At 62.0% G+C, this 57,671-nt stretch carries 51 protein-coding genes and 1 tRNA gene (1 of these 52 only partly in view); 36 read left to right on the top strand and 16 right to left on the bottom strand.

What is annotated here, in order from left to right:
- Both FHX14_RS06515 and FHX14_RS06510 read right to left on the bottom strand, forming a co-directional pair.
- Positions 1-786 carry the 5' portion of a BMP family ABC transporter substrate-binding protein gene (locus FHX14_RS06515; protein ID WP_003589245.1) on the bottom strand. Its footprint begins 207 nt before the window's first position, so the window shows 786 of its 993 coding nt (coding positions 1-786); its start codon is at positions 784-786; its stop codon lies off the left edge, out of view.
- A 316-nt stretch (positions 787-1,102) separates the two neighbouring features.
- Entirely contained in the window at positions 1,103-1,420 is a 318-nt protein-coding gene (locus FHX14_RS06510; RefSeq protein WP_054182156.1) for a hypothetical protein, read from the bottom strand.
- 227 nt (positions 1,421-1,647) lie between these two features.
- Here FHX14_RS06510 and FHX14_RS06505 point away from each other — a divergent pair.
- A tRNA-Ser gene (locus FHX14_RS06505) sits at positions 1,648-1,737 on the top strand.
- Positions 1,738-1,988: 251 nt separating this feature from the next.
- Here FHX14_RS06505 and FHX14_RS06500 read toward each other — a convergent pair.
- Entirely contained in the window at positions 1,989-2,750 is a 762-nt protein-coding gene (locus FHX14_RS06500) for a hypothetical protein (protein WP_184376613.1), read from the bottom strand.
- Between the two features lie 265 nt (positions 2,751-3,015).
- Here FHX14_RS06500 and FHX14_RS06495 point away from each other — a divergent pair, with 265 nt between their 5' ends.
- Together FHX14_RS06495 and FHX14_RS06490 are read left to right on the top strand one after the other, a co-directional pair.
- Positions 3,016-3,225 (top strand): KTSC domain-containing protein, encoded by a 210-nt coding sequence (locus FHX14_RS06495; RefSeq protein ID WP_184376612.1) that lies wholly within the window; start codon positions 3,016-3,018, stop codon positions 3,223-3,225.
- Positions 3,226-3,584: 359 nt separating this feature from the next.
- Complete coding sequence (locus tag FHX14_RS06490; protein WP_184376805.1) at positions 3,585-3,824, top strand: CrpP-related protein; 240 nt, start codon at positions 3,585-3,587, stop codon at positions 3,822-3,824.
- Here the strand turns inward: FHX14_RS06490 and pncB are convergent.
- From pncB to FHX14_RS06455, 7 genes are all read right to left on the bottom strand, one after another.
- On the bottom strand, positions 3,806-5,110 hold the full coding sequence (gene pncB / locus FHX14_RS06485) for a nicotinate phosphoribosyltransferase (RefSeq protein ID WP_184376611.1): 1,305 nt from the start codon (positions 5,108-5,110) through the stop codon (positions 3,806-3,808). The two genes, FHX14_RS06490 and pncB, sit on opposite strands and share 19 nt — an antisense overlap.
- Before the next feature lie 186 nt (positions 5,111-5,296).
- Positions 5,297-5,662 carry a hypothetical protein gene (locus tag FHX14_RS06480; protein ID WP_184376610.1) on the bottom strand — a complete coding sequence of 122 codons (366 nt, stop codon included), beginning with the start codon at positions 5,660-5,662 and terminating at the stop codon, positions 5,297-5,299.
- A 300-nt stretch (positions 5,663-5,962) separates the two neighbouring features.
- Positions 5,963-6,922 (bottom strand): glyoxylate/hydroxypyruvate reductase A, encoded by a 960-nt coding sequence (locus tag FHX14_RS06475; RefSeq protein WP_184376609.1) that lies wholly within the window; start codon positions 6,920-6,922, stop codon positions 5,963-5,965.
- 8 nt (positions 6,923-6,930) lie between these two features.
- Entirely contained in the window at positions 6,931-8,568 is a 1,638-nt protein-coding gene (locus FHX14_RS06470) for an ABC transporter ATP-binding protein (protein WP_184376608.1), read from the bottom strand.
- Entirely contained in the window at positions 8,565-9,713 is a 1,149-nt protein-coding gene (locus tag FHX14_RS06465) for an ABC transporter permease (protein WP_184376607.1), read from the bottom strand. Before FHX14_RS06465 ends, FHX14_RS06470 begins: the two co-directional genes overlap by 4 nt.
- The gene (locus FHX14_RS06460; RefSeq protein ID WP_003589260.1) at positions 9,713-10,801 is read right to left on the bottom strand and encodes a microcin C ABC transporter permease YejB; all 1,089 of its coding nucleotides are present in this window, start codon (positions 10,799-10,801) and stop codon (positions 9,713-9,715) included. Before FHX14_RS06460 ends, FHX14_RS06465 begins: the two co-directional genes overlap by 1 nt.
- Positions 10,802-10,951: 150 nt before the next feature.
- Positions 10,952-12,784: an extracellular solute-binding protein gene (locus FHX14_RS06455; RefSeq protein WP_184376606.1), complete on the bottom strand. Its 1,833-nt coding sequence runs from the start codon at positions 12,782-12,784 to the stop codon at positions 10,952-10,954.
- Between the two features lie 247 nt (positions 12,785-13,031).
- Between FHX14_RS06455 and mepA the strand changes: the two genes are divergently transcribed.
- The 6 genes from mepA (at position 13,032) to FHX14_RS06425 (ending at position 19,043) form a co-directional block, all read left to right on the top strand.
- Positions 13,032-14,108, top strand: a complete 1,077-nt coding sequence (gene mepA / locus FHX14_RS06450; protein WP_184376605.1) for a penicillin-insensitive murein endopeptidase — start codon at positions 13,032-13,034, stop codon at positions 14,106-14,108.
- Positions 14,109-14,209: 101 nt separating this feature from the next.
- Positions 14,210-14,590, top strand: coding sequence for a methylglyoxal synthase (locus FHX14_RS06445; RefSeq protein WP_003589264.1), 381 nt, complete (start codon positions 14,210-14,212; stop codon positions 14,588-14,590).
- Positions 14,591-14,607: 17 nt separating this feature from the next.
- Entirely contained in the window at positions 14,608-15,633 is a 1,026-nt protein-coding gene (locus tag FHX14_RS06440) for a glucokinase (protein WP_183694498.1), read from the top strand.
- 125 nt (positions 15,634-15,758) lie between these two features.
- Complete coding sequence (locus tag FHX14_RS06435; protein ID WP_012559530.1) at positions 15,759-17,546, top strand: ABC transporter ATP-binding protein; 1,788 nt, start codon at positions 15,759-15,761, stop codon at positions 17,544-17,546.
- Positions 17,547-17,561: 15 nt separating this feature from the next.
- Complete coding sequence (gene dapB / locus FHX14_RS06430) at positions 17,562-18,386, top strand: 4-hydroxy-tetrahydrodipicolinate reductase (protein WP_184376604.1); 825 nt, start codon at positions 17,562-17,564, stop codon at positions 18,384-18,386.
- A 21-nt stretch (positions 18,387-18,407) separates the two neighbouring features.
- Entirely contained in the window at positions 18,408-19,043 is a 636-nt protein-coding gene (locus tag FHX14_RS06425; RefSeq protein WP_003589269.1) for a 2,3-bisphosphoglycerate-dependent phosphoglycerate mutase, read from the top strand.
- Between the two features lie 167 nt (positions 19,044-19,210).
- Here FHX14_RS06425 and phnF read toward each other — a convergent pair whose 3' ends face one another.
- On the bottom strand, positions 19,211-19,948 hold the full coding sequence (gene phnF, locus FHX14_RS06420; protein ID WP_012559527.1) for a phosphonate metabolism transcriptional regulator PhnF: 738 nt from the start codon (positions 19,946-19,948) through the stop codon (positions 19,211-19,213).
- 113 nt (positions 19,949-20,061) lie between these two features.
- On the opposite strand from phnF, the gene phnG reads away from it, so the two are divergent.
- The 15 genes from phnG to FHX14_RS06345 all read left to right on the top strand — a co-directional run bounded on the left by phnG (position 20,062) and on the right by FHX14_RS06345 (position 32,778).
- Complete coding sequence (phnG, locus tag FHX14_RS06415) at positions 20,062-20,538, top strand: phosphonate C-P lyase system protein PhnG (RefSeq protein ID WP_184376603.1); 477 nt, start codon at positions 20,062-20,064, stop codon at positions 20,536-20,538.
- Positions 20,538-21,146 carry a phosphonate C-P lyase system protein PhnH gene (gene phnH / locus FHX14_RS06410; protein WP_184376602.1) on the top strand — a complete coding sequence of 203 codons (609 nt, stop codon included), beginning with the start codon at positions 20,538-20,540 and terminating at the stop codon, positions 21,144-21,146. The genes phnG and phnH overlap by 1 nt, the downstream gene beginning before the upstream one ends.
- A 4-nt stretch (positions 21,147-21,150) precedes the next feature.
- Positions 21,151-22,257 carry a carbon-phosphorus lyase complex subunit PhnI gene (locus FHX14_RS06405; protein WP_184376601.1) on the top strand — a complete coding sequence of 369 codons (1,107 nt, stop codon included), beginning with the start codon at positions 21,151-21,153 and terminating at the stop codon, positions 22,255-22,257.
- Positions 22,254-23,129 carry an alpha-D-ribose 1-methylphosphonate 5-phosphate C-P-lyase PhnJ gene (locus FHX14_RS06400; protein WP_179613340.1) on the top strand — a complete coding sequence of 292 codons (876 nt, stop codon included), beginning with the start codon at positions 22,254-22,256 and terminating at the stop codon, positions 23,127-23,129. Before FHX14_RS06405 ends, FHX14_RS06400 begins: the two co-directional genes overlap by 4 nt.
- Positions 23,126-23,902 (top strand): phosphonate C-P lyase system protein PhnK, encoded by a 777-nt coding sequence (gene phnK, locus FHX14_RS06395; RefSeq protein ID WP_003589280.1) that lies wholly within the window; start codon positions 23,126-23,128, stop codon positions 23,900-23,902. Before FHX14_RS06400 ends, phnK begins: the two co-directional genes overlap by 4 nt.
- Before the next feature lie 81 nt (positions 23,903-23,983).
- On the top strand, positions 23,984-24,691 hold the full coding sequence (gene phnL / locus FHX14_RS06390; protein WP_012559522.1) for a phosphonate C-P lyase system protein PhnL: 708 nt from the start codon (positions 23,984-23,986) through the stop codon (positions 24,689-24,691).
- Entirely contained in the window at positions 24,688-25,305 is a 618-nt protein-coding gene (locus FHX14_RS06385) for a DapH/DapD/GlmU-related protein (RefSeq protein WP_184376600.1), read from the top strand. The genes phnL and FHX14_RS06385 overlap by 4 nt, the downstream gene beginning before the upstream one ends.
- A 117-nt stretch (positions 25,306-25,422) precedes the next feature.
- Positions 25,423-26,268, top strand: a complete 846-nt coding sequence (gene phnC, locus FHX14_RS06380; RefSeq protein ID WP_184376599.1) for a phosphonate ABC transporter ATP-binding protein — start codon at positions 25,423-25,425, stop codon at positions 26,266-26,268.
- An 87-nt stretch (positions 26,269-26,355) separates the two neighbouring features.
- Entirely contained in the window at positions 26,356-27,261 is a 906-nt protein-coding gene (gene phnD, locus FHX14_RS06375; protein ID WP_003589286.1) for a phosphonate ABC transporter substrate-binding protein, read from the top strand.
- Positions 27,262-27,325: 64 nt separating this feature from the next.
- Entirely contained in the window at positions 27,326-28,285 is a 960-nt protein-coding gene (gene phnE, locus FHX14_RS06370; RefSeq protein ID WP_184376598.1) for a phosphonate ABC transporter, permease protein PhnE, read from the top strand.
- Between the two features lie 7 nt (positions 28,286-28,292).
- Positions 28,293-29,636, top strand: a complete 1,344-nt coding sequence (gene phnE / locus FHX14_RS06365; protein ID WP_184376597.1) for a phosphonate ABC transporter, permease protein PhnE — start codon at positions 28,293-28,295, stop codon at positions 29,634-29,636.
- A gap of 142 nt (positions 29,637-29,778) precedes the next feature.
- Complete coding sequence (locus FHX14_RS06360; protein ID WP_054182176.1) at positions 29,779-30,474, top strand: DUF1045 domain-containing protein; 696 nt, start codon at positions 29,779-29,781, stop codon at positions 30,472-30,474.
- Between the two features lie 13 nt (positions 30,475-30,487).
- A complete protein-coding gene (locus FHX14_RS06355) occupies positions 30,488-31,627 on the top strand; it encodes an alpha-D-ribose 1-methylphosphonate 5-triphosphate diphosphatase (RefSeq protein WP_184376596.1) in 1,140 nt (379 codons plus the stop codon).
- Positions 31,624-32,220: a phosphonate metabolism protein/1,5-bisphosphokinase (PRPP-forming) PhnN gene (phnN, locus tag FHX14_RS06350; protein ID WP_012559515.1), complete on the top strand. Its 597-nt coding sequence runs from the start codon at positions 31,624-31,626 to the stop codon at positions 32,218-32,220. The genes FHX14_RS06355 and phnN overlap by 4 nt, the downstream gene beginning before the upstream one ends.
- Positions 32,221-32,238: 18 nt before the next feature.
- Positions 32,239-32,778, top strand: coding sequence for a GrpB family protein (locus FHX14_RS06345; RefSeq protein WP_003589292.1), 540 nt, complete (start codon positions 32,239-32,241; stop codon positions 32,776-32,778).
- Here the strand turns inward: FHX14_RS06345 and FHX14_RS06340 are convergent.
- Positions 32,751-33,722 carry a LysR substrate-binding domain-containing protein gene (locus FHX14_RS06340; protein ID WP_245279772.1) on the bottom strand — a complete coding sequence of 324 codons (972 nt, stop codon included), beginning with the start codon at positions 33,720-33,722 and terminating at the stop codon, positions 32,751-32,753. The two genes, FHX14_RS06345 and FHX14_RS06340, sit on opposite strands and share 28 nt — an antisense overlap.
- Before the next feature lie 465 nt (positions 33,723-34,187).
- Between FHX14_RS06340 and FHX14_RS06335 the strand changes: the two genes are divergently transcribed.
- The 4 genes from FHX14_RS06335 (at position 34,188) to FHX14_RS06320 (ending at position 38,379) form a co-directional block, all read left to right on the top strand.
- A complete protein-coding gene (locus FHX14_RS06335) occupies positions 34,188-35,237 on the top strand; it encodes an ABC transporter substrate-binding protein (protein WP_184376595.1) in 1,050 nt (349 codons plus the stop codon).
- Positions 35,238-35,349: 112 nt separating this feature from the next.
- The gene (locus tag FHX14_RS06330) at positions 35,350-36,423 is read left to right on the top strand and encodes an ABC transporter ATP-binding protein (RefSeq protein ID WP_184376594.1); all 1,074 of its coding nucleotides are present in this window, start codon (positions 35,350-35,352) and stop codon (positions 36,421-36,423) included.
- On the top strand, positions 36,420-37,589 hold the full coding sequence (locus FHX14_RS06325; RefSeq protein ID WP_184376593.1) for an ABC transporter permease: 1,170 nt from the start codon (positions 36,420-36,422) through the stop codon (positions 37,587-37,589). The genes FHX14_RS06330 and FHX14_RS06325 overlap by 4 nt, the downstream gene beginning before the upstream one ends.
- Position 37,590: 1 nt before the next feature.
- Positions 37,591-38,379 carry an ABC transporter permease gene (locus tag FHX14_RS06320; RefSeq protein ID WP_184376592.1) on the top strand — a complete coding sequence of 263 codons (789 nt, stop codon included), beginning with the start codon at positions 37,591-37,593 and terminating at the stop codon, positions 38,377-38,379.
- A 40-nt stretch (positions 38,380-38,419) separates the two neighbouring features.
- On the opposite strand, the gene FHX14_RS06315 is transcribed toward FHX14_RS06320, so the two are convergent.
- Both FHX14_RS06315 and polA read right to left on the bottom strand, forming a co-directional pair.
- Entirely contained in the window at positions 38,420-40,801 is a 2,382-nt protein-coding gene (locus FHX14_RS06315; RefSeq protein ID WP_184376591.1) for a DNA translocase FtsK, read from the bottom strand.
- Positions 40,802-40,972: 171 nt separating this feature from the next.
- The gene (polA, locus tag FHX14_RS06310) at positions 40,973-43,972 is read right to left on the bottom strand and encodes a DNA polymerase I (RefSeq protein ID WP_184376590.1); all 3,000 of its coding nucleotides are present in this window, start codon (positions 43,970-43,972) and stop codon (positions 40,973-40,975) included.
- A gap of 406 nt (positions 43,973-44,378) precedes the next feature.
- Here polA and FHX14_RS06305 point away from each other — a divergent pair, with 406 nt between their 5' ends.
- Positions 44,379-44,795 (top strand): MarR family transcriptional regulator, encoded by a 417-nt coding sequence (locus FHX14_RS06305; RefSeq protein WP_003583451.1) that lies wholly within the window; start codon positions 44,379-44,381, stop codon positions 44,793-44,795.
- 19 nt (positions 44,796-44,814) lie between these two features.
- On the opposite strand, the gene FHX14_RS06300 is transcribed toward FHX14_RS06305, so the two are convergent.
- A complete protein-coding gene (locus tag FHX14_RS06300; protein ID WP_184376589.1) occupies positions 44,815-47,199 on the bottom strand; it encodes an EAL domain-containing protein in 2,385 nt (794 codons plus the stop codon).
- A 227-nt stretch (positions 47,200-47,426) separates the two neighbouring features.
- Between FHX14_RS06300 and FHX14_RS06295 the strand changes: the two genes are divergently transcribed.
- From FHX14_RS06295 to FHX14_RS06265, 7 genes are all read left to right on the top strand, one after another.
- Entirely contained in the window at positions 47,427-48,815 is a 1,389-nt protein-coding gene (locus FHX14_RS06295; protein ID WP_184376588.1) for a dipeptidase, read from the top strand.
- Positions 48,816-49,202: 387 nt separating this feature from the next.
- Positions 49,203-49,907 carry an SH3 domain-containing protein gene (locus FHX14_RS06290; protein ID WP_003589304.1) on the top strand — a complete coding sequence of 235 codons (705 nt, stop codon included), beginning with the start codon at positions 49,203-49,205 and terminating at the stop codon, positions 49,905-49,907.
- Between the two features lie 504 nt (positions 49,908-50,411).
- A complete protein-coding gene (locus FHX14_RS06285; protein ID WP_003589305.1) occupies positions 50,412-50,633 on the top strand; it encodes a hypothetical protein in 222 nt (73 codons plus the stop codon).
- A gap of 196 nt (positions 50,634-50,829) precedes the next feature.
- A complete protein-coding gene (locus FHX14_RS06280) occupies positions 50,830-53,160 on the top strand; it encodes a transglycosylase domain-containing protein (RefSeq protein ID WP_184376587.1) in 2,331 nt (776 codons plus the stop codon).
- A 282-nt stretch (positions 53,161-53,442) separates the two neighbouring features.
- Complete coding sequence (gene dnaK / locus FHX14_RS06275; RefSeq protein ID WP_003589308.1) at positions 53,443-55,362, top strand: molecular chaperone DnaK; 1,920 nt, start codon at positions 53,443-53,445, stop codon at positions 55,360-55,362.
- 85 nt (positions 55,363-55,447) lie between these two features.
- Positions 55,448-56,578, top strand: a complete 1,131-nt coding sequence (gene dnaJ, locus FHX14_RS06270; protein ID WP_012559503.1) for a molecular chaperone DnaJ — start codon at positions 55,448-55,450, stop codon at positions 56,576-56,578.
- 315 nt (positions 56,579-56,893) lie between these two features.
- Positions 56,894-57,094 carry a hypothetical protein gene (locus FHX14_RS06265; protein ID WP_184376586.1) on the top strand — a complete coding sequence of 67 codons (201 nt, stop codon included), beginning with the start codon at positions 56,894-56,896 and terminating at the stop codon, positions 57,092-57,094.
- A 47-nt stretch (positions 57,095-57,141) separates the two neighbouring features.
- Here the strand turns inward: FHX14_RS06265 and FHX14_RS06260 are convergent, their stop codons facing one another.
- Positions 57,142-57,507 carry a helix-turn-helix transcriptional regulator gene (locus FHX14_RS06260; RefSeq protein WP_003589313.1) on the bottom strand — a complete coding sequence of 122 codons (366 nt, stop codon included), beginning with the start codon at positions 57,505-57,507 and terminating at the stop codon, positions 57,142-57,144.
- Between the last annotated feature and the right edge of the window lie 164 nt (positions 57,508-57,671).

The following is a 57,671-nucleotide window of genomic DNA, read 5'->3' as shown; positions in this document are numbered from 1 at the left end:
GGCGTTATAGACGGCGAGGTCGACGCGCTTGACCATCGAGGTCAGGACGGAGCCCGGATGCAGATGGTTCTGGTTGGAATCGACGCCGATCGACAGCTTCTTGTTGTCGGCAGCGGTCTGCAGGACGCCGAGACCGGTGGCACCGGCTGCCGCGTAAATAACGTCGGCGCCCTGATCGATCTGGTTCTTGGTGAGTTCGCCGCCGCGAACCGGGTCATTCCAGGCTGCACCGGTGGTACCGGTCATGTTCTGGAAAACTTCGACATTGGCCTTGGCTGCGCGTGCGCCCTGCTCGTAGCCGCATTCGAACTTGCGGATCAGCGGAATGTCCATGCCGCCGACGAAGCCGACCTTGCCGGTCTTCGACGCCATGCCGGCGAGAACGCCGACGAGGTAGGAACCCTCTTCTTCCTTGTAGACCACCGAGCGGACGTTCGGCTTGTCGACGACAGCGTCAACGATGATGAACTTGGTATCGGGGAATTCGGCTGCGACCTTCTCGATGGCCGAGGTCCAGGCGAAGGAAACGGCAACCACCGGGTTGAAACCGCGGCTTGCAAAGTTGCGGATGGCCTGTTCACCCTGGGTGTCGCCGGTCGGCTCGAAGTCGCGATAGGCAATGCCGGTCTCGGCCTTGAACTTCTCGGCACCGTTGTAGGCCGCCTCATTGAAGGACTTATCGAACTTCCCGCCGGTGCCGTAAACCAGCGCCGGCTTGACATCGGCGGCCAGCGCCGTCGTCGACATGGCAGCCACGGCAAGGAGAGTGAGAAGGGATTTTTTCATTGTGCAGCCCTGTTGTTGCTATTCGTTAGGGGTCCTCCCGCAAGTCCTTTCCGGACATGTCTGCGGAACCACCGACCTCCCCCCGGAGGCCTGGCTGCGCGCATCCTTGCATGGCTCACAGAAAAATTCACCAGAAATTTTTCAGGCGGTAAAGATTTGCAGGGATTGCCGAAAATCCGTTCCTGAGGGCTGATTTTTAGACATCTCTGCCGCCTGGATGCCAAATTTCCAGCCAATCCACCGGCCATTCCGGGACGACGGAAACATTGGCGCCCGACCGGGGTCGCGGCCGATCCGTGGGGGAAAAACGGCTTGCCTATGCGGTGAAGCGACCGGCCACCGGCGGCTTCTTATAGCCGATCATCCAGAGAAGCAGCGCAATCACCAGGAAAACGGCAAAGGCAGGCTGCAGCATCAGCCACTGGAAGATGAAGGCATAGAAACGCGGGTGGATATAATAGGAAAGCAAAGATTGCAGCGATGTGAGGGTTGCCGGGCTGACATCCTGCCAGGCATCGGAGATCGGCGTCACCACCACCGAGGACGCCGCAACCGACTGGATCGAATCGATGGTCCCGGCAATAACGGCCGCCGCAAGCGCGACAAGGCTGGCCAGACGCAACAGGAAACGCATCAATTCCTCCGACGCTCGTTATGCCGGACAATCCCGGCCGGCCGCGCCATTCTCCACCTTGAGAATTACATAGTCGTCGATGGGGTGAAGCACAATGGACGGGCGGAGGCGAGTTTTATCTGAAGAAGTCAAAAAACTGTTAGATTTCGGTTGATCGACAAAAATTCATCGGTATATATCGCGCCGTTCCGACGATTTGCTCCTATCCAGGCGCGAACGCCCAAGAAGGACAGGTGGCCGAGTGGTTTAAGGCGCACGCCTGGAACGCGTGTGTACGTGAAAGCGTACCGTGGGTTCGAATCCCACCCTGTCCGCCATATCTCGCTAAAGCCGCGGATTCCTTCCTTCGCAGGGCCATGCCAGCCTTCGTGACGATCCATTGTGTATGGTAGCAGCCTCAACGCCTCTGCCGAGATTTCCCGGACTTGCAGATATTGGAATGCCCAGCGGCGGCTCAGCATGATCACGAAGCAACGCGTCGGCCCGAAGATGGGAATCTATTTTCGGGCCGACGCGTAGATTCAGAGTGTCACAGCGTCCTCTGAAAAGACATGCGGCGCTGTAGGCCCTATTCGAAAATTTCCGAGACGCTCGTCGCTGCGACCGCATTCATTTGACGTCCTCCGATAGGAGGCCGCGGAGCCTCGGAACTCAGCAGTTTGCGAGCCAGGACGATCGAAACGTAGCACAGGCCGAATATCGACGCCCATTGGCAAATCACCAGTACTGCCAAAGCGATGAGGTTCAGTTTTCCGTCCGAGAAGATGCTATCGGCTTCGTATGACATCGATGTTGCTGCCGTCATCAATATCAAAGCGCAGATGAAGGGCAGAAAAAGTCCGGCAAACAGCCGTAAAAAGGTGGGAACCAAACCGCGTTTCCCCCGGCTGAAGGCAGCTGAAAGCCCGCTTTTGGAGCCCGCAATTCCGGCAATGGGCCAGGTTCCGACAAGAGCAAGGAGCAGCGGAAGGATGATTGCGATCACAGCAAGACATAAGAGTAGAAATACGTTCTTTGATAGAGAAGCGGCGCCGAATGCGACAGGGCCACCAATCCCGATTCCCATCCCGACGAGCATGATAAGCAAATTCTTCCAAATGTAGCCACCAAACCCACGCATGCCGCTGGTCAGGTTTGAAACTTTCCCGTCTCCATTTAATATTGCATTCTGAATGAAGAATGCAAAAGACAAAGAAACGAAAAATTGCGCTGAATTACTTTTGTTTCCACCGCTGTAGTCATCAAAAGCGACCAGCGCGCAATTAGCTGCAACAACAATACACACAAAAGACAGATTACGCCTTACAAAGGAAATCGCTTCACCTAACATTGCACCTCTGCCATCCCTCGCCTCTGGATGGAAGATATCGTCATCAAAACATGGTGCTGTCAAACGTCGATCTTTCTTTTCAGCAAGTTCCAGTACCGAAACCCTGCAGAAGCCATCAATCGGCCGTATCGAGGTGTGGCGACGGTATCCGATTGACGCCCCGACAACCTGGGCAAGATTCCTGATTTTTTACCATGCCGCTTCACCGCGTCTTTGCACGTTTGGGTTCATCTTTCTGCCAAACTAAAAAACGGAGATTAAACAGGTGGAAGAACTTTCGGTAAAGTCGAAGATCATCAAATCGGTCTATTTCAGCCAGGACGACGGGCGGCTGAGGATTTGTTTCAAGAATGGCGAGGAGCGTCTGTTCGATGGCGTTCCCTCCTCGGAAGCTCATGCGATGGCGGTCGCGCCATCTCCCGGCCATTATTACCTGGACCGGATCAGAACCCGGTTTCGGAGATTGGCTGCCTGAACGCCTGAGAGAGCAACCGGGTCGCCTCGAACTGAGACGACATCGGTGGATAGTAACCGTTGGTTAACTCTGGCAATCATCATGATTGGATCGGGGCAAGTGGAAAGCGGCATCTGTCGATGCTGCCGGTTTTCGAGATTCGGTCAGCCGGGAGGCTCGGTGGCGGACCCCAGCCAGGAAGCCGGGCCTCCCCGTCATGCTAGCCGCGATCGGATGATCCTGACGGGAATCCGCCGGGGATCGTGGAAAACTAGCAAATTGGAGCTAATCCTGTGAAAAACTCGAATTATCGCATCCGGACTCGACAATGCTTTATTAGGATGATTGCATAAAGCCTTCGAAGGAGACCGGGGGTGATGATGTTCGAGACTCTGCTTGAGATGCAGGAGCGTGGCGTACGGGACCGTGCACGTGGCCGCAGCCTGGCCGACAATCCGATGTCGAAGCCGGATATTCTGCCGATCACCGATTTCCAGGAATGGTATTCGATGTTCGACGCCTGGCGCTTCGGCTGGTCGATCGAGGATGCGATGGCCGGGCAAAACAATGCGCCACGGGATGGCGGCGCATTGTCGCTCGCCTACACCAGAACGGTCTGATCGATCCTGTCCTCAGCGCCGAAGAATTTCAGGTAGCGCTCGACCTCTGACGGGTCACCCGTCGCCTTCTGCGGATTGTCGGAGAGTTTTACCGCCGGACGGCCGTTGGCGTCGCTGACCTTGCAGACGACCGAGATCGGGTTGAGGCCGGATATTTCGATCGGCGCACAGCCGGAAAAATCGTTGGTCAGGTTCGTGCCCCAGCCGAAGCTCATGCGCACGCGGCCTTCGAAATGCCGGTAGGTATCGATGATGGCGTCGACATCGAGACCGTCGGAGAAGATCAAGAGTTTCTGGCGCGGGTCGCGGCCCATCTTCTTCCACCAGTCGATGATCTTTTCGCCACCTTCGATCGGCGGCGCGCTGTCCGGGCGGAAGCCTGTCCAGTCGGCCACCCATTCCGGCGCGTCGCGCAGGAAGGCCGCGGTGCCGAAGGCATCCGGCAGGACGATCAGAAGATTGCCGCCATAAAGCTTGTTCCAGTCGCGCAGGATCTTGTAGGGCGCATTGCGCAGCTGCTCGTCGGTTTGCGCCAGGGCGGCAGCCACCATCGGCAATTCGTGGGCATTGGTGCCGACCGCTTCGAGATCGGAATCCATCGCCAGCAAGACGTTGCTGGTGCCGGTAAAGGCCGGGCCGATGCCTTCCTTCAGCGCTTCGACGCACCAACGCTGCCAGAGGAAACTGTGACGGCGGCGGGTGCCGAAATCGGAGATACGCAAGCCCGGCAGTTCCTTCAGCCGTTCGACCTTCGACCACATCTTCGCCTTGGCGCGGGCATAGAGCACATCGAGGGTGAAGGGACCAAGCGCCCTCATCGCCGAGCGCGAACGCAGCTCGTTGACGATGGCGAGCGCCGGGATCTCCCACATGGTGGTTTCCTTCCAGGCCCCGTGGAAATCCAGCACATATTGCCCGTCTTTCTTCGACAGCTCGTATTCGGGGAGCTGAAAATTGGAAAGCCAGGCGAGGAATTCCGGCTCGAAGATCTGGGCGCGGCCATAGAAACTGTTACCCGCCAGCCAGATCATCTCTTTCTTGGCGAGTTTCAGCGTGCGGGCATGATCGAGCTGTTCGCGCAATTCGCCTTCGTCGATCTCGTCGGCAAGGCGCACGCGCTTGGTGCGATTGATGAGAGTGAAGGACGCGTTCACGTCGGGATAAAGCTTCCAGATCATCTGCAACATCAGAAGCTTATAGAAGTCGGTATCGATCAGGCTGCGAACGATCGGATCGAGTTTCCAGGCGTGATTGTAGACGCGTCTTGCAATATCGGTCCTGGCCATAAAATTCCTGCCCCTGTCCACTCCGGTCAGGTGCTGCCAAATTCCCGGCTATTGCCAAGTCCGGGCCGGCGCACGAACCGGCTCGTGCGCCTTCTTATCGAAAAATCGACAGACAAAGTCCAGATAAAACAACAGCACCCCGCGGCGCAAATGGCGGCGGGATGCGAGAGATCATTTACCAAATGCTTATTGGGCCGGCGCTGCGGGTTGGGCCGGTGCTGCAGGCGTGACACCAGGGGCGGCCGGCGTCGTGTTTTGGGTCTCGGTCGGAACTGCCGTGCCTTTTTGCAGCGTCGGCGCAGATGTCGTATCAGGCTGCTGCGACTGCAGCTGCTGGCCGGGCTGCCGTGGCGCCAACTCGTTTGCTTCGCGCTTGCCCCAGATCTCGACCGGGATCCAGACCACGAAAGCCAGCACCAGCGCGGCGAGCAGCACCAGCAGGATGCGATAACCCGTACGCCCCTGCCTCGCCTTCACCGGCGGGATCTGCTCTTCCCTGTGAAGCTTGCCGTCAGACTTTTCCCAGCGTGTTTCCGTCTGATGCGCCATCATCGTCTCCTTCCGCTGTCTTGACGAACCGATCCGGCCCGAGAATTCCACAGGGAAACGGGTGGCTGTCTGGAAGGTTCCGGGGGCCCAAAGCGCGTCGCACTTAACTTGATTCATGCGACGCGCTTTAGCTCTTTGTTTTTGTGCATGTCGTTATCCGGGAACCGCTGCACACTTCCCGGCGACATGCATTAGAACAGGTGATTTTAGGCCCGGTTGGCCTAAAATCTGAATCCTGTTCTACATTAAAGAGTTAGAGCATGATGTCGCCCGAAAACCGCGCACACTTTTCGGCATCATGCTCTAGTAGCCGACGGCGCGGTCGACCACGAATTGCAGCGGTTCGCCGCGCTCGAAACGGGCGATCTGCGTCTCGACATGGCGGAACAGCGCGTTTTCTTCGGAGACCGCCGCGTCGTGCGGCGTGATGAAGACGTTCTCCAGTTCCCACAACGGGTTGTCGAGCCCAAGCGGCTCCACCTCGAACACGTCGAGGGAAGCGCCGCCGAGGGTGCCGTCGCGGATTGAAGAAACAATATCGGCTTCGACCTGGCTCCTGCCGCGGCCGGCATTGATGAAGACCGGACGCCCGAGCGCGCCGTTGCGACGCAGTTTTTTGAATAGCCCGCTATGATAAAACCCTGTCGTCTCAGGGGTTAGCGGCAGGAGGCCGACCAGGATGTCGGTGCTTGCCAGGAAGCCGTCCAAGGCGCCGGCATCGAAGGTTTCGACGCCGTCGATCTGCTTGCGGGTGCGCGACCAGCCGATGACGTTAAAACCCATCACCTTCAGCTTGGCGACCGCATCCAAGCCGAGAATGCCAAGGCCCATGACGCCGACCGTCACCTCCGCCGCCTCCGGCGCGATCAGCTTGGCCCATTGGCGCCGCCGCTGATGGATATCATGGGAATATTGAGCACGCAGATGCATCAGGCATTGCATGACCACCCATTCGCTCATGCGGGTCGTCAGGCTGCGGTCGACGAAACGGACGATCGGGATCTCGGGCAGGCCGTCCATGCCGATGATATGGTCGACGCCGGCGCCGCCGGAGAAGATCACCTTGAGGTTTGGCGCCCGCGCGAAAAGGTCGGCATCCGGCTTCCAGAGAAGCGCATACTCGGCCTCGCGGAGATCACGCTTCCGATCGGCGGGATCGGCAAGATTGATGCTGCCGCGATCGGAAAAGGCCGTCTTCAGCACCCTGGCGACGCCTTCGGGATTGAACTTGATATCGACGAGAATGGGAGGACGTGCGGACATGATCTTCTTTACTGCTGGACGGCTGATGTCGGCACCGCCTCGATGTTGAAGGCGGCGGCCATCAGCGCTCTGGTGTAATCATCCTTCGGCGCGCGGAAGATTTCAGACGACGGGCCCTGCTCCACCACTTTGCCGAAACGCATGACGATGACGTCGTTGGCAAGCGCCTTCACCACTTTCAGGTCGTGGCTGATGAAGAGATAGGCGAGATCATGCTTCTGCTGCAGATCGCGCAAGAGATCGACCACCTGCGCCTGCACGCTCATGTCGAGCGCCGAAGTCGGCTCGTCGAGCATGACGAAACGCGGCTTCAGCACCATGGCGCGGGCGATCGCGATGCGCTGGCGCTGGCCGCCGGAGAATTCGTGCGGATAGCGCCAGCGGGTCAGGGGATCGAGGCCGACTTCCTCCAGTGCCCAGCAGACGCGCTGATCACGTTCCTCCGCCGTCAAGGATCGCTCGTGCACCTTCAGCCCTTCGGCGATGATATCGCCGACCGACATACGCGGGCTGAGTGAGCCGTAAGGATCCTGGAAGACGATCTGCAGCTGGTTGCGCAACGGCCGCATCTCGCTGAACGAATAGCCGGCTATATCCTTACCGACAAAGGCGATCCGGCCTTGCGAGGAAATCAGCCGCGTGAGCGCCAGGCCGAGCGTGGTCTTGCCGGAACCGGACTCGCCGACGACGCCGAGCGTCTGGCCGGCGCGCAGCGAAAGGTCGATGCCGTCGACCGCCTTCACGTGATCGACAACGCGGCGCATCAGCCCCGCCTTGATCGGGAACCAGACACGGATGTCCGAGCCTTCCATCACCACCGGCTTCGAGGAATCGGCCAGCGGCGGCTCGCCGCGCGGTTCGGAGGCGAGGAGGTGGCGAGTGTATTCGTGTTTCGGATTGGCGAAAACCTCCTCGACCGTTCCGGTCTCGACGATCCTGCCCTTGGTCATGACGCAGACGCGATCGGCGAATTTGCGGACAATGCCGAGATCATGGGTGATGAACAGCATCGACATGCCGTGCACGGCCTTCAGCTGCCGCAGCAATTCGAGGATCTGCGCCTGCACGGTGACGTCGAGCGCAGTGGTCGGCTCGTCGGCAATCAGCAGTTCCGGCCGGTTGGCAAGCGCCATGGCGATCATGACGCGCTGGCGCTGGCCGCCCGACAGTTCGTGCGGATAAGCCTTCAATCGTTTTTCCGGCTCGCGGATGCCGACCTGGTTCAACAATTCCAGCACGCGCTCCCGCGCCGCCTGGCCGCTGAGGCCCTGGTGCAGCGCCAGGATCTCGGCAATCTGCTTCTCGATCGTATGAAGCGGATTGAGCGAGGTCATCGGCTCCTGGAAAATCATGGTGATGTCGTTGCCGCGGACTTCCCGCAGCACCCGCTCCGGCGCCTTCAGAAGGTCCGTACCCTTGAACAGGATCTCACCGGAGGGATGGCTTGCCGAGGGATAAGGCAAGAGCCGCAGGATCGAATTGGCCGAGACCGACTTGCCGGAGCCGGATTCGCCGACGAGCGCCACGACCTCGCCCTTGGCGATATCGAAAGAGATGCGATCGACGGCGAGCGAGGTCTGGCCGCCCTGGTGAAAGGCAACCGAGAGATCGCGGACGGAAAGGAGCGGTTCTGTCATGTCACTCATTGAAACGTCTTCCTCGGATCGAAGGCATCGCGCACGGCTTCGCCGATGAAGATCAGCAGCGACAGCATGATCGACATGGCGAAGAAGGCCGTCAGCCCGAGCCAAGGAGCCTGCAGGTTGGACTTGCCCTGAGCGATCATCTCGCCGAGCGAGGGGGAGCCCGGCGGCATGCCGAAACCGAGGAAATCGAGCGAGGTCAGCGTCGTGATCGACCCGGAGAGGATGAAGGGCAGGAAGGTCAGCGTCGCCACCATGGCGTTCGGCAGCAGGTGGCGCCACATGATGGTACGATTGTTGACGCCGAGGGCGCGGGCGGCGCGGACATATTCGAAATTGCGGGCGCGCAGGAATTCGGCGCGCACCACGCCGACGAAGCCGACCCAGGAAAAGAGCAGCATGATGCCGAGCAGCACGAAGAAGCCGGGCGGCAGAATGGCGGCGATGATCAGCAGGATGTAAAGCACCGGCATCGACGACCAGATCTCGATGAAGCGCTGCAGCAAGAGATCGGTCCAGCCGCCGAAATAGCCCTGCACGGCGCCTGCCGTCACGCCGATGATCGCCGAGCAGATGGTCAGAGCCAGGCCGAAGAGCACCGATATGCGGAAACCGTAAATGACGCGCGCCAGCACGTCGCGGGCCTGGTCGTCGGTGCCGAGCCAGTTGAGATTGCCGAGCGTGCAGGCAGGATCGTTCACCCCTTCAGGATAACCGGAGCACCGCTCCTCCTTGCTCATCAGCCAGAAGGGGGCGGTCGGCGCCGAATGCGGAATGTTCGAGTTGACCGAGCGGTAGGAATAGCGGATCGGCGGCCAGACCATCCAGCCATTGGCATTGATCTCGTCTGCGATCACCGAAGATCGGTAGTCGGTCTCGGCGAGAAAGCCGCCGAACTTCTCCTCTGGATAGTCGACCAGAACCGGAAACAGGATCTCGCCCTTGTAGGAGGCGATGATCGGCCGGTCGTTGGCGAGGAATTCGGCAAACAGACTGAGGATGAACAGCAGCAGGAACAGCCACAGCGACCAGTAACCGCGGCCGTTCGCCCGGAAATTCTGCCAGCGGCGAATGTTGGTCGGTGACAGCAGGCCCTTGCGCGGCCGCTTGACGGGTGTTGCGACAGCAGGATTTGCGGCGGCGTCCATCAGACATCCCTCCGCTCGAAATCGATGCGCGGATCGATCCAGGTGTAGATCAAGTCGGAAACCAGGCTGACGACGAGGCCGAGCAGCGAGAAGATATAGAGCGTGGCGAAGACGATCGGGTAATCCCGGTTGACAACCGAGAGGTAGCCAAGACGGCCGAGACCATCCAGCGAGAAGATGTTTTCGATCAGCAGCGACCCGGTGAAGAAGGCGGAGATGAAGGCGCCGGGAAAACCGGCGATAATGATCAGCATGGCGTTGCGGAACACATGGCCGTAAAGCACCTGCCGCTCATTCAGGCCCTTGGCGCGGGCGGTGACAACATACTGCTTCTTGATCTCCTCGATGAAGGAGTTCTTCGTCAGCAGCGTCGTCGTGGCGAAGGCGGCGAGCGACAGCGAGATCAGCGGCAAGGTGAGGTGCCAGAAATAATCGAGCGGCTTCTGCCACCAGGCCAGTTGGTCGAAATTGTCGGAGACCAGGCCGCGCAGCGGAAACCAGTCGTAGAAAGAGCCGCCGGCGAAAAGCACGATCAGCAGAATACCGAACAGGAAGCTCGGCACGGCGTAACCGACGACGATGACGCCCGACGTCCAGACATCGAAGGTCGATCCATCCTTGATCGCCTTGCGGATGCCGAGCGGGATGGAGATGGCATAGGAGAAGATCAAGATCCAGATGCCGAGCGAGATCGACACCGGCAGCTTCTCCTTAATGAGATTGAGCACGGAGGTATTGCGGAAGAAGCTCTCGCCGAAATCGAAGCGGATGTAATTCCACATCATCTCGCCGAAACGCGTCAGCGGCGGCTTGTCGAAGCCGAACTGCTTTTCGAGCTTGGCGATCAGCTCCGGATCGAGCCCCTGGGCGCCGCGATACTTGGAGCCTTCGTCGCTGCCGCCGCCGCCGAGAAGATCGCCACCTCCGGAAAGGCGCTGGTCGGCACTATCGGCCTGACCGGTCAATTGCGCGATCACCTGCTCGACCGGGCCGCCGGGGGCGAACTGAATGACGATGAATGAAATCGCCATGATGCCGACAATGGTCGGGATCATCAAAAGCAGGCGACGAATGACATAAGCGCCCATCAGCTTTCAGCCTCCGGAAATTTCATTCTTGTCTGCCCGCCGTCCAGTCCAATGCCGCTCAATCCGCCAGCCTTCCCTTGCCGGCCCTGCCGGCGTGTCGTGATTCGTTCGTGCCATTTGGAGCCCACGGCCCCTGCATTGCAAGCCCGCTCATTTTGCCGAGGCGGACCACCAGGCTTCCGGGAAACCCAGTCCATAGGTCGGGAAGTCGGTGGGATGCGTAATCGTGTTCCAATAGGCGAGGTTATAGGTATCGCGATAGAACAGCGGGATGACGTAGTGGTTTGCCAGCAATACGCGATCCATTGCCTTGATCGCTGCGACCTGTTCCGCACGATTGGGTGCGAAGATGATCATGTGGATGAGCTCATCGACCGCCGGATTGGCGATGCCCGCATAATTGTGGGAGCCCTGCTGGTCGACCGAACCCGACCCCCAATAATCTGCTTGCTCGTTGCCCGGGTTCATCGTCTCCGCCCAGACATTCCAGATCATGTCGTAATCGAAACTGCGTTCGCGGTTGACGGCTTGCGAGGCGTCGACTGTGCGCACCCGCGCATCGATGCCGATTTTCTTGAGATTGTTGGCATAGGGCACCGCCCAGCGCTCCAATATGGGGCTCGACAACAGGATCTCGAAACTCATCGGTTGACCGGTCTTGCCATTGACCATCCGATTGTTCTTGATCTCCCATCCGGCTTCTTTGAGCAATGCAATCGCCTTGCGGAGGTTGTCGCGGCTTTTCTGCGGATCGCCCCCGACCGGATTGGTGTAGGGCGTCGTGAACACCTCAGGCGGAACCTTGTCCTTCATGGCCTGCAGTATTTCCAGTTCACGCCCCTGCGGCAGGCCGGAGGAGGCGAGTTCGGTGTTCCAGAAGTAGCTGTCGATGCGCTTGTAGCTGTTGAAGGCAACGGTCCGGTTCAGCTCCTCGAAATCGAGGCCGTAATTCAGCGCCTCACGGACCCGTTCATCCTTGAAAAGGTCACGCCGCATATTGGGCACGAGCGCTTGCAGGATACCGGTGGAGCGCAGCGGATTTGCAACCTCTTCTTTCTTGACGCGTCCTTCCTTCACTGCAGGAAAATCATAACCCGTCGCCCAGCGGGACGCCGTTGTCTCCTGCCAGAAGTCACTATTGCCGGCGCGAAAGGCTTCGAACTCGACATCGCGATCGCCGAAATAGGTGTAAATGACGTTGCGGAAATTGTTCTGGCCGACATTCACATTGAGATCCTTGCCCCAATAATCGTCGCGCAGTTCATAACGGATCGTCGCGCCGGACGAAAAGGATGCGATCTTATAAGGCCCCGATCCCATCACAGGCTCAAGCGTCGTCTTTGAGATGTCGCGCGGCTTGCCGTCCGGCCCCTGCCCCTCCCACCAATGTTTCGGCACGATCACCAACTGGCCGAGAATATTCGGGAGCTCGCGATTGTTCTTTTCGTCGAAGGTGAAAGTGACGTCGCGATCGCCCGTCTTTTCGGCCTTCACCACGTGCCGGTAATAGTTCGCGGTGGCAGCGTTTAATTCCTTCGTCTTATCCAGACTGAAGATGACGTCGTCGGGCGTTATCGGCTGGCCATCCGCCCATGTCGCTTCCTTGCGCAGGCGAAAGGTCGCGCTTGAGACGTCATCCGGATAGGACAGCCCCTCGGCAAGCAGACCATAGGAGACAAGGAGCTCGTCATCGGTCGGCTTCATCAACGTGTCGTAGACGAGCGAGAGCCCTGCCGCTATCTGGCCTTTGGCAAGGATAGGATTGAAGGTGTCGAAAGCGCCGCTTGCAGAAAGGCGCAGGTCTCCGCCTTTTGGGGCATTGGGATTGACGTAGTCGAAATGCGCAAAGCCCGGCTTGTACTTCATCTCACTGATGACGGAACTGCCGATCTGAAACGGCTGGTCCTGACCCGTTGCGGTCATGGGCGCCAAGACACCCGCAAGCGATACAAACAAACCGATCTTCGACCACAAAGCCGCCATTCACGCTTTCCCCTCATTATTGGTGGGTTCGACAATACGAAAAATACAGGCGAAAAACAGGTGAGAGTTTGGTTTTTGCCGGACTCGCGAAAATTTGAGCCATTGGCGTCGCGACCCTCGCAACTTGCGGTGCAACGCTGCGGCGATCCGTCACCGTTGCCTGCTATCCCCGCCAGCCAAAACATCGATTCACCAAAATCACTTTTCACGATAGATTCGAACGCAAATCACTTCTCAAGGAAACAGCATGGCTTTCGGCTTCGCTCAGGCTTTCAGGACATTCGGCAAACTGACGCTTGCCGGCGCAATCGGCGCGAGCCTTGCCGCCGGCGATGTCGGCGCCGAGCAAAAGACGCCGAGCCCCGGCAGCGCCAAGGGCCAGTTCGGCGCCGTCGGCCTGCCGACGCAGGGACCGGCGCAGCCGATCGGATTTTACGCCAAGGGCTGCATGACGGGTGCGGTGGCGCTGCCGGCCGACGGGCCGACCTGGGAGGCGATGCGGCTTTCGCGCAATCGACGCTGGGGCAATCCGGCGATGATTTCGCTGCTCGAACGTCTTTCACAGGATGGGGTCAAATATGCCGGCTGGCCGGGCCTTCTCGTCGGCGACATAGCGCAGCCGCGCGGCGGGCCGATGTTCAACGGTCATGCCTCGCACCAGATCGGCCTCGATGCCGACGTGTGGTTCACGCCGATGCCGGCGCGCCGCATGACGGCCAAGGAGCGCGAGGACCTGCCCTTCACCACCATGCTGCAGAAGGACAAGTTCCTGACCGTCGACCCCAATGTGTGGACGCAATCGCGGGCGCGGCTGCTGATGCTGGCGGCAAGCTATCCCGAGGTGGAGCGCATCTTCGTCAACCCGGCGATCAAGAAGAAGATGTGCGACACCTGGACGGGCGACCGCACCAACCTCGGCAAGCTTCGGCCGGAATACGGCCATGACTCGCATTTCCACATCCGCATCAAATGCCCGGCCGGTGCGGCCGGATGCACGCCGCAGGCGCCTGTTGCCGCCGGCGACGGCTGCGACAAGTCGCTCGCCTGGTGGTTCACGCCGGCCCCCTGGGCGCCGCCGAAACCGCCGAAGCCCGGTGCCAAGCCGCCGAAGCCGCCGCGCGAGATGATGGTGTCCGACCTGCCGAAAGCCTGCGCCGCCGTGCTCGATGCCGCCTCCGTCACCTCGACGCAGGCCGCCACCTATGGCGGGCCCTCCGCCGCAAGCGCGCTGACTGCCGCTCCGGCAGCAGAGCCGGCCGCCGATCCCGATGAGGCACTGCCGGATGTCGGCCCGGTTCCGAACGACAAGCCGTCGATCCAATGAGAACGGCCGAGGCGGAGGAACAGTGGGCTGTCTTTCAAATCGCAAACTCTTGGTATAGAAGCGGTCAAATCGATTGAATTGCTTGGGCGGAGATAGGATTCATGGCCGGCGGCAAATGCCTTGCATTGATTGCGCATGACCAGAAGAAAGACGACATGGCGGCGTTCGCCCGCGCCCACAGCGACATTCTCTCCCGCTGGAAGATCGTCGCCACCGGCACGACCGGCGGGCGCGTGCTCGACGCCGCCCCGGATCTCGACGTCACAAGATTGAAAAGCGGACCACTTGGCGGCGACCAGCAGATCGGCGCGCTGATTTCGACCGGCGAGGTCGGAGCCCTGATCTTCTTCGTCGACCCGTTGACGCCGATGCCGCACGATGTCGACGTCAAGGCGCTGATGCGGCTCGCCATCGTTTACGATATTCCGATGGCGCTCAATCACGCGACCGCTATAAAACTTCTTCCCACACTCGAAGCCTGATCAGCACGGAACCGGCCATGCCAAAACCGAACCACAGCACCGCTCCGCTGCCTTTCCCGATCCTGATCGGCGATATCGGCGGCACGAATGCCCGCTTCTCCATCCTGACCGACGCCTATGCCGAGCCGAAGCAGTTTCCCAACGTGCGCACGGCGGATTTCGCCACGATCGACGAGGCGATCCAGCAAGGGGTGCTCGACAAGACCGCGGTGCAGCCGCGCTCGGCGATCCTTGCCGTCGCCGGCCCGATCAACGACGACGAGATTCCGCTGACCAATTGCGACTGGGTGGTGCGGCCAAAGACGATGATCGAAGGCCTCGGCATGGAGGACGTGCTGGTCGTCAACGATTTCGAGGCGCAGGCGCTCGCAGTCGCCGCCCTTTCGGATGAGAACCGCGAACGCATCGGCGACGCCACCGGCGACATGATCGCGTCGCGCGTCGTGCTCGGACCCGGCACCGGGCTCGGCGTCGGCGGGCTGGTGCATGCCCAGCACAGCTGGATCCCGGTTCCCGGCGAAGGCGGCCATGTCGATCTCGGACCGCGCAGCAAACGCGACTATCAAATCTTCCCGCATATCGAGACGATCGAAGGGCGCGTGTCGGCCGAGCAGATCCTTTGCGGGCGAGGCCTCGTCAACCTCTACCATGCCATCTGCGTGGTCGACGGCATCCAGCCGACCATGAAGGATCCCGCCGACATCACCTCGCACGCGCTTGCCGGCAGCGACAAGGCGGCGGTCGAGACCGTCTCGCTGTTTGCCACCTATCTCGGCCGGGTGGCGGGCGACATGGCGATGGTGTTCATGGCGCGCGGCGGCGTTTATCTATCCGGCGGCATTTCGCAGAAGATCCTGCCGGCGCTGAGGAGGCCGGAATTCCGCTTGGCCTTCGAGGACAAGGCGCCGCATACAGCACTGCTTCGCACCATCCCGACCTATGTGGTGACGCATCCGCTGGCAGCGCTTGCCGGGCTTTCCTCCTACGCCCGCATGCCGGCGAATTTCGGCGTCTCGACGGAAGGCCGCCGCTGGCGGCGCTGAGCCCGGCGGGCGCGCTACCCGGGCGGGCGGCGCTCTAGCCAAACCAATCCCAACTCTTTATAGAGCCGGCAAAAGTACGCGTCGCACCCTGCGCCGCGTTTGGCGCGAGACAGGAAACCCGATATTTGGAAGCGGCGGAAAGCAGAACGCAAAGCGTCAGCAGCGATACCGTAACCGGCATCCTCAAGCGCATCATCGCTGAAAACGGCCGCGACCATCTCTGGGGCTATGTCTTTGCGATTGCCTGCCTGATCGTCGTGGCGCTTTCGACGGCGTTTACCGCCTGGATCATGCGGGCGATCATCGATGAGGCCTTCGCCAACCGGCGCGCCGACGTCGTCTGGATCATCTGTCTTTCGATCTTCATCGCCTTCGTGCTGCGCGGTTTTGCGAGCTACGGCCAAGCGGTGGCGCTGTCCAAGGTCGGCAACGATATCGTCGCGCGTTACCAGCGCCGGCTTTATTCGCATCTGATGACGCTGTCGGTCGGCTTCTTCAGCGAGGCGCGCTCAGCCCATATCGCCGCGCAGGTGAGCCAGAACGTCAGCGGCATCCGCGACGTGCTCAACCTGACGATCACCTCGACGGTGCGCGACCTGCTGACCTTCGTGTCGCTGCTCGCGGTGATGATCCTCCAGGATCCGTTGCTCAGCCTTGCGGTGTTCATCATGGCCCCGCCGCTGCTTTATGCGCTCCGCTATGTTTCCAAGCGGCTGCGCTCGGCGACCCGCGAGGCGGTGCATTTGAACAGCCACGTTCTCGGCGCCATGCAGGAGACGATCCAGGGCATCGCCATCGTGAAAGCCTTCACGATGGAAGACGAGCTGGAACGCAAGGTCACCAAGCTCATCAAGGGTGCTGAAAACAGGGCGAACCGGATTGCCCGGCTTTCCGAACGCACCTCTCCGCTGACCGAGAGTTTCGCGGGTTTTGCCGTTGCCAGCGTGCTGGCCTATGCCGCCTACCGCTCGATCTACTACAATGTGCCGCCAGGCGCCTTCTTCTCCTTCGTCACGGCGCTGCTGCTTGCCTATGATCCGGCCCGCCGGCTTGCCCGCCTGCAGGTGCAGATGGAGCGGGCCGTCGTCAATGCGCGAATGATCTACGAACTGCTCGACATGGAGCCGCGCCAGCGCGACCTGCCGGATGCCCAGCCGCTGACGGTGACGCAAGCCCGGATCGAATTCCGCAATGTTTCCTTCGGCTACGGCAGTGAGAGCGTGCTGAGCGGTGTGAGCTTCATCGCCGAGGGCGGCGCGACCACCGCGCTGGTCGGTCCTTCGGGGGCCGGCAAATCCACGGTCATCAACCTCATTCCGCGTTTTTACGATCCGCGCGAGGGCGAGATCCTGATCGACGGGCAGGACATCGCCCACATCACCAAGAAATCGCTGCGCCATCAGCTCGCCTATGTCTCGCAGCAGCCCTACCTGTTCGAGGGCACGATCCGCGACAATATCCGCTATGGCCGGCCGGAAGCGAGCGATGCCGATGTGGAAGAAGCGGCCCGGCTTGCCTATGCACATGACTTCATCGCAGCGCAGCCGCAGGGTTACGACACGCCGGTCGGCGAAAACGGCGTGACGCTTTCCGGCGGCCAGCGCCAGCGGCTGTCGATTGCGCGCGCGCTGGTGCGCAATGCGCCGATCCTGCTTCTCGACGAGGCGACGTCTGCGCTCGATACCGAATCCGAAGCGGCCGTGCAGAAGGCGCTCGACGAGGCGATGACCGGGCGCACCGTCGTCGTCATCGCTCACCGGCTTTCGACCGTGGTTCGCGCCGACAAGATCGTCGTCATGCAGCAGGGCCGCGTCGTCGAGGAAGGCAATCACGAGACGCTTGCGAAGGTCAGCGACGGTCTTTACGCTCGCCTCAACAATCTGCAGAGGCCTTCGGCCTCCGATTCAAACTGACCTGGTGAGACTGACATGAGCGATGCTGCGATGAAACTGGTGGTGGTTGGCGCAGCCGGGCGCATGGGGCAGACACTGATCCGGCTCATCCATTCCATCGAGGGCGCGACGCTGCATGCGGCGGTCGAGCGCACCGGCTCGCCCTTTATCGGCAAGGATGCCGGCGAGATTGCCGGTCTCGGCCCGAGCGGCATCCTCATCGGCGACGATCCGCTCAATGCCTTTCTGGATGCCGAAGGCGTGCTCGATTTCACCTCGCCGGCCGCGACAGCGGAATTCTCGGGGCTGGCGGCGCAGGCCCGCATCGTCCATGTCGTCGGCACGACCGGCTGTTCGGCCGACGACGACGCCAGGATCGCCGCGGCAGCCCGTCATGCCCGCATCGTCAAGTCAGGCAATATGAGCCTCGGGGTCAATCTTCTCAGCGTGCTCGCCGAACAGGCAGCGCGGGCGCTCGATCCTGATGACTGGGATATCGAGATCCTGGAAATGCACCACAAGCACAAGGTGGATGCGCCGTCCGGCACCGCCCTTCTGCTCGGCGAGGCCGCGGCCAGGGGGCGCGGGATCGATCTCGCCTCGAAATCCGTGCGGGTGCGCGACGGCCATACCGGCGCCCGCGAGGCGGGCACGATCGGTTTTGCGACGCTGCGCGGCGGCTCCGTCATCGGCGAGCATTCGGTGCTTTTCGCCGGCGAAGGTGAAATCGTCACCCTGTCGCACAGCGCTGCCGACCGTTCGATCTTTGCGCGCGGCGCCATCAAGGCAGCACTCTGGGCGCGCGACAAGAAGCCGGGTCTCTATTCCATGCTCGACGTGCTCGGGCTTTCCCCTCAATAACGACATATCGGAGGCATATTCATGAGCGGTACCCTCGTCCTCGTTCGCCACGGCCAGAGTGACTGGAACCTGAAGAATCTCTTCACCGGCTGGAAGGATCCCGATCTGACGGCGCTCGGCATCGAGGAAGCCAATGCCGGCGGTAAGGCGCTGGCCGAATACGGAATCAAATTCGACGTCGCCTATACCTCGGTGCTGGTGCGCGCGCAGCACACTCTGAAGCTGATCCTCGACAAGGTCGGCCAGCCCGATCTGCCGACGATCCGCGACCAGGCGCTGAATGAGCGCGACTATGGCGATCTCTCCGGCCTGAACAAGGACGACGCCCGCGCCAAATGGGGCGAGGAACAGGTGCATATCTGGCGCCGCTCCTATGACGTCCCGCCGCCCGGCGGCGAAAGCCTGCGCGACACAGGCGCTCGCGTCTGGCCGTACTATCTGACGGAAATCCTTCCGCGCGTCCTGCGTGGCGAGAAGGTGCTGGTTGCCGCACACGGCAATTCGCTGCGCTCGCTTGTCATGGTGCTCGACAAGCTGACCAAGGAAGGCGTGCTCGCCCTCAACCTCGCGACCGGCGTGCCGATGGTCTACAAGCTGAAGGCGGATTCCACCGTCGCCTCGAAGGAAGTGCTCGGCGACATGTCCGGCGCACACTGAATGCAATTGCCTTCCCTGTTCCGACAGGGAAGGCTGTTCTCAAAGCGCGTCGCGTCAAACTTGATTTATGCGACGCGCTTTAGCTCTTTGTTTTACGCATGTCGTTGCGGCAAAAGCGCTTCGCGCTTTGCCTGGCAAAAGCGCTGCACACTTTTGCGCGACATGCTTTAGTTCTCGATGGTGAACTGCACCCGGTCGGCCGCAAACCGGCTGATCGAGTATTGCACCGGCACACCGTCGAGATCGGTGTTCATCGCCTTGGCGATCAGAAGGATCGCGCCGGGGGTCAGTTCCAGATCGGCGAGATCCGCCGTGTTCGCATGGGCGGCCGTCACTTCGGTCGTCGCACGGACATAATCCGACAGGCCAAGATCGGCGAAGGCCTTGGTGATCGATTCGCGCTTGCGATAGGCCTCGCCGATCCCGGCGAAGCGTGCGGCGGGAAACCAGCTTGTCGCCTTTGAAACCGGCCGTTTGTCGGCCTGGCGCAATGTTTCCAGCCGGATCACCTGCTCCCCCTGCTTCAGACCCAGCCAGCGGGCCACCTCGGCGCTGGCTTCCTCCTGCACCTCATCGAGCAGCAGGCTGCGCATCTCGCGCGCCTGGTCGCCGATGCCTGAAGTGAAGCGGGTGCGCCGGGTGATCGGGAAATTCAGCCGCTCCTTGCGCTCGATCAGCGTGCCGCGACCTTGTACCGCACGGACGATGCCTTCCTGCGCCAGCGCCGCCAGGGCGCTGCGCACCGTATGGCGGTTGACGCCGAATTGCAGCGCCAGGACCGTTTCCGGCGGCACCATTCCGGTTTCGTCATAGGTACCGTTGCCGATCGCCTCGCGAATCCGGTCAGCGATCTGACGCCAGAGCGCCACGCCGGTCTGCCTTTGCACCTGTTTCAATCCTGCCATTCGTTCCCGCCATTTCCCGCGCCCGATGTCACACGCTTGTCACGACACCGATTTAGGACTAAACATAGCTTGTATGGTTGTCTATATCAATAGACATTTTAAGGAAAGCGGCAATGATATCAGCGGACAGGACAGACGCTGCGTCACAGACGGCATCCGGGCGCAAACGCGCCGCCGATCTGCTGGCGCGCGCGGAACGCAGCGAACTCTCGGCGGTCTGGGATGCTTTGCCGGAAAAGCCCGCAACGCATCCGGTGCGCGGACCCGAGACCGGGCTGGTGATGGTCCGCGGCCGCATTGGCGGCGGCGGTGCTCCCTTCAACCTCGGCGAAGTGACGGTGACCCGGGCCACGGTCCGGCTCGACTCCGGCTCGATCGGCCATGCCCAGGCGCTCGGCACCGATCGCGAGAAGGCTCAGCTGGCAGCGATCTTCGATGCGCTCTGGCAGGAAGAGGCGACGCAGGATTTCGTCGAACAGGCATTGCTCTTGCCGATCACTGAGCGGATCGCCACAGCCGAACGCCGCAAGGCGGACGAGACGGCGGCCACCCGCGTCGACTTCTTCACCATGGTCAGGGGAGACAACTGATGGGCCTGAAGACAGAAGCCTTGACCGGCGGCTTTGCCGAGCCGGTCTTCGACGCCCAGAGTGTCTTCAAGATGCTGATGGACGGCATGGCCCGCCCCGGCACGATCCAGACCGTGCGGCCCGATATCGCGCCGCCTCTGCCGCTCGGCATCGCCGCCGGCACGATCGCTCTGACGCTTTGCGACCACGACACATCGGTCTGGCTTTCCCAGGGGCTGGCGAAATCGGCGGTGCCGGAATGGCTCGGCTTCCACACCGGCGCGCCTTTGACCACTGAGAAGGCCGAGGCACGCTTTGCGTTCACGGAAGCCGGCATCCCGCTTTGCCCGTTCAGCCTCTTCGCCTCGGGCACGCAGGAATATCCCGACCGCTCGACGACGCTCGTCATCGAACTTTCCGCACTCGAAGGTGGACGCAGGCTGGCGCTGATGGGTCCCGGCATCCAGAGCGTGGCTGAGATCGCGCCTGTCGGCCTACCAGAGACCTTCCTGCGGCTCTGGACCGAGAACCGCGCGCTCTTCCCGCGCGGCATCGACATCGTGCTGACATCGGCGACACGTTTTCTCTGCCTGCCGCGCACCACCAAGATCACAGCAACGGAGATCTGAGCTCATGTATGTTGCCGTCAAGGGTGGCGAGGCCGCCATCGCCAATGCCCACCGCCTGCTCGCCGACCGCCGCCGCGGCGACCGTTCGCTGCCGGCAATCGGTATCGACCAGATCGTGGCGCAGCTGGCGCTCGCCGTCGACCGAGTCATGGCCGAGGCTTCGCTTTTCGACCGCACGCTCGCAGCACTCGCCGTCCGCCAGTCGCGCGGCGATATGATCGAGGCGATCTTCCTGCTGCGCGCCTATCGCACCACGCTGCCGCGCTTCGGCTATTCCAGGCCGCTCGACACGGCTGATATGACAATCGAACGACGGATCTCGGCGACCTATAAGGATCTGCCGGGCGGCCAGCTTCTTGGACCCACCTTCGACTATACCCACCGCCTGCTCGATCCCTCGCTGCTTGAGGACGAGGCGGTCGAGGCGCCCGCCCAGCGCGCCGCAGAAACCGGCCGCGTCATGCGGGTCTCCGAGATCCTCGCCGAGGAAGGCCTGATCGAGGCCGACGGCGACATGCCCGAAGATCACGAGATCGGTGATCTCACCCGCGAGCCGATGGAATTCCCGATGACCCGCGATATGCGCCTGCAGGCGCTCGCCCGCGGCGACGAAGGTTTCCTGCTGGCGCTCGGTTATTCCACTCAGCGCGGCTATGGCCGCAACCACCCCTTCACCGGGGAAATCCGCATCGGCGAGGTCGAGGTGGAATTCGATGTGCCGGAACTCGGCTTCGCCGTCTCGCTCGGCGTGATCCAGGTCACCGAGTGCCAGATGGTCAACCAGTTCAAGGGCTCCGCCAAGGCGCCGCCGCAGTTTACCCGCGGCTACGGCCTGGTCTTCGGTCAGAGCGAGCGCAAGGCGATGGCGATGTCGCTGGTGGATCGCGCATTGCGGGCTGAAGAGCTCGGCGAGGATATCACCGCGCCGGCCCAGGACGAGGAATTCGTCATCTCCCATTCCGACAACGTCCAGGCGACCGGCTTCGTTGAGCACCTGAAGCTTCCGCATTATGTGGACTTCCAGGCCGAACTCGATCTCGTCCGCCGCATGCGCCGTGAATTCGAAGCCGCCCGCAGCAGCGGCCAAGACATGAAGGAAGCCGCCGAATGAGCGATCTGGCCAGCTACAACTTCGCCTATCTCGACGAACAGACCAAGCGGATGATCCGCCGCGCCATCCTGAAGGCGATCGCCATTCCCGGCTACCAGGTTCCCTTCGCCTCGCGCGAAATGCCGATGCCCTATGGCTGGGGCACCGGCGGCGTGCAGGTGACGGCCTCGATCATCGGGCCGGATGACGTGCTGAAGGTCATCGACCAGGGTGCCGACGACACGACGAACGCCGTTTCCATCCGGGCTTTCTTCCAGAAGGTCGCCAATGTCGCGGTGACGACGCGAACCAGTGATGCGACGATCATCCAGACGCGCCACCGCATTCCGGAAGAAAAGCTTAAGGACGGCCAGGTGCTCGTCTATCAGGTGCCGATCCCCGAGCCGCTGCGCTTCCTCGAGCCGCGCGAGACCGAGACCCGCAAGATGCACGCGCTCGAAGAATACGGCTTGATGCATGTGAAACTCTACGAGGATATCGCCCATAACGGCCGGATCTCGAGGACCTATGCCTATCCGGTGAAGGTGCATGGCCGCTACGTGATGGACCCGTCGCCGACGCCGAAATTCGACAATCCGAAGATGCACATGTCGGACGCACTGCAGCTCTTCGGCGCCGGACGCGAGAAGCGCATCTATGCGGTTCCGCCCTATACCGACGTCGTCAGCCTGGATTTCGAGGACTATCCCTTCGATATCCAGCGCTTCGACAAGCCCTGCGCCCTCTGCGGCGGCGAGGATGTCTATCTCGACGAAGTGGTTCTCGACGACAAGGGCGGGCGCATGTTCGTCTGCTCCGACACCGATCACTGCGAAGACCGCCGCGCGCAAGGGCATGCCGGCGAAATGCTGGCCCGGGAGGCTGCAGAATGAGCGATATCCCGCTTCTCAAAGTCCATGACGTTTCGAAATTCTACGGCAACCGCATCGGCTGCCGCGACGTCTCCTTCGATCTCTGGCCGGGCGAAGTGCTTGCCATCGTCGGCGAGTCCGGCTCCGGCAAGACGACGCTGCTGAACTGCCTCTCCACCCGGCTGCTGCCGACCACCGGCAGCGTCGAATATCACATGCGCGACGGCAGCTACCGCGATCTCTACCGCATGAACGAGGCCGAGCGGCGCTTCCTGATGCGCACCGACTGGGGCTTCGTGCACCAGAACCCGGCCGACGGCCTGCGCATGGCGGTGTCGGCCGGCGCCAATGTCGGCGAACGGCTGATGGCGATCGGCGACCGGCACTACGGCAAGATCCGCGCCTCGGCGATCGACTGGCTGGAACGGGTCGAGATCGATGCCGACCGCATCGACGACCAGCCGCGCGCCTTTTCCGGCGGCATGCGCCAGCGCCTGCAGATCGCCCGCAACCTCGTCACCGGCCCGCGCCTGGTCTTCATGGACGAACCGACAGGCGGTCTCGACGTCTCGGTGCAGGCCCGCCTGCTCGATCTGGTGCGCGGCCTCGTCAACGATCTCGGCCTCTCGGCGATCGTCGTCACCCACGATCTCGCCGTCGCCCGCCTGCTCTCGCACCGGATGATGGTGATGAAGGACGGCTACGTCATCGAACACGGGCTCACCGACCGGGTGCTCGACGACCCGCGCGAACCCTACACGCAGCTGCTCGTCTCCTCGATCCTGCAGGTCTGAGCAGTTCAAAGTTCCACAGCGTCCTTTGCGCATCTTTCGAACGCGCGACGCCGTTGGTCCGAAACCAGGAAAGAAGACATCATGCCAACGCCCCTCGTCGTTTCCGAAGTCTCGAAAAGCTTCACCATGCACCTGCGCGACGGCATCCGGCTGCCCGTCGTCTCCAATGTCGCCTTCTCGGTCGCTTCAGGCGAATGCGTCGTGCTCGGCGGTCCGTCGGGCGTCGGCAAGAGCTCGCTACTGAAGATGATCTACGGCAATTATGCCGTCGACACCGGCCAGATCCTCATCCGCCACGACGGGCGCATCGTCGATCTCGCTGCCGCCGATCCGCGCACCGTGCTCCATGTGCGGCGTCATACGCTCGGTTACGTCAGCCAGTTTCTGCGCACCGTGCCGCGCGTCGCGGCGATCGACGTGGTCGCCGAACCGCTGGTGGCGCGCGGCGAGGAAGCCGGCACGGCACGGGAAAAGGCGGGCGCCCTGCTTGCCAGGCTCAATCTGCCGGAGGCGCTCTGGCAGCTTCCGCCCGCCACCTTCTCCGGCGGCGAGCAGCAGCGGGTCAATATCGCCCGCGGCTTCATCACCGAACACAGAATCTTGCTTCTCGACGAACCCACAGCCTCGCTCGACGCCCGCAACCGCGCCGTCGTCGTCGGCATGATCGAGGAGAAGAAGAAGGCCGGGGTCGCCCTTCTCGGCATCTTCCACGACGAGGAAGTGCGGGAAGCCGTCGCCGACCGCATTCTCGACGTTCAGCTTTTCTCTCCCGGAAAGATCGCCGCATGAACCGCAAGCTGGGTATCGAGCCCTATATCCACGACACGGCATCCGTCAGCGATTCCACCTTCGGCCACTATACCGAGGTCTCGGAGCGCTGCCGCATCAGCGAGGCGACGTTCGGCGACTATTCCTACATCATGCAGGACGGCTCCGTCTGGTGCGCGACGATCGGCAAGTTCGTCAACATCGCCGCCACTGTCCGCATCAACGCCACCAACCACCCTACCTGGCGCGCGACGCTGCACCATTTCACCTATCGCGCCGCCGACTACTGGCCGGACGGCGATATGGAGGAGGACTTCTTTGCCTGGCGGCGCGCAAACCGCGTGACGATCGGCAACGACGTCTGGATCGGCCATGGGGCAACGATCCTGCCCGGCGTCAGCGTCGGCAACGGCGCGGTGATCGGCGCCGGCGCCGTCGTATCGAAGGACGTCGCGGCCTACTCGATCGTCGGCGGCGTGCCGGCCAAACCAATCCGCGAGCGCTTTCCGAAAGAGATCGGCGAACGCATGGACAGGCTTGCCTGGTGGGATTGGGAGCACGACCGGCTGCGCCTGGCGCTGCAGGATTTCCGCAACCTGAGCGCGGAAGATTTCCTGGCCCGACACGGCGGCTAAACCTCAGATATAGGCCTGGAGAATTGTGACACGAACTACACAAATATGACATTTGAGGTTCATCAAGCGGGACTAATGCGATGCTGACCAAGGCCTGGTGCGCAAGGGAAGAGCATGATGTTCGAGCTGAAGAATGTCACACGTCGTTTCGGAAAAAAGCTCGCCGTCGATTCCGTGACGCTCGACATTCCCCAGGGCCAGATGGTCGGCATCATCGGCCGTTCCGGCGCCGGCAAATCGACTCTGCTGCGCATGATCAACCGGCTGCAGGAACCGAGCTCCGGCTCCATTCATTTCGCCGGCGTCGAGGTCTCCGGGCTTCGCGGCCGTGCCTTGCGCCACTGGCAGCGCGACTGCGCGATGATCTTCCAGCAGTTCAACCTGGTGCCGCGCCTCGATGTCCTCACCAATGTCATGCTCGGCCGCCTCAACCACCGCTCGACGCTTCTGAGCCTGCTCAACATCTTCACCCGCGAGGAGCGTGTGCATGCGATCGCAGCGCTCGAACGCCTCGGCATCGAGCAGACGGCCTTGCAGCCAGCCGGCACGCTGTCCGGCGGCCAGCAGCAGCGCGTGGCGATTGCGCGGGCGCTGATGCAGAACCCGAAGATGGTTCTTGCCGACGAGCCGATCGCCTCGCTCGACCCGCTGAATGCGAAGATCGTCATGGATGCGCTGCGCGATATCAACGAGCGCGAGGGCATCACCGTCATCACCAACCTTCATACGCTCGATACCGCCCGCAACTATTGTGAGCGCATCGTCGGCATGGCCGGCGGCCGCGTCGTCTTCGACGGCAAGGGCTCGGAACTGACCGCCGAGGCGGTGAAGGCAATCTACGGGACGGACAGGGATGGCGCCGGCATCGACGAAACGATGACCTCGACATCGATCAATATCGCTTCCGAGCGGCCAGACAATCAATCCGCCGGCACCCAACCGCTGGCGCTGGCCGGTCTCTGAGCGAGGCGGCCGCGATCGAGCGCCCGCGTCAAGGGCACACTTCTTCGTAACGGAAGACCGGGGGCACCGGTCAATAGGAGAGACCACATGTTGAAGAAAGCACTCTTTGCGGCAACGGCGCTCTTCGCGCTCGCCGGCGCTGCCCATGCAGCCGATCTCAAGGAATTCCGCATCGGCATTCTCGGCGGCGAAAACGAAACCGACCGCCTGCGCAACTATGCCTGCCTTGCCGACCATCTGAAGCAGGAATTCGGCTTCGAGAAGGTGTCGCTGTTCCCGGCCGCCGATTATGACGGCGTCATCCAGGGCCTGCTCGGCGGCACGCTCGACTTCGCCGAACTCGGCGCTTCCGGCTACGCAGCCGTCTACATCAAGGATCCGAAGGCTGTTACGCCGATCCTGACGACGCAGCAGAAGGACGGCTCGACCGGCTACCACTCGATCGGCCTCGCTCTGAAGTCCTCGGGCATCAAGACCATCCAGGACGCCAAGGGCAAGAAGCTCGGCTATGCCGATCCGGACTCCACCTCGGGCTATCTCGTTCCGCTGACGCAGATCCCGAAGGACACGGGCATGCCGAACGACAAGTTCTTCGCCTCGACCCAGTTCAACGGCGGCCATGAGAACAACCTTCTCGCCGCTTACGACGGCAAGGTCGACGTCGCCGTCGACGATTCCTCGGGCATCGGCGATTTCAAGGATGGCTACACCTCCGGCACCTTCCGCAAGGAAGTCGACAAGGGCGCCGTCGATCCGAACAAGCTGGTTGAAGTCTGGCGTTCGCCGCTGATCCCGAACGGCCCGCTCGTCGTTCGCAACGCTCTCGGCGAGGACTGGCAGACGAAGCTCGCAGCCTTCTTCACGGCCCTGCCTGAGAAGGATCACAAGTGCTTCGCAGCCATCGAGGGCGGCGACTACAAGGGCTACGCCCCCGTCAAGCACGAATTCTACAACACCGTCGTCGAAGTGCGTAAGGCTGCCATCGGCGGCTGATCGGCCGTTGGAATGCGGGGCGGCCGGAAACGGCCGCCCTTATCTTTGATCGGGCGAGGCGTCCATGACTGTTGCCGATACACAGCCGCACATGCAGAGCACTAGGGATATCCGCACCGCGTGGGAACGGATGGTCGCTAGGCGCCGTTTCTACACCATCCTCGGCCTGGTTATTCTCATTGCGGCTTTTGTCAGCTCCGTCCGCTTCGCCGACGAGAGCAATGCCGGCCATTTCTTCGACCGCCTGCCGCATCTCTTCGACTTTTTGAGCTGGCTCATCCCCAAGGATTGGAACGATGTCTGGCGCGCGCTGTTCGACATTGCGAGCGTCAACGACAAGGGCGGCGAGGAGTTCAATTTCGACAAGGGCCGCGTCTATATTTCAGGCGCCTTCTACATTCCCGAATATTTCGAGCTGATGATCGTCACCATCAATGTGGCGCTGATCTCGACGATCGTCGCCTTCGTCTTTGCCGTTCCGTTGAGCTTTTTTGCCGCGCGCAACCTGACGAGTTCCTGGCCGCTGCGCGTTTTCACCAAGCGCCTGATGGAATTCCTGCGCGCCTTCCCCGAGATCGTCATTGCCGGCCTGTTTTCGGCGATCCTGTCGATCGGGCCGGTCGCCGCCATCATCGCCATCACCCTGCACACGATCGGCGCGCTCGGCAAACTCTTCTACGAAGTGGCAGAGAATATCGACATGAAGCCGCATGAGGGCATGAAGGCCGTCGGCGCCAACTGGTGGGAGCGCGTGCGCTTCGCGGCTCTGCCGCAGGTGCTGCCGAATTTCACCTCCTATGCGCTCTTGCGCCTCGAGATCAACGTGCGTGCCTCGACCATCATCGGCGCCGTCGGCGGCGGCGGCATCGGCGAGGAGTTGAAGCTTTCGATCTCGCGCGGCTTCGGCGCCAAGACGATGGCGCTGGTTCTGCTGCTGTTCGTGACGATCGTCGCCGTCGACCAGTTCTCCGCGTGGCTGCGCCGCCGCCTCGTCGGCGAGCATGCCTTCCTCCTGCAACATTGAGGCTGCCATGACGGTGATCGACGCAAACCGCATGAACGAAATCGAAGCGCGCTACCCGGAATATTTCCACCGGTCGTTCCGCCAGCGTTTCGGCGGGCTGATGATCCTGATCGCGACGCTGCTCTACAGCCTCTATGCCGTCTGGTTCTTCGACCTGCCCAAGCTTTTCGCCGAAGCCCATTGGGAGCGCGTCGGCATCTATCTCAGCCAATGGGTGAGCTACGACGTTCAGCCGGAATTCCGCATCGAGGACGACGGCTCGATCGACATCCGCTATCCGCGCTTCTCGCCGCTCGGCGACAATCCGCATCCGGACTGGCTGGTCAACAATCCCGATGGCAGCATCACCGTTTCGATCAGCGGCACCAACCGTACGGTCACCGTTTCGAAGAGCCAGACGATCGTCAGCGCCCACGGCATCAGCGTTCCGGTCGATGTTTCGAGCGGTGCACCGAAGGTGGTCGGACCGGCGCCCGGCTGGATGACCGTCTATGACGATAATGTGCTCGCCGATCTCGGCTTTGCCGGCAATGTCAGCATCTCCGTCGACCGGGTGAAAATCCGCAAGCGTTTCATCGGCTGGGCGAATTTCATCTTCGACACGCAATCGTCCTTCTTCGACAAGCCGGTCGGCGAGGTCGTCGGCCTTATCGTCTCCGGGCCGCGCATCAAGCCCGACCAGTCCAACCTGTCGCTCGCCTTCGACGACATCTGGAACAACAGCGAATGGCAGCACGGCGACGTCTGGACCAAGCTTTTCCAGACGATCGTGATGGCATTCCTCGGCACACTGCTGGGGTCGCTCACCGCCTTCCCGCTCGCCTTCCTGGCGGCGCGCAACATCACCCCGAACCGGCTGCTCAATCAGATCCTGAAGCGCTTTTTCGACTTCCTGCGCTCTGTGGACATGCTGATCTGGGCGCTGTTCCTGACGCGCGCCTTCGGGCCCGGCCCGCTTGCCGGCAGCGGCGCGATCTTCCTCACCGAGACCGGTACGCTCGGCAAGCTCTATTCCGAAGGGTTGGAGAATATCGACAACAAGCCGCGGGAAGGCATCAAATCGACCGGCGCCCAGCCGGTGCTTGTCCATCGTTACGGCATTATGCCGCAGATCGTCCCCGTCATCGTCAGCCAGACACTCTACCAGTGGGAATCGAACGTGCGCGGCGCCACCATTATCGGCGCCGTCGGCGCGGGCGGCATCGGCCTCAAATTGTGGGAGGCCATGCGCACCAACGCCAACTGGGAAAACGTCGCCTACATGGTCATCCTGATCCTGATCGTCGTCTTCATTTTCGACGCCGCCTCGAACGCTTTGCGCCACCGGCTGATGGGCACGAAAACCCACTGATCCATCCGCTCGAAAGCTCGTGACGGCTGCCCGCCATCATCATTCTGTCACGGAAATCTTTTAGCCGGGAGCCTGCTTGCGGTTCGCCGCCAAATCACTGCACAGTGCGCTCCCCGTTTCGACGATCCCCAGGATAAAAGCCTTGCGCTACGCTCTCTATTTCTCGCCGCCGAAGGATGATCCCCTGACCGGCGCGGCCTCGCTCTGGCTCGGCCGCGATGCATTTAGCGGCGAGACCTATCCTGCGCCTGATGAAGCGCAGCTCGGTGCCGCAGAGCAGTTCGAACTGACCGCCGACCCGCGCCGCTACGGCTTTCACGCGACGATCAAGGCGCCGTTTTCGCTCGCCGCCTCGGTCACCGAGAAGGATCTGATGGCGGTCGCCGAGGAGTTTGCCGCGCGCACTGAAGCTTTCGAGATTCCCGAACTGGTGCTCGGCCAGCTCGGCCGTTTTTTTGCCCTTGTTCCCGGTTCTCTTCATCAACCTCTTCAGGATTTCGCCGCGAAGGTGGTAAGGTCCTTCGAACCGTTCCGCGCAGCGTTGTCCGAGGCCGATATGGCGCGGCGCAACCCGGAGAAGCTCAGCGACAGCCAGCGCGCCAATCTGCAGCGCTGGGGTTATCCTTATGTGATGGAGGATTTCGGCTTCCACATGACGCTTACCGGCCAGGTGCCCGAGACACGTGCCGCGGTGATGAAAGCCATCCTAACCGAGCGGTTTGCCGATTTCACCGGCCGGCCGATTACGATTTCCGGCCTTGCCGTCTTCATCGAGGAAACGCGCGGCGCCCCGTTCAAAGTTCATTCCTGGCTGCCGCTTTCCGGCGCCAAAAGCTGAAAGACCCGACGAGATGAGCAAAGAGACCGTTTTTTCCAACGCCCGCATCGTTCTCGAGGATGACATCCTCGCAGGCTCGATCCTCATTCGCGACGGCAAGATCGCCGACATTTCCGAGGGAAGCTCGGTAGCCGGCGAAGATTTCGAAGGCGATTACGTCATTCCCGGCCTCGTCGAACTGCATACCGATCACCTCGAAGGCCATTATCAGCCGCGTCCCGGCATTCGCTGGAACAAGACCGCCGCAGTCCAGGCGCATGACGCCCAGATCGTCACCTCCGGCATCACCACGGTATTCGACTGCCTGCGCATGGGTGCGGATGAGGACGGCGGCTTCGAACATGGCGAGATGCGCGAGATGGCCGACGCCATCCAGTCGGCGGAGAAGGAAGGCCGGCTGCGCGCCGAGCACCTCCTCCACCTGCGTTGCGAGGTCTCGGCCGACAATGTGCTCGAACATTTCGCCGATTTCGAAAACGACCGGCATGTGCGGCTTGTCTCGCTGATGGACCATGCGCCCGGCCAGCGGCAGTTCCAGACGATGGACCAATATATCTTCTACTACCAGAAGAAGCGGGGCTTGAGCGACGAGGTCTTCGCCCGTTTCGTCGCCAAGCGCCAGGCCGAATCGGCGCGCAATTCGACGCCGCATCGCAACGCCATCGCCAAGGTCTGCGCCGAGCGCGGCATCACTGTCGCAAGCCATGACGACGCCACTCTCTCGCATGTCGGCGAGGCGATCGACAACGGCGTGCGGCTTGCCGAATTCCCGACCAGCTTCGACGCCGCCCGCGCCTCGCACGAACATGGGATGAGCGTGCTGATGGGGGCGCCGAACATCGTGCGCGGCAAGTCCCATTCCGGCAATATCGCCGCCCGCGACCTCGCCGAGATGGGCGTGCTCGACGTGCTGTCCTCCGATTACGTGCCGCTCAGCCTGCTGCATGCGCCCTTCATCCTTGCCGACGAAGTCGAGAGCATTAGCCTGCCGAAGGCGATCGCCATGGTGACGTCGACGCCCGCCCGCACCGTCAGCCTCGACGATCGCGGCCGGATCGCGACAGGACTGCGCGCCGATCTCGTCCGCGTCCACCGCGCGCATGGCGTGCCGGTGACACGCTCCGTCTGGCGCCAGGGACGCCGTGTCGCATGAGCCCGCGCGAACCCCACGCCGCAGCCGGAGCCGAGCGCGGCATCATGGTCGTCGTCGTCGGACCGAGCGGCGCCGGCAAGGACACGCTGATGAACCTCGCGGCCCGGCGTTTTGCCGGCCGTGAAAACGTCCACTTCACCCGCCGTGTCATCACCCGCCACCGCGATGCCGGCGGCGAAGACCATCTTTCCGTCTCCCTCGAAGGGTTTGCCGCGATGGAGCAGTCAGGCTCCTTCGCCGTCTGGTGGGAAGCCCATGGCCTGAAATACGGCATTCCGGCCGAAGTCTCGGTGGCGCTGTCGCGAGGCCATATCGTCGTCGCCAACGGATCGCGCTCGGCGCTGCACCGTTTCCAGGCGGCCTTCCCGCGGCTGAAGGTCATCAACGTCACCGCCAGCCCCGAAGTGCTCGCCGGCCGGCTGGAGGCGCGCGGACGTGAGACGCATGAGGATATCATGGCGCGGCTCGCCCGCGGGCCGCTGACGGTGCGCGGCGAATACGACGTGACGGAACTCGACAATAGCGGCTCGCTCGAAGAGGCCGAGCAGAAGATGATCGCCATCCTCGACGGGCTGCTCGCCGAGGTGCACTGACCGGGTCGGGAGGACGGCATGCGCGCGATCAAAGTGGTCGACTACGATCCTTTCTGGCCGCGGCTCTTTGCAGAAATCCGCACCGAGATCTCCACCCTGCTCGGCGATCTCGTGCTGTCCATCGACCATATCGGCAGCACATCGGTGCCTGGGCTTGCGGCCAAGCCGAAAATCGACCTCGATGTCGTCACGATATCCCACGACGTTCTGCCGGAGGCGATCGAGATCGTGCGCGCGACGGATTTCGTCTTCCACGGCGACAGAGGCGAGAAACGATGGGCCTTCACCCGGGATCGTGAAGGCTACGGGTTCAAGCTCTATCTTTGCGGCCCCGACAATCGCGCCCATCGCCAGCGCATCCGGTTTCGCGACTATCTCCGGGATCACCCCGAAAGGGCCAAAGCCTATGCCGATCTGAAACGCCACCTGGCTGCGGAGGCAGACGGCGATTGGGATTTGTACACCGGCGGAAAGACCCAGTTCGTCGGCGAGACGCTGCGATTGGCAAGCTTGGTGAGATCAGCGCACGCTTATCGGCTCGCATTGCCGCTTTCATGAGAGGCGTGACCTCCGGTGGTTTCGGCGATCGACTGCTGCAGCCACGCTCGGAAACGGGCCGATGTCACCTCATTCCAACGCTCACGCGACCCGACGAAATAATAGCCGCCGAGCCGGACGTCGGTTTCCAGCAATTCGACGAGCCGGCCGGCACGCAAATCATCGGCGGCGATCAGGCGGGTGGCCAGTGCTATGCCTTGGCCGGCCACCGCCGCGTCGACGGTCAGGTTGGCCGACCACAGCCGCGGGCCATTCAAGGTCACTTCATGCTCAAAGCCAGCCTTGCGAAACCAGTGCCGCCACTGATCGCGGCTTTCCTCGTGGATCAGCGGCTGTCGCACCAGATCGTCAAGGGTCCGTATCGGCGCGTTTCGGCTGATCCATTCGGGGCTGGTGACCGGGAACATGCGCGGCCTTTCCAGCAGGATCCAGCGGACATTCCCCCTTGGCTCCTCGGAATAGCGGATGTCGACATCGGCCTCATAGCGGGTGAAATCCGGCTCGAGATCGGTCGCGCGCATCACGAAATCGATGCCCGGCAAGGCAAGCTGGAGCTGGTTGAAGCGCGGCGTCAGCCACCGTGTCGCGAAACCGGGCACGCACCAGATGCGCAAGACCGTGCGATTGACTGCCGGACGCAGTTCGGCCGTCGATTTGGCGATGAGGTCGAAAGCCGCCCCTACCGTCTCGGCAAAAACCCTGCCTTCCGCCGTCAGCCTGATGCCGCGCGGTCCGGCATCGACAAGCCTCGTGCCAAACCAGGCTTCGAGATTGCGGACGTGGCGGGATATGACGGTGTGACTGAGATTGAGATCGTCCGCAGCTCTACGCATCGAGCCCAAACGGCTGACCGCCTCGAAGGCGCGCACCATCGAAAGCGGCGGTAAACGTCCGCGTTTCGGAACGCCTTCCTGTTCATCTGGCGATGATTTCCCCCTGCGCAATCCTGTCTCCCAGAACGGAAATTGGTTCCGCCGAACCAAGATCGGAATGCCATCTGCATTTCCATATGCCATGGAAATCGCAATCTTGGCGTAACGAAGAGTGGTGCACGGTGGTGCATAAAATGCACCACTCGCCTACCGGCTGACAATTGCGTTTTTCGCCTTTCGCAAGCGAAACCATCAAATTTGCGGGGCGGTGCGGCCACTTTCCTGGAAAGACTGGTCGGGAGCGGTGCATCCATGTGTCCACCGCGGTCAACAAAAAGCGCCTTCCCGCCCTACCGGACATCCGCCAGCATTGCCCGCAACACGCCGCTCCGCCTCTTGGAGATGACATCAAACGGCAAAGTCCGCTGCAAACGCCGGCTTTGCCCATCCCTTGCGAGCGGCCGCGATTGCCAACGATCCCAAGGATCGTGGCTGTCACCGGCGTCAGACGGACGCTCAACAAACAGGGGAACGCGAATGAAATTCAAGAACACTTCGACGATTACGGCTCTCGGCCTGCTATCGCTGGCGCTCGCCGCGGGACCGGGCGTGGCCCGGGATCTTACCATAGCGTCCTGGGGCGGGAATTTTCAGGATGCGCAGCGGGAGATCTATTTCAAGCCGTTCTCCAATGTTACCGGCAAGCCTCTGCTCGACGAGGCCTGGGACGGCGGCATCGGCGTCCTTCAGGCAAAGGTCAAGGCGGGCAACCCTTCCTGGGATGCCGTGGAGGTCGAAGCCGATGAACTCTCGCTCGGCTGCGCCGACGGGCTTTTTGAGAAGGTGGACTGGGACAAGCTTGGCGGCAAGGATGCATTTCTGCCTTCGGCGGTGAGTGACTGCGGCGTCGGCGCCATCGTCTGGTCGACCGCCATCGCTTATGACGGCGCCAAGATTGCCGATGGCCCCAAATCCTGGGCCGATTTCTGGGACGTGAAGAAATTCCCCGGCAAGCGCGCCCTGCGCAAGGGACCGAAATATACGCTCGAATTCGCGCTGATGGCCGACGGCGTGCCGGCAGACAAGGTTTACGACGTCCTGGCGACGCCTGAGGGCATCGATCGCGCCTTCGCCAAGCTTGATGCGTTGAAACCGAACCTTGTCTGGTGGACCTCGGGCGCGCAGCCGTTGCAACTGCTGGCTTCCGGCGAAGTGGCCATGACCAGTGCCTATAACGGCCGCATCACCGGCATCAACCGGTCGGAAGGCCGGCAGTTCAAAGTTGTCTGGCCGGGCAGCATCTATGCCGTGGATAGCTGGGTCGTTCTGAAGGGCGCTGAAAACAAGGATGCGGCCTTTGACTTCATCGCCTTCGCCAGCAAAGCGGAAAACCAGGCAAAACTGCCGCAATATATCGCTTACGGCCTTCCGAACAAGGAAGCCGGCAAGAGCGTGCCGCCGGACCAGCTGGCCGACTTGCCCACCACCGAGGCCAACATGCAGGAAGCAGTCAGCCTTGATACGGACTTCTGGATCGACAATTCGGAAGCGCTGACCAAGAGATTCGACGCCTGGCTGGCACAATAGCGGACGGAATATCGCCCCCGCGGGATCGCTTCTGCCGATCGACCCGTGGGGGCTTCCGCACATCTTCGTCACTTCGCTCCCCAGGAGCCGACAATCCGAACGGAGGGCCGCCATGGCTGCGCCGCGCATACGCTTTGAAAGAATCTCCAAATCCTTTGGCCTGCACCAAGTCGTCAAAGACCTGTCGCTCGACATCGAGAGGGGCGAGTTCGTCAGCCTTCTGGGACCTTCGGGTTCAGGCAAGACGACTTTGCTGATGATGCTGGCGGGTTTCGAAAACCCGACCGCCGGCGGCATTTTTCTCGACGGCCGCCGCATCGACCATCTGCCTCCGCATCGGCGCGAGATGGGCGTCGTCTTCCAGAATTATGCGCTCTTTCCGCATATGTCGATCGCCGACAACATCGCCTTTCCTCTCAGGATGCGCGGTGTCGGACGCAGCGAGATCGAACAACGCGTGAAACGCGCCCTTGATATGGTGCAGCTGTCGGCCATGAGCGGACGCAAGCCCGCCCAGCTTTCCGGCGGACAGCAGCAACGCGTGGCGCTTGCCCGTTCCCTGGTGTTCGAGCCGACGGTCGTTCTGATGGACGAGCCGCTTGGGGCACTGGACAAACAGTTGCGCGAACAGATGCAACTCGACATCCGCGCCCTTCACAAGCGGCTGGAATTGACCGTGGTATTCGTAACCCATGATCAATCCGAGGCGCTGACCATGTCGGACCGGATTGCGGTCTTCAACCGCGGCAACATCGAGCAGATCGGTACGCCGCGCGATATCTACGACCGGCCGCAGACACGTGCCGTCGCCGAATTCATCGGCGAAACCAATCTGATAGAAGGAACGGTCAAGGCGACGGGCACGACCGGCACTTCGGTCGAGATCGCCGACGGACGGCACGTGATCGTGCCTGGCAGTAATTCCCTCGCCGTCGGCAGCCGCGTCCACATTTCCGTTCGCCCCGAGCGCATTTCTCTGGCGGCCGGCAGCATCGGCGCAGCGGCGAACGCCCTGCCGGCGAAAATACTCGATAGCGTCTATCAGGGCGACCATTTGCGGGTGCAGCTCGACGAGGATGCCTTCCGCTTCGTCGTCCGGACCGACATGCGATCGGCGGAGTGGCCGGTCGGAGCCGATGTGGTGGCGCACTTCACACCTGAAGACTGCTGGGTGATCGCAGCATGAATGCATTCCGTCGCCACACCGGCACCTTTGCCCTCGTCTTTCCGCTGACCCTGTTCCTGGGCGTCTTCTTCATCTGGCCGCTTCTGACCGTCCTGCAACAGGCGGTGTCCGATCCGGTCGTCAGCAAAAACCTGCCGCGGACGACAGCTGCGGTCTCGGCCTGGAGCACTACCTCGGAACCCTCTGCCGAGATGCGGACAGCTCTTGTCGACGACTTGAAATCGCTCGACGACGACCAGAAACTCGGAGAGGTGGTTCGAAGACTGAACAGCGCCCAGCCGGGCTTCCGCACACTGATGCGAAAGACCGTCGCGGCCGTGAGAGACAGCACCGGGCCGATAAGCCTCGCAGAGATCGACACCCGATGGAACGACGTTGCCTTCTGGCGAGCAATCGCCGAAGCCACCGAGCCTTACACCGATCGCAACCTGCTTGCCGCAGTCGATCTCCAGCATGACGCTTCCGGGGCGATTGTGGCGATGCCGGCCGGTGAGTCCGCCAATCAGGCGATTCTGCTGAGAACATTCGCCGTCTCAGCCGTCGTGACCCTGGCGACCTGTCTCATCGGCCTGCCCTACGCGATGTTGGCCGCCGCCGCGAGCGGCTGGCGGCGGCAGCTCCTCCTTGCCGCGGTACTGCTGCCGCTGTGGACATCGCTGCTGGTGCGCACCGCGGCCTGGTACATCCTCCTTCAGGACAAGGGGCTCATCAACTCCCTCCTCGTGTCGCTCGGCCTTCTCGACAGTCCCTTGCCGCTTCTTTTCAACCGGACGGGTGTCGTCATCGCCATGACGCATGTGTTGCTGCCGTTCATGGTTCTGCCGATCTACAGCGTCCTCATCGCAATCCCGCGAAATCTCATGCCAGCGGCAGCCTCTCTTGGCGCGAGGCCGATCCGGGCCTTTCTGCATATCCTGCTGCCCCTGGCCCTGCGCGGCATCGCCTCCGGCGGACTGCTCGTCTTCATGGCAGCGCTCGGTTACTACATCACACCGGCGCTCATCGGCGGGCCGAAGGATCAGATGATCAGTTCGGTGATTGCCTTCTACGCCACCGGCTCGGCCAATTGGGGCATGGCCGGTGCGCTCGGCATGGTCCTGCTCGCCGTGACGATCGTGCTCTACGGCGTTTATGGCCGGCTATCCATGAAGACGACGGGGGCGTGACATGACAATTCGATTGCTAAAATTTCTGTTCGGCGCGGCAACGGTCATTTTTCTGCTGGCTCCGCTTTTGGCGATCCTTCCGATCGCATTTACCTCCAGCAGCTTCCTGGCCTATCCCATTCCTTCTTTTTCGGATCGCTGGTTTGCGGAACTGGCAACCGAGGACGCCTGGCGACGGTCTATCGTCAACAGCTTGCTGATCGGAGCGGGGACCACCTTGCTTTCCACCGTGCTCGGCATTCTGGCCGCACTGGCGTTGCGCAGGCGCGTTGTTTTTGCCGCGGCGCTGAGGACGATATTCCTCCTGCCGATGGTCGTTCCCGCCGTGGTGCTCGGCGTGGGGCTGCAGATCCTGTTTGCCGGCCTCGGATTTCCAAACACATTTGCGGCCGTCATCCTGGCGCATACGGTTGTCGCCGTGCCTTTTGTGCTGGTCAGCATCACCGCCTCGCTTGAGGGCATCGACTATCGGACCGAGCGTGCGGCCGCGAGCCTCGGGGCTTCTCCGGCAAAAGTCTTCTGGAAAGTAACGCTGCCGCTCGCCATGCCCGGCGTACTCTCAGGCGCGGTGCTTGCCTTTGCGACATCGCTGGATGAGGTCGTGCTGACGCTGTTTGTCGCTGGACCAAACCAGTTGACGCTGGCGCGCCAGATGTTCTCGTCGATTCGCGAAAACATCAGCCCGGCCATCGTGGCGGCAGCATTTCTGTTTATCGTCGGGACGATCTTTCTCGGAGGCCTGCTCGCGGTGGTGCACAGACGCGCCGCCCGGTCTGCGGCCCCGGCCTGAGGCCAGGGCGGTTCGTCCTTCGGGGAACCGACGGCTCCCGTTACTCGCCGTCGCCCCGACCGGACACGATCTCGCGCTTGCCGACATGGTTGGCCGGGCCAACCAGGCCTTCCTTTTCCATGCGTTCGACCAGTGAGGCGGCTCTGTTGTAGCCGATGCCGAGGCGGCGCTGGATGTAGGAGGTCGAGCACTTCTTGTCGCGCATGACGACCTTGACCGCCTGCTCGTAGAGTTCGTTGCCATCCTCGGAGGCCATGGCGCTCTTGTCGAAGACGGCGCCGGCTTCTTCCTCTTCGGGCTCTTCCTCCTCGTCGGCGGTGACGGTGTCGAGATATTCGGGGCGGCCCTGGGTCTTCAGATGGGCCACGACCTTTTCGACCTCGACATCCGAGACGAAGGGACCGTGGACGCGGGAAATCCGCCCGCCGCCCTGCATATGCAGCATATCGCCCTGGCCGAGCAGCTGCTCGGCGCCCTGTTCGCCAAGGATGGTGCGGCTGTCGATCTTCGAGGTGACCTGGAAGGAGATGCGGGTCGGGAAGTTTGCCTTGATCGTGCCGGTGATAACGTCAACCGACGGGCGCTGTGTCGCCATGATCAGGTGGATGCCGGCGGCGCGAGCCATCTGGGCCAGACGCTGGATCGCGCCTTCGATCTCCTTGCCGGCGACCATCATCAGGTCGGCCATTTCGTCGACGATGACGACGATATAGGGCATCGGCGTCAGGTCCAGCGCCTGGTTTTCCTCGATCGGGGCGCCGGTGCCCTTGTCGAAGCCGACCTGGACCATGACATGGATCGTCTCGCCCTTATCGCGGGCCTGCGCCACGCGGTCGTTGTAACCGTCGATATTGCGCACCCCGAGGCGCGACATCTTGCGGTAACGCTCCTCCATCTCGCGCACCGCCCATTTCAGCGCCATCACCGCCTTCTTCGGATCGGTGACGACCGGCGTCAGCAGATGCGGGATACCGTCATAGACGGAGAGTTCGAGCATCTTCGGGTCGACCATGATCAAGCGGCACTGTTCCGGCGTCATGCGGTAGAGCAGCGACAGGATCATCGTGTTGATGGCGACCGACTTGCCGGAGCCGGTGGTGCCGGCAACCAGCAGATGCGGCATCTTGGCAAGCTCGGCAATCACCGGCTCGCCGCCGATGGTCTTGCCGAGGCCGAGCGCCAGCTTGTAGCCGCTCTTCTCGAAATCCTGGCTCTCGATCATCTCGCGGAAATAGACGGTTTCACGGGTGACGTTCGGCAATTCGATGCCGATGACATTGCGGCCGGGCACGACGGCGACACGGGCCGAAAGCGCCGACATCGAACGGGCGATATCGTCGGCAAGGCCGATGACCCGCGACGACTTCACGCCGGGCGCCGGTTCGAATTCATAAAGGGTGACGACAGGGCCCGGGCGGACATGGATGATCTCGCCCTTGATGCCGAAATCCTCGAGCACACTTTCCAGAAGCCCGGCATTCTGCTCCAGCGTCTCCTGCGACATGATCTCGCCAAGGCGCTCCGGCGGCTCCTGCAGGAGGGCACGCGGCGGGAATTCATAGCCTGAGGCGTCGATCTTTTCGGGCCTTGCCACAAGGCGCGGCGACGGCAGAACCGCGGCGACAGGCGGCGTGCGCTGGGCCGCCGGCGCGGCGTGAGGGGCTGATGCCATGTGAAGAGGGGGCGCCACGGGAAGAGCGGACGCCGCCTGAGGCGCGGGCGCAATCGGAGAGGTCAGCGCAGGCTGAGGGGCAGGTCTAACCGGTGCCTCGACGGGAGTTCGCCTCGGCCGTTCCAGGGATATGGCGGCCGACGGGCGCGGGGCGGGCTTTGCGGAGACCGTCGCGGCCGGCGAGACCGGGCGGGAGGCGACAGGAGCGGCGGTCGGCCGGCCGGGGCGCCATTCCATGATGCGGAACAGCGACGTGATCGATTCGGGCGCAGTCTCGGCCTTCGGGAACGAGATCACGGCAGGCGCGCGAACCGGCTCGGCCTCTTCGAAGGCCATGACTTCCCAGAAGGCGAAATCGGAAATGGAGGAAAGCTCGGCGGTGGCCCGGAAAGCAGGCGCGGCCGGCTCGTCAGGAACGAGTGACGGCTGCAGTTCGATCGTCTGCGGTGCGGCGGGACGTTCGTCCGGCTCCGGCAGATAGATATCGAAGGGCACGTCGACGGCGACCGGCTCGATCCGGATCGCCTGCTGCCCCATCTGCGAATCATCGCGCGCGGGCTCATCCGGCGCCCGCCGCTTGCTGATCAGCGTTTCCGGCGTGCGGGTGAAACGGACGTTGGGCGCGAGGGAAAAATTGCTCTGCCAGATCGGCGCCGCCGGCTTTTCTCCTGGAATTACCTCCGGAAGGTCCGTTTCAATCCCGCTGGAAAAGTCCCCGGCGTCCGTCAAATTGGTTCTGGGAAAACGCATGCGTCCGCTACTCACTCATGCCTAACAAATTACGACCCTACCGGGATAGAAAAGGAAGGTTAATAAGTTCCTTCCCGTCGTATCGTTCCGATACGGCTCCCAGGCGTAAGTTGCCGCTATTTCAATGAGTTGTGTTCGGCGGAAAAATCTTTCTCATTTTCGGGCAAGCCGTTAATGCGCCTCGTCCCAATTGCTGGCGGCGCGCGCGTCGACGCGCAGCGGCACGCGCATTTCGAGCGCCGGCATGGTGGCGTTTTCCATGACCGAGACGATGATGGGCATTGCCTTCTCGACATCCTCGTCCTCGACTTCGAAGATGAGTTCGTCATGCACCTGCAACAGCATGCGGACGCGATCGCCAAGACCGACTTCGGCCAGCGCCGGCTCCATCCTGATCATCGCCCGGCGGATGACGTCGGCGGCCGAGCCCTGGATCGGCGCGTTGATCGCCGCACGCTCGTTGAAGGCGCGCACGGATGGGTTGGAAGAGCGGATTTCGGGGTAGTTGATTCGCCGCCCGAAGATCGTCTCGACATAACCCTTGTCGCGCGCCATCGCCTTGCGGCTTTCCATATAGTCGCGGATGCCCGGGAAACGCTCGAAATACTTCTTGATGTAGTCGCCGGCTTCCGAACGCTCGATCGACAGCTGGTTGGCAAGGCCGAAGGCCGAGATGCCGTAGATGATGCCGAAATTGATCGCCTTGGCGCGGCGGCGGACTTCGCCCGGCATGCCTTCGACTGGCACGCCGAACATTTCCGACGCGGTCATCGCATGGATGTCGACCCCATCCTCGAAGGCCTTGGTCAACTGCGGGATCTCGGCCACATGGGCCAGCACGCGCAGTTCGATCTGGCTGTAGTCGGCGGAAATCAGCTTGTGGCCCGGCGTCGAGATGAAGGCGGTGCGGATCTTGCGGCCTTCTGCGGTGCGCACCGGGATGTTCTGCAGGTTCGGCTCGGAGGAGGACAGGCGCCCCGTCGTCGTCGATGCCAGCGAATAGGAGGTATGGACCCGCTTGGTCTCGGCGTGGACATAGCCGGGGAGCGCGTCGGTATAGGTGGATTTCAGCTTGGTGAGCTGGCGCCAGTCGACGATCTTGCGCGGCAGCTCGAAACCGGCGGCGGCGAGATCCTCGAGCACCTGCGCGGAGGTGGACCATTGCCCGGTTTTCGTCTTGCTGCCGCCGGCAAGACCCATCTTGCCGAACAGGATATCGCCGAGCTGCTTCGGCGAGCCGATATTGAACCGCTCGCCGGCCAGCACATAAATCTCGTCTTCCAGGCGCGCAGCACCTTGGGCGAGCTCGCCGGACAGGCGCGACAGGATCTGCCGGTCGACGGTAATGCCGCGCGCTTCCATGCGCGCCAGCACCGGCAGCAGCGGCCGTTCCAGCCGTTCATAGACGCTGGTCAGCCCGGCCGCCGCCAGCCGCGGCTTCAGCACCAGCCAGAGCCGCAGCGTCACGTCGGCATCTTCGGCCGCATAATGGGTGGCGCGGTCGATATCGACCAGATCGAAGGTGACGTTCGCCTTGCCGCTGCCCGCGACATCCTTGTAGGGGATCGGCGTGTGGCCGAGGAACTTTTCCGAGAGCGGGTCCATGCCGTGGGCGCCGGTGCCGGCGTCGAGCACGTAGGAGATCAGCATCGTGTCGTCGAAACTCCTGGTCTCGATGCCGTAGCGCTGCATCAGCAGGTAATCGTATTTGAGGTTCTGCGCGACCTTGAGAACCGCAGCGTCCTCCAGCAGGGACTTCAACCGCGGCAGTGCATCGCGCATGGGGATCTGGTTGTCGGCAAGGCCGCCGCCGAGCAGATCGCCGACGCCGTTCTTATGGGCGAGCGGTATATAGGCGGCGCGGATCTTCGTGCCGGTGGGATCGGCAGTATTGTCGGCAATCGCCAGCGAGAAGCCGACAAGCTCGGCCTGCATGGCATCCAGCGACGTGGTCTCGGTGTCGAAAGCAACGAGGCCCGTGGCGCGCGCATCGGCGATCCACCGGTCGAGGGTGGCGAGATCGCGGATCGTGACATAGGCCGTATGATCGAAGGGCAACGTCGCAAAGGCTTCGGCCCGCGCCTTGGCCAGATCGGCGGGCGAAAAGGCACCTTCGACGGAAGCCTTGGCCTTCGCGCGTGGCGGCACCGGCACCGATTCGCCGGAAACCTCGGGGATGCCGCCGGCAATCCGAGCCGGTTCGGCCGCATCGAGATCGGGGCCATGGGCAGCCTTGCCCCATTCGACATTGACGATCGCCGGTTCGATGGCGCTCGCATCGCAATCGCAGACCTCGGCGACGCGGCGGGTCAGCGTCGTGAATTCCATCGTCTTGAGGAAGCCGATCAGCTTCGGGCCGTTCTGCGGCTCCAGCACCAGCGCGTCGAGATCGAGGTCGAGCGGTACATCGGTGCGCAGCCGCACGAGGTCGCGCGAGAGCCTGGCCATATCGATATTGGCGAGAATGGTTTCGCGGCGCTTGACCTGCTTGATCTCGGTGGCGCGTTCGAGCAGCGTGTCGAGATCGCCGTATTCCTCGAGCAGCTGGGCGGCGGTCTTCGGACCGATGCCGGGAATGCCAGGAACATTGTCGACGGAATCGCCGGTCATCGCCTGCAGGTCGATCATCTTTTCCGGCGGCACGCCCCATTTCTCGATGACATCGGGAATGCCGATCTGCTTGTCCTTCATGCTGTCATACATATGGACATTCGGGCTGACGAGCTGCATCAGATCCTTGTCGGAAGAGACGATGGTGACATCGGCGCCCGAGGCCTCGGCCTGGCGGGCATAGGTGGCGATGATATCGTCGGCCTCAAAACCTTCGGTCTCGATGCAGGGCAGATTGAAAGCGCGGGTCGCCGCGCGGATCAGGCCGAATTGCGGAATGAGCTCTTCCGGCGGGGCGGAGCGGTTCGCCTTGTAGGCGTCGTAGAGATCCTTGCGAAAGGTCTTGGCGGAATAGTCGAAGATGACGGCAAGATGTGTCGGCGTCACCCCGACATCGGTGTTGCGCGCGTCGCGCAACAGCTTCCACAGCATGTTGCAGAAACCGGAAACGGCGCCGATCGGCAGGCCGTCGGTCTTGCGGGTCAGCGGCGGAAGTGCGTGAAACGCCCGGAAGATGAACCCGGAACCATCGACTAGGAAGAGGTGATCGCCTTTTTTCATGGGTGCATGGATAGCGCGGGCACGGGACGAGGTCCATATAAAGTTCGGCGGGCGACGCGGAAGATTCCGCTCACCAAACTGTTACCGATTTGTAACGATCCCCCTCCCTTGAAAAACCACATTCTCAGGCACAAATCCATGTCACCGGCGCTTGATCGCGCCGCGGGTCTGATTACCGGCTTGTCCCCCGCCGCGTCAGGCTTGGACAAAGGCCTTATCCCCCTCTCCGGGCCTTTGTCCCCACTTTAAGGTCGCCATGGCCAACCTCCAGGCCATGGCGACTTTTGTTTTTCCAGCCCCTCGAAATTATCGTCGCTCGTCGCATATTTTGAAGTATCGCATGCGATTTGCTGCATTGTCTCCGGGATGGTTTTGAGCCTAACTTGCAATCATGGGATTTAACCGCATGGATTCGGGAGCCTACCTTGCCAGCCAGCTGGCGAAGGGTTTTGCCCGCTCGCTGCACCAGCGCGCGGTCGGGCTCGGTTTTTCTCCCGGCCAGTTCCCCATTCTGCTGGAACTCTGGGCCGAGGATGGGCTGACCCAGAAACAGCTTCTCGAGCGGGTCGACATCGAGCAGGCGACCATGGCCAATACGCTGTCGCGCATGGTCCGCGACGGGCTGATCGAACGCCGGCCGCATCCATCCGACAAGCGGGCGCAACTGCTCTTCCTGACGCCGAAGGCCCGCGCCATGGAGGCGGAGGCGATCGAGACCGCACGCGAGGCCGACCTTGCGCTGTTTAAAGGTTTTCGGGTTTTCGAGCGCGAACTGACGCTCGAATATATCCGCCGGCTTCTGGAAAACGCCAAGGCACTCTGACCAGGATCATTCGCTGGGATTATTCGCTGACGAGGCGTGTACGCCGTCGCGGCGGTATGCCGGTTCCGGCCGGCGCCGCCGGGACGTTCTTACGAACGGCCGGCTTCATGCTCGGCTCGATATCCGGCTTGCCGAGCAGCAGGCCCTGCACCTGCGCGCAGCCTTCCTCGACGACGATCCGGCGCTGCGTCTCGGTTTCCACACCCTCGGTGACGACGGGCATGCCGAGGCTGTGGCCGAGACCGATAATCGCACGCACGATCGATCGCGCCGCGGCGTCATGCTCCAGCACGCCGGTGAAACTGCGGTCGACCTTGATCTTGTCGAAGGGAAACGTGCGCAGGTTCGAGAGCGAAGAGTAGCCGGTGCCGAAATCGTCCATGACGATGTGCACCCCCAGCCTGCGCAGGCGCTGCAGCGTTGCCATCACCCGGTCGCGATCGCGGATCAGGGCTGCCTCGGTGATCTCGAGCTCCAGCCGATCGGGGACGAGCCCCGTCTCGTCAAGGACCGCCTCGACCCGCTCGCACAGGTTGGGCAGCATGAACTGCACCGGCGAAACATTGACTGCAATCGTCAGCGGCTGCGGCCAGCGCGCGGCCTCCCTGCAGGCCTGCAGCAATATCCATTCGCCGAGCTGAACGATCGATCCGCTTTCCTCGGCGATCGGGATGAAAATGTCGGGCTCGGTCAAGCCGTGGACCGGCCGGTGCCAGCGCATCAAGGCCTCGTAGCCGCTGATCTCGCCGCTCTGTGCGTTGAGGATCGGCTGATAGCTGACATGGAGTTGGTTGCGGATGATCGCATGGCGCAGGTCGCTTTCGATCTGGCGGCGGTTGCGCGCCGCTTCGTCCATTTCCGCATCGAAGAAACAGGCCCTGCCGCGGCCATCATGCTTGACGCGGTAGAGTGCGGTATCGGCGTTGTTGCAGAGTTCTTCAGCCGTGCTCCCATCTCTTGGATAGAGCGCGATGCCGAGGCTGACGCCGACGGCTGTGGGGTCACGGGCCGTGTCCATCTCGGCGGCGAATTCGTCGATGATATCAGCCGCAAGCTTTTGCGCCGACGCCGGCTGCTGCCCATCGGACTGGATGATGGCGAATTCGTCGCCGCCGAGCCGGGCGATCGTATCGCTCTCACCGGCCACCCGGCGCAGGATGGCGGCGACCTTGCGGAGAATCCGGTCGCCTTCGGCATGGCCGAAGATGTCATTGACGGCCTTGAAGCGATCGAGGTCGAGACAGAACAGCGCAACCTCGGTGTTCTTGCGTTCCGCCACCTGCAGCGCCTGCCGGATGCGGGTGTCGAACAGCGACCTGTTCGGCAGATCGGTGAGCACGTCGTGGTGGGCGAGATGCTCGATCATCTCCTCGGCCTGCTTGCGCTCGGTGAGATCGCGCACCGCCAGCACCTCGCAATCGCGGCCACGATAAACGATCCTGCTGGCGTTTACGTCTACGGCGATCTCTCTGCCGGTGCGAGTGTTCAGCAGCGTCTCGCCGGGCCTGTTCTCCCGGGGCGCCTGAATGGCCGTCAGCACATCCGAGGGCGCCTTGCCCGAGAGATCGGCAAGCTTCCAGCCGGATAAGGCCTGGAACCGCTCGTTGACATCGATGATCCGGCCTTCGCGCAGGATCAGCAGCCCCTCCTGCGAGGCATTGGCAAGCCCGCGCAGATCCGTCAGGTGGCTTTGGACGAAGACCACGGCAAGGGCGACGAGGATAAGAGCCGTTGCCGCCACCACGACGATCGCGGCAAGCACCCGGGTGTCGAGCACCAATGTCGGAACCGCCTTGCCGGGGTCCGGCACGAGGGTAATGCTGCCCATCGAAATGAAATGAAGAGTGCAGATGGCGAGGACGAAGACCAGTGATGCGCTGAAGAGACGCCTCATCCCCTTCAGATTGGAAAAAATATGGAAGGCGGCGCTCGACAGAAGCATTCCGGCAGCGACCGCTGTCAATGTCATTGTGGGATCGTAGAGGATTACCGCCTGCGTCTCGATCGCCTGCATGCCAGTCAGGTGCATGGAGGCGATGCCGAGTGTCATCAGCACCCCGCCGCGGGTGGAGGAAAATCTTGCCGCACGTTGCGAGGCGGCGAGGATCGCCACCCATGAGCCTCCGACCGACAGGAAAAAGGAAAGCAGCGTCAGGTCGAGCGCGTAACTGATCGGTGTGCCGCCATCATAAGCGAGCATGGCGATGAAATGCGTTGCCCATACGCCGGTGCCGAAGGCAAAGCCCGACGCGCCGATCCAGAGCTTGCGCTGCCCGGCGTCGCACTCCTGGGCCCGGGAATACAGCAGCATCGCCGCCATGGCGCCCACCAGGCAGACCACGGCCGCCACGATGACCAAGCGCCAATCGTGGTTGTCGCGAATACAGGCAATGACCGAAAACATCTGCGCGCGCCCCGAACAGCTGATTTTCGGCCGATGCTATTTAGGTTGTGCTAATTAACTGTAAATTGAATTAGATCTTTCTTTTTTATCGCGATAGGCCCCTTCCGCAACACCCAATTACGTCGGCTCGGCATGATTGCGCGCGCCTCTGATTTTTTGCTTTTTCCGCCTCGCCTGCTTTCCCGGTTTGGTCTATCGTCCCGCCGAATTTCGAAAAGGAGTCGAAAATGGCCGACATACAACCGGTTCTTTCGCGTGCGGACCAGAATCTTTCATCGAGCCTCGAAAAACTGTTCGAGCTGCTGCGCATCCAGTCGATTTCCACCGATCCCGCCTACAGAGCCGAATGCCGCAAGGCCGCCGAATGGCTCGTCACCTATCTCGAAACGCTCGGCTTCGAAGCCTCCGTTCGCGACACGCCGGGTCATCCGATGGTCGTCGCTCACCATGCCGGCGCCTCCGCTGACGCGCCGCACGTTCTGTTCTACGGCCATTATGACGTCCAGCCGGTCGACCCGATCGAGCTTTGGGATAACGACCCCTTCGAGCCGTCGATCAAGGATGTCGGCGACGGCCGCAAGATCCTGACCGGCCGCGGCACCTCCGACGACAAGGGCCAGTTGATGACCTTCGTCGAGGCCTGCCGCGCCTATAAGGAGATCAACGGCGCGCTTCCCTGCCGCGTCACCATTCTCTTCGAAGGCGAGGAGGAATCCGGCTCGCCGTCGCTGAAGCCCTTCCTCGAAGCCAATGCCGCCGAGCTCAAGGCCGACTATGCGCTGGTCTGCGATACCGGCATGTGGGACCGCGACACGCCGGCGATCGCCGCAGCACTGCGCGGACTTGTCGGCGAGGAAGTCACCGTGACGGCCGCCGACCGCGACCTGCATTCCGGCCTCTTCGGGGGCGCTGCGGCCAATCCGATCCACATCCTCGTCGAGGCTCTCGCCGGCCTGCATGACGAGACCGGCCGCATCACGCTCGAAGGCTTCTACAACGGCGTCGAGGAGACGCCCGACAACATCAAGGCCTCATGGGAGACGCTGGGCAAGACCGCCGAGACCTTCCTCGGCGAAGTCGGCCTTTCCATTCCATCCGGCGAAAAGGGCCGTTCGGTGCTCGAACTCACCTGGGCGCGGCCGACCGCCGAAATCAACGGCATCTGGGGCGGATATACCGGCGAAGGCTTCAAGACGGTGATCGCCGCCAAGGCCTCGGCGAAGGTTTCGTTCCGGCTTGTCGGCACGCAGGATCCTGCCGCCATCCGCGAAGCCTTCCGCAGCTATATCAGCGCGAAGATTCCCGCCGATTGCTCGGTCGAGTTCCATCCGCATGGGGGCTCGCCGGCGATCCACCTCTCCTATGATTCGCCGGTTTTGACCAAGGCGAAGACGGCACTGTCCGACGAGTGGCCGAAACCCGCCATCGTCATCGGCATGGGTGGCTCGATCCCGATCGTCGGCGACTTTCAGAAGATGCTCGGCATGGAATCGCTGCTCGTCGGCTTCGGCCTCAGCGACGACCGCATCCATTCGCCGAACGAGAAATACGAGCTCGTCTCCTACCACAAGGGCATCCGCTCCTGGGTGCGGATTCTTCAGGCGCTCGCCGCCTGAACGAAAGGGTGTGCCAGATCGCAATAACAAAAAGGCCGGTTAAAACCGGCCTTTCGTCATCCGCTCGCTCAGTGCCAGTTCATCCGTGGTCAATGAGAAGCAGGTATTGCAGCCAGACTGCCTTCGAAAGGTTAACAGATGGTTAACGGCACTCGAAGCAGAGGCGCCTGCCGAATATCGGAAGCACCGCACGCCCTAAGGCGTCGGCAGCAATTTCCTCGTTCAAGCTAGGTTCATCGCGGACTACATATAAGTCATTGAAAGACAAGGTGAATGATAGTGCTCACACAAGTGCGCGCGGTCGTTTCCCCTTTCTTTCAGATAGCAAAGGCCAGGCAAGTGCAGCCCCGCGCTGCCCCAAAATGCGCCTACGAGGAGTGAGAAAGCGTGAAAAATCTGTTTGCTAAAATCGCCGCGGCCGGCCTGTTCATGCTGGCGCCGGTGATCGCGCAGGCTGCCGAAGGCTATTCGACGGCGAACGTCAACATGCGCGCGGGCCCGAGCACCCGATATCCCGCCGTCGCGGTCATACCCGCCGGTTCTCCCGTCGAGATTCGCGGCTGCCTTTCCGACGTCAACTGGTGCGACGTGGAGTTCTACGGCGGCCGCGGCTGGGTTTCCGGCCAATATGTGCAGGCCCTCTATCAGCAACGCCGCATCTATGTCGGTCCGCAATACTACCGTCCGCTCGGCATTCCGGTGATCCGCTTCAGCGTCGACAATTACTGGAATCGCTACTACCGCAACCGCGATTTCTATCGCGAGCGCGACCGCTGGAGCCGCGGTCCGGACTATTACTACCGCGACCGCGACAATCGGGATCGTGACAGAGATCGCGACAACCGCGATCGGGATTGGCGGAATCGCGATCAAGATAACCGGGATCGCGATCGGAACTGGCGCGACAGCGACCGCAACCGGGACGGCGACCGAGATGGGCGCAATCGGGATCGCGACAGAGACTGGCGCAACCGAAACGGCGACCAGGAAGGACTCGACGACAATCGACGGGACGACCGGAGAGACAGGGATCGCAGACCCGATCGCAGGGATTTCGAATGCCGGCCCGGCGATCCCTCCTGCGACCAATAAGATATGAGGGGGCGGGGTCAGCGCCGTCCCTTCCGGTGGGCAGTCAAGAAAAAGCCCGGCGCTCCCATGAGGGATGCACCGGGCCTGATGTCGATCGGCGCGTGTTGAGGGGAGACGGCCGATCATGCGCGGGACGTCAGGGGTTGAGGCGGTGTCCCGCTTCTTCCTAAACTATCGCGGACGCACTTGGTTCCGCCGACCGCTTAGAAGATTGCGGCGGCGTAGCGAAAGCAGCCCGCACAATTCGGCGCAACGCATGGTCAGCCTGGTTTCCTCGCTGCTCTCGAGGCAGCATTGCCGCGCGAAAGTGAGCACGCTCCAGGCGTGCGAAAGTCGGCGCAATGCATGTCAGATCGTGACAATTGCAACGACCGGCAATCATGCCTGCGAGAGGTCACCGACAATTTGATGTGAGAGCATCGTGATGCTCTTGTCTTGCGGGATTCTTTGTTGCAGTTTTGAGACGTTGCGGATCGATTTTGATCCGTTCGAGGCTGGACCCTGATGACGCGAGACTACCTGGTTTTCCCAAGGCTTTTCGGCGCTCGGGCAGCCGCTATAGATGTTACCGTCTGGCATAAACACAACCCCCTCCTTCCTGTGCGACTGACCGATGGGGCGAACCTCAATCCTTCCGGCCAGATCTGGCGGCGCTTTCATCTCGGCGAATGGGAATATAAGCAGGACCCGGAAACGCTCGACGATTACGAAGCCCGCCAGTTCTGACATGCATAGAATTAAAGCGCAGCGCACGAAGCCGGAATGACGCAAAGCGCTTTATCGGCGCTTTCTGCTTTGCTTTCCATAATTAACACCCCGTTAAATCGCCGCATTTACAGTTCAGTCGGGTGACGGCGCCTGCAAGAGTGCCGTTGTGCGAAGTCACGCTTCGCGATCGAACATGGAGTGTGACCGGTCGGCGATGGCAGGCAGAGGCAGATCAGGCGACAGAATTGAACCGTCCTTCAGCGGCCGCCCGGCCCGCGACGATGACGAGTTTTCCCTCGATGCCGATGACCGCATTGCCGGAAGCCGATCCACTCGGCGCGGCGGCTCAAAACCGCCGCCGCAGCGTGCCGTCCCCCGGCGGCGGCGCGAGCCGCGGGAACGCGAAGGCGCCGGCTTGTTCGGCTTCGTGCGCCGCGTGATCTACTGGTGCGTCGTGCTGTCCATCTGGGCCGGCATCGGCGTTGCCGGGCTAGTGGTCTATTATGGCTCACGCATGCCGAGCGCCAGCACATGGGCGATCCCGGAACGGCCGCCGAACGTCAAGATCACCGCCGTCGACGGCAGCGTCATCGCCAATCGCGGCGCTACCGGCGGCGAGGCGCTGTCGCTCGAAAACATGTCGCCCTATATTCCGGAAGCCGTCATCGCCATCGAGGACCGGCGCTTCTATTCGCATTTCGGCGTCGATCCGCTCGGCCTCGGCCGGGCGATCGTGACCAACTTCACGGCTGGCCACATGGTGCAAGGTGGCTCGACGCTGACGCAGCAGCTCGCCAAGAACCTCTTCCTCTCCCCGGAAAGAACGCTGGAACGCAAGGTGCAGGAGGTGCTGCTCTCGCTCTGGCTGGAGCAGAAATACACCAAGGACCAGATCCTTGCCATGTATCTCAACCGGGTGTTCTTCGGATCGAACGCCTATGGCGTCGAGGCGGCATCACGCCGCTATTTCAACAAATCGGCGCGTGACGTGAACCTCGGCGAGGCCGCGGTGCTGGCCGGCCTGCTCAAGGCGCCGTCGCGGCTTTCGCCGGCCCGCGACGCGGACGCCGCCAATGCGCGCGCCCAGCTCGTGCTTGCGGCAATGCGCGAGCAGGGCTTCATCACCGACTCCGAGGTCAAGACCGCGATGTCGCAGACCCCGGCTTCGGCCAAGAGCTATTGGTCAGGCGCCGGACACTATGTCGCCGACATGGTGATGGACGAGCTGCCGGGGCTGATCGGAGACGTCAAGGAAGACGTCATCGTCGATACGACCATCGACAAGTCGCTGGAAAAGAAAGCCGAGCAATCGCTGGTCGACGTGCTCGACAAGGAGGGTGGCAAGCTCGACGCCTCGCAGGCGGCCCTCGTCTCGATCGACGGCACCGGCGCGATCCGGGCGCTCGTCGGCGGCAGGGATTATGCGACGAGCCAGTTCAACCGGGCCGTCAAGGCCAAACGCCAGCCGGGCTCCTCGTTCAAGCCCTTCGTCTATGCCGCCGCGCTCGAAAAGGGACTGACGCCCTTTTCGGTGTTCAACGACGCACCGATCCGTATCGGCGACTGGACGCCCGAAAATTACGAAAAGAAATACAATGGCGAGGTGACGCTGGCGACCGCACTTGCCAAGTCGCTGAACACGGTGGCCGCCCAGCTGGTGATGTATGACGGGCCGGACCAGGTGATCAAGCTTGCCCACCGGCTCGGCATCGAAAGCGAGCTGCAGCCGAATGCCTCGATTGCGCTCGGCACCTCTGAAGTGTCGCTGATGGAACTCACCGCCTCCTATGCCGCCTTCATGAACGGCGGCTACAAGGCGACGCCGCACGTCATCCGCCGGGTGACGACCGCCGAGGGCAAGGTTCTCTACGAAAATACCTATGACAGCCCGCCGCGCGTGCTGTCCGAGCAGATCGTCGCCGAAATGGATGCGATGATGATGGGCGTCATCGACAACGGCACCGGCAAGAGCGCCAAGATCCCCGGCTGGCAAGCGGCCGGAAAGACCGGCACGACGCAGAATTCACGCGACGCGCTCTTCGTCGGCTTCACCAGCAACCTCACGACAGGCGTCTGGTTCGGCAATGACGACGGCAAGCCGATGAAGAAGGTGACCGGCGGCGGCCTTCCGGCCAAAGCCTGGAAAGAATTCATGATCGCCGCCCACAAGGGTCTTTCGCCGGCGCCGCTGTTCGGCAACGGCCAGTTGATCGCCGATCCGAACAGTGGTCAACCGATGGCGCAGGCAGCACCCGGCGATGGACAATCAGCCAGCGGGCAGCCGATGACCGCCGAGGCGCCGCCTTCGACGATCGGCGGCATTATTTCCGGCGTCTTCGGCGGCGACGACAGCGCCAACCGCTATCCGCAGGCGCCTGTGCGGCAACAGGGCGCGACCTCAGGCAACGGGCCGGTTCCTCCCGCCGACGTTGCCGAAGGCGGCTACGACAGCATGGTGCCGCCCGGCGATGTGGGGGGGCCGCAATCGACCTCTTCGGTCCAGCCGCGGCGCACCACCCTGCTCGATCTGATCATGGGCCAATGAGATCCTTGGCTGCATCGCCGACACAAGCCGGACGCGCCGGAAATCGGCCGCGTCCCGGACGGCGGGGGGGCCTCTTTCCCGATGACTATAAAAATTGAATGCAACACATTCGTTTTGCTGGATTCCGGGCCATTTCTCGCCTTGCAGTCCAGAAAACCGCTCCTTATATACGCCGCATCACCGCAATCACGATTGCGTAATCTTAAGTAGACCCATCCCGTAAGGGGCTGTCAGGGAATGCCTTCTCGGGGTTCAGACAGCTTGCTTCAAGGAGAGAATGACATGGCAAAAGTAATTGGTATCGACCTTGGAACGACGAATTCCTGCGTCGCAGTCATGGACGGTAAGGACGCGAAGGTTATCGAGAATGCGGAAGGTGCACGCACGACCCCTTCCATGGTGGCATTTTCCGATGATGGCGAACGCCTCGTCGGTCAGCCGGCCAAGCGCCAGGCGGTCACCAACCCGACGAATACGCTCTTTGCAGTCAAGCGCCTGATCGGCCGCCGCTACGAAGATCCGACCGTCGAGAAGGACAAGCACCTCGTTCCCTTCACCATCGTCAAGGGCGACAATGGCGACGCCTGGGTCGAAGCCAATGGCAAGGGCTACTCGCCCGCACAGATTTCCGCGATGATCCTTCAGAAGATGAAGGAAACCGCCGAATCCTATCTCGGCGAAAAGGTCGAGAAGGCCGTCATCACCGTTCCCGCCTATTTCAACGACGCGCAGCGCCAGGCAACCAAGGATGCCGGCCGCATTGCCGGCCTTGAAGTTCTGCGCATCATCAACGAGCCGACCGCTGCCGCACTCGCCTACGGCCTCGACAAGAAAGAAGGCAAGACGATTGCCGTCTACGACCTTGGTGGCGGTACCTTCGATATCTCGATCCTCGAGATCGGCGACGGCGTCTTCGAAGTGAAGTCCACCAACGGCGATACTTTCCTCGGCGGTGAAGACTTCGACATGCGTCTCGTCGAATATCTCGTCGGCGAATTCAAGCGCGACAACGGCATCGACCTGAAGAACGACAAGCTTGCCCTGCAGCGCCTCAAGGAAGCCGCGGAAAAGGCGAAGATCGAGCTTTCGTCCTCGCAGCAGACCGAAATCAACCTGCCGTTCATCACGGCCGATGCTTCCGGCCCGAAGCACCTGACGCTGAAGCTGACCCGCGCCAAGCTCGAGAGCCTGGTCGACGATCTCGTCCAGCGCACGATCGCTCCGTGCAAGGCAGCCCTGAAGGATGCCGGCGTCACCGCCGCAGAAATCGACGAAGTGGTTCTCGTCGGCGGCATGAGCCGCATGCCGAAGGTCCAGGAAGTCGTCAAGCAGCTGTTCGGCAAGGAGCCGCACAAGGGCGTCAACCCGGATGAAGTCGTCGCACTCGGCGCCGCCATCCAGGCCGGCGTTCTGCAGGGCGACGTCAAGGACGTGCTGCTGCTCGACGTCACGCCGCTGTCGCTCGGCATCGAGACGCTCGGTGGTGTCTTCACCCGCCTGATCGAACGCAACACGACGATCCCGACGAAGAAGAGCCAGACCTTCTCGACGGCCGAAGACAACCAGCAGGCCGTGACCATCCGCGTTTCGCAGGGCGAGCGTGAAATGGCTGCCGACAACAAGCTGCTCGGCCAGTTCGACCTCGTCGGCCTGCCGCCGTCGCCGCGCGGCATGCCGCAGATCGAAGTCACCTTCGACATCGACGCCAACGGCATCGTGCAGGTTTCGGCCAAGGACAAGGGCACCGGCAAGGAACAGCAGATCCGCATCCAGGCTTCCGGCGGTCTTTCCGACGCCGACATCGAGAAGATGGTGAAGGATGCCGAAGCCCACGCCACCGAGGACAAGAAGCGTCGCGAGGCCGTCGAAGCCCGGAACCAGGCCGAAAGCCTGATCCATTCTACGGAAAAGTCGCTGAAGGATTACGGCGACAAGGTTTCCGAGGCTGACCGCACCGCGATCTCCGATGCGATCGCCGCGCTGAAGACAGCTTCGGAAGCGACCGAGCCGGATGCCGACGACATCAAGGCGAAGACCCAGACGCTGATGGAAGTGTCGATGAAGCTCGGCCAGGCGATCTATGAAGCGCAGCAGGCCGAAGGCGGCGCAGCTGCCGGCGATGCCTCAGCGGAAGGCGGCGACAATGTCGTCGACGCCGACTACGAGGAAATCAAGGACGACGACCGCAAAAAGTCCGCGTAATCCGCGACGGCGTGGTTATGCTTCAACACCTGATCCGGCTGCTCACCATGGCAGCCGGAAATCCATTTCCGGGGTTTAATCCTTAATGGCAAAAGCGGACTTTTACGAAACTCTGGGTGTAGCCAAGACGGCGGATGAGAAAGAGCTGAAGAGCGCCTTCCGCAAACTGGCGATGAAATTCCATCCGGACAAGAACCCGGATGACAAGGACGCCGAACGCAAGTTCAAGGAAATCAACGAAGCCTACGAGATGCTCAAGGACCCGCAGAAGCGGGCGGCCTATGATCGGTATGGTCATGCGGCGTTCGAGCATGGCGGCATGGGCGGCGGTGGCGGCGGCGGATTTGCCGGCGGTGGCTTCTCCGACATCTTCGAGGATATTTTTGGCGAGATGATGGGTGGCGGGCGGGCGCGCCAGCGCTCGTCGGGCGGCCGCGAACGCGGCGCCGATCTTCGCTACAACATGGAAATAACGCTGGAAGAGGCTTTCTCCGGCAAGACGGCGCAGATCCGCGTTCCCACCTCGATCACCTGCGACGTCTGTTCGGGTTCGGGCGCCAAGCCCGGCACGCAGCCGAAGAATTGCGGCACCTGCCAGGGAAGCGGGCGCGTGCGCGCCGCACAGGGCTTCTTCTCGATCGAGCGGACCTGCCCGACCTGCCACGGCCGCGGCCAGATCATTCCCGATCCCTGCCCGAAGTGCCACGGCCAGGGCCGGGTGACGGAAGAGCGCTCGCTCTCGGTCAATATCCCCGCCGGCATCGAGGACGGCACACGCATCCGCCTGCAGGGCGAAGGCGAAGCCGGCGCCCGCGGCGGACCGGCAGGCGACCTTTATATCTTCCTGTCGGTGAAGCCGCATGAATTCTACCAGCGCGACGGCGCCGATCTCTATTGCGCCGTTCCGATCTCGATGACGACGGCTGCTCTCGGCGGGACCTTCGACGTGGCAACGCTCGACGGCACCAAGTCGCGCGTCAGTGTGCCCGAAGGCACGCAGGCGGGCAAACAGTTCCGCCTGAAGAGCAAGGGCATGCCGGTGCTGCGTTCGGCGCAGACAGGTGATCTCTACATCCAGATCCAGATCGAGACGCCGCAAAAGCTGACCAAGCGCCAGCGCGAGCTGCTGCAGGAATTCGAGCAACTGTCCTCCAAGGAGAACAATCCCGAATCGACGGGCTTCTTCGCCCGGATGAAGGAATTCTTCGAAGGCTGAGCCGCGATCGATAGAGCATCTCGAAAGCCGGGGACGGAGACGTCTCCGGCTTTTGCGTTTCAGCAGATCCCGATTTGAGACACTTGCCGTTCGACGCCGCCGGTTTGTCCCAGATCGGCACGGCGATGGGTCGGCTCATGACTTGCGTTAACGCAGCCGCGTGATGCCGCTTGCAAGTTTTCCAAATGAATTCAGTCTCTGCCGTCAGCGCATAAGCCCGAAATTCGGAATCGATATCCGGAAAGGATTAGGCGCGGAATCAAAGCAACAGAGCGTCCTCAGACGCGCGGGACAATCAAACCAAGGGTATCTGCCATGGCGCCAGCCTTTTCCTCTCAGTCCGAAGCCGTCGACGTTCTCGCCGGCGCCATCTACACATGGTGCGCCGAGCGCAACATCAAGCTTCGCAGCCAGCAGGGCCTTTCCATCGCCAGCATCGCGATCGACCTTTATCATGCCGGCCACCAGACGCAGGACGAGCTGCTGATGGCGCTGCACGAATGCGAGATCCACTGAACGCAGCGTGCAGACCGTGAACGAGCGCGCTATCCCGCTCGGCGAGATCAGGCGGCGTTTTCGGCTGTTTCCCCACTCATGATCGTGACGATGGTCTTGACCGCTTCCTTGCCCGCCGATGAGTTCAGTCTGTCGTAGCTCAGTGCAAGCGCATAGGCGTCGGGGCTGAGTTCGATACGGCTGCCGAATTGCGACATGCCGGCTCCCTCGAAAAGAGCGGAGATCTCCACATCGAGAAAAACTGCGATCTGATGCAGCTTGCTGGCGGAAACGCGGTTCGTCCCTTTTTCGTATTTCTGAATCTGCTGGAACGTCAATCCGAGTGCTTCGCCAAGCTCAAGCTGGGACACACGGCGAAGGGCGCGAAACTGTCTTACGTTGCGACCAACGATAATATCAACCGGATCTGGCACTTCATCACTCTCTGATACATAAACAGTTCGTTTACCATATCGGTTTCAGAGGATAACTCAACCCTACAGTTGCAAAATTCAACCAACTTTTTTTGGGCTTTACGTAACGTCAGTTGGCCGCGAAGATTGTGGCAGAAGCCCGAATATACCGGGTTCGCAGACAC

The sequence above is a fragment of the Rhizobium sp. BK619 genome, from assembly GCF_014195245.1.
Classification (GTDB): Bacteria; Pseudomonadota; Alphaproteobacteria; order Rhizobiales; family Rhizobiaceae; genus Rhizobium; species Rhizobium acidisoli.
Note: the sequence above shows the minus strand (reverse complement) of the source record. Positions and strands in the feature narration are given on the sequence as shown.

Excerpts from the sequence above, each read along its gene's own strand:
- FHX14_RS06510 (WP_054182156.1), bottom strand. The coding sequence starts at position 1,420 with ATGCGTTTCCTGTTGCGTCTGGCCAGCCTTGTCGCGCTTGCGGCGGCC.
- FHX14_RS06500 (WP_184376613.1), bottom strand. The coding sequence starts at position 2,750 with ATGTTAGGTGAAGCGATTTCCTTTGTAAGGCGTAATCTGTCTTTTGTG.
- FHX14_RS06490 (WP_184376805.1), top strand. The coding sequence starts at position 3,585 with ATGTTCGAGACTCTGCTTGAGATGCAGGAGCGTGGCGTACGGGACCGT.
- pncB (WP_184376611.1), bottom strand. The coding sequence starts at position 5,110 with ATGGCCAGGACCGATATTGCAAGACGCGTCTACAATCACGCCTGGAAA.
- FHX14_RS06480 (WP_184376610.1), bottom strand. The coding sequence starts at position 5,662 with ATGATGGCGCATCAGACGGAAACACGCTGGGAAAAGTCTGACGGCAAG.
- FHX14_RS06475 (WP_184376609.1), bottom strand. The coding sequence starts at position 6,922 with ATGTCCGCACGTCCTCCCATTCTCGTCGATATCAAGTTCAATCCCGAA.
- FHX14_RS06470 (WP_184376608.1), bottom strand. The coding sequence starts at position 8,568 with ATGAGTGACATGACAGAACCGCTCCTTTCCGTCCGCGATCTCTCGGTT.
- FHX14_RS06465 (WP_184376607.1), bottom strand. The coding sequence starts at position 9,713 with ATGGACGCCGCCGCAAATCCTGCTGTCGCAACACCCGTCAAGCGGCCG.
- FHX14_RS06460 (WP_003589260.1), bottom strand. The coding sequence starts at position 10,801 with ATGGGCGCTTATGTCATTCGTCGCCTGCTTTTGATGATCCCGACCATT.
- FHX14_RS06455 (WP_184376606.1), bottom strand. The coding sequence starts at position 12,784 with ATGGCGGCTTTGTGGTCGAAGATCGGTTTGTTTGTATCGCTTGCGGGT.
- mepA (WP_184376605.1), top strand. The coding sequence starts at position 13,032 with ATGGCTTTCGGCTTCGCTCAGGCTTTCAGGACATTCGGCAAACTGACG.
- FHX14_RS06445 (WP_003589264.1), top strand. The coding sequence starts at position 14,210 with ATGGCCGGCGGCAAATGCCTTGCATTGATTGCGCATGACCAGAAGAAA.
- FHX14_RS06440 (WP_183694498.1), top strand. The coding sequence starts at position 14,608 with ATGCCAAAACCGAACCACAGCACCGCTCCGCTGCCTTTCCCGATCCTG.
- dapB (WP_184376604.1), top strand. The coding sequence starts at position 17,562 with ATGAGCGATGCTGCGATGAAACTGGTGGTGGTTGGCGCAGCCGGGCGC.
- FHX14_RS06425 (WP_003589269.1), top strand. The coding sequence starts at position 18,408 with ATGAGCGGTACCCTCGTCCTCGTTCGCCACGGCCAGAGTGACTGGAAC.
- phnF (WP_012559527.1), bottom strand. The coding sequence starts at position 19,948 with ATGGCAGGATTGAAACAGGTGCAAAGGCAGACCGGCGTGGCGCTCTGG.
- phnG (WP_184376603.1), top strand. The coding sequence starts at position 20,062 with ATGATATCAGCGGACAGGACAGACGCTGCGTCACAGACGGCATCCGGG.
- phnH (WP_184376602.1), top strand. The coding sequence starts at position 20,538 with ATGGGCCTGAAGACAGAAGCCTTGACCGGCGGCTTTGCCGAGCCGGTC.
- FHX14_RS06405 (WP_184376601.1), top strand. The coding sequence starts at position 21,151 with ATGTATGTTGCCGTCAAGGGTGGCGAGGCCGCCATCGCCAATGCCCAC.
- FHX14_RS06400 (WP_179613340.1), top strand. The coding sequence starts at position 22,254 with ATGAGCGATCTGGCCAGCTACAACTTCGCCTATCTCGACGAACAGACC.
- phnK (WP_003589280.1), top strand. The coding sequence starts at position 23,126 with ATGAGCGATATCCCGCTTCTCAAAGTCCATGACGTTTCGAAATTCTAC.
- phnL (WP_012559522.1), top strand. The coding sequence starts at position 23,984 with ATGCCAACGCCCCTCGTCGTTTCCGAAGTCTCGAAAAGCTTCACCATG.
- FHX14_RS06385 (WP_184376600.1), top strand. The coding sequence starts at position 24,688 with ATGAACCGCAAGCTGGGTATCGAGCCCTATATCCACGACACGGCATCC.
- phnC (WP_184376599.1), top strand. The coding sequence starts at position 25,423 with ATGTTCGAGCTGAAGAATGTCACACGTCGTTTCGGAAAAAAGCTCGCC.
- phnD (WP_003589286.1), top strand. The coding sequence starts at position 26,356 with ATGTTGAAGAAAGCACTCTTTGCGGCAACGGCGCTCTTCGCGCTCGCC.
- phnE (WP_184376598.1), top strand. The coding sequence starts at position 27,326 with ATGACTGTTGCCGATACACAGCCGCACATGCAGAGCACTAGGGATATC.
- phnE (WP_184376597.1), top strand. The coding sequence starts at position 28,293 with ATGACGGTGATCGACGCAAACCGCATGAACGAAATCGAAGCGCGCTAC.
- FHX14_RS06355 (WP_184376596.1), top strand. The coding sequence starts at position 30,488 with ATGAGCAAAGAGACCGTTTTTTCCAACGCCCGCATCGTTCTCGAGGAT.
- phnN (WP_012559515.1), top strand. The coding sequence starts at position 31,624 with ATGAGCCCGCGCGAACCCCACGCCGCAGCCGGAGCCGAGCGCGGCATC.
- FHX14_RS06345 (WP_003589292.1), top strand. The coding sequence starts at position 32,239 with ATGCGCGCGATCAAAGTGGTCGACTACGATCCTTTCTGGCCGCGGCTC.
- FHX14_RS06335 (WP_184376595.1), top strand. The coding sequence starts at position 34,188 with ATGAAATTCAAGAACACTTCGACGATTACGGCTCTCGGCCTGCTATCG.
- FHX14_RS06330 (WP_184376594.1), top strand. The coding sequence starts at position 35,350 with ATGGCTGCGCCGCGCATACGCTTTGAAAGAATCTCCAAATCCTTTGGC.
- FHX14_RS06325 (WP_184376593.1), top strand. The coding sequence starts at position 36,420 with ATGAATGCATTCCGTCGCCACACCGGCACCTTTGCCCTCGTCTTTCCG.
- FHX14_RS06320 (WP_184376592.1), top strand. The coding sequence starts at position 37,591 with ATGACAATTCGATTGCTAAAATTTCTGTTCGGCGCGGCAACGGTCATT.
- FHX14_RS06315 (WP_184376591.1), bottom strand. The coding sequence starts at position 40,801 with ATGCGTTTTCCCAGAACCAATTTGACGGACGCCGGGGACTTTTCCAGC.
- polA (WP_184376590.1), bottom strand. The coding sequence starts at position 43,972 with ATGAAAAAAGGCGATCACCTCTTCCTAGTCGATGGTTCCGGGTTCATC.
- FHX14_RS06305 (WP_003583451.1), top strand. The coding sequence starts at position 44,379 with ATGGATTCGGGAGCCTACCTTGCCAGCCAGCTGGCGAAGGGTTTTGCC.
- FHX14_RS06300 (WP_184376589.1), bottom strand. The coding sequence starts at position 47,199 with ATGTTTTCGGTCATTGCCTGTATTCGCGACAACCACGATTGGCGCTTG.
- FHX14_RS06295 (WP_184376588.1), top strand. The coding sequence starts at position 47,427 with ATGGCCGACATACAACCGGTTCTTTCGCGTGCGGACCAGAATCTTTCA.
- FHX14_RS06285 (WP_003589305.1), top strand. The coding sequence starts at position 50,412 with ATGACGCGAGACTACCTGGTTTTCCCAAGGCTTTTCGGCGCTCGGGCA.
- FHX14_RS06280 (WP_184376587.1), top strand. The coding sequence starts at position 50,830 with ATGGCAGGCAGAGGCAGATCAGGCGACAGAATTGAACCGTCCTTCAGC.
- dnaK (WP_003589308.1), top strand. The coding sequence starts at position 53,443 with ATGGCAAAAGTAATTGGTATCGACCTTGGAACGACGAATTCCTGCGTC.
- dnaJ (WP_012559503.1), top strand. The coding sequence starts at position 55,448 with ATGGCAAAAGCGGACTTTTACGAAACTCTGGGTGTAGCCAAGACGGCG.
- FHX14_RS06265 (WP_184376586.1), top strand. The coding sequence starts at position 56,894 with ATGGCGCCAGCCTTTTCCTCTCAGTCCGAAGCCGTCGACGTTCTCGCC.